At 65.2% G+C, this 56,699-nt stretch carries 53 protein-coding genes (1 of these 53 only partly in view); 14 read left to right on the top strand and 39 right to left on the bottom strand.

Annotation, left to right across the window (positions count from 1 at the left end):
- The 7 genes from mltG to WHH00_RS08660 all read right to left on the bottom strand — a co-directional run.
- Window positions 1-762, bottom strand: partial view of an endolytic transglycosylase MltG gene (gene mltG / locus WHH00_RS08690; protein ID WP_406638092.1) — the 5' end (the start) only. Its footprint begins 885 nt before the window's first position; 762 of the gene's 1,647 nt are visible here — the first part of the coding sequence; it begins with the start codon at window positions 760-762; its stop codon lies off the left edge, out of view.
- Window positions 759-1,355, bottom strand: a complete 597-nt coding sequence (gene ruvX, locus WHH00_RS08685; RefSeq protein ID WP_406638090.1) for a Holliday junction resolvase RuvX — start codon at window positions 1,353-1,355, stop codon at window positions 759-761. Before ruvX ends, mltG begins: the two co-directional genes overlap by 4 nt.
- A gap of 7 nt (window positions 1,356-1,362) precedes the next feature.
- Entirely contained in the window at window positions 1,363-4,041 is a 2,679-nt protein-coding gene (alaS, locus tag WHH00_RS08680) for an alanine--tRNA ligase (RefSeq protein ID WP_406638088.1), read from the bottom strand.
- Between the two features lie 135 nt (window positions 4,042-4,176).
- On the bottom strand, window positions 4,177-4,419 hold the full coding sequence (locus WHH00_RS08675; RefSeq protein WP_350003140.1) for a hypothetical protein: 243 nt from the start codon (window positions 4,417-4,419) through the stop codon (window positions 4,177-4,179).
- A gap of 16 nt (window positions 4,420-4,435) precedes the next feature.
- Window positions 4,436-4,810, bottom strand: coding sequence for a DUF948 domain-containing protein (locus tag WHH00_RS08670; protein WP_251420068.1), 375 nt, complete (start codon window positions 4,808-4,810; stop codon window positions 4,436-4,438).
- Window positions 4,811-4,956: 146 nt separating this feature from the next.
- The gene (gene rpsD / locus WHH00_RS08665; RefSeq protein ID WP_066276228.1) at window positions 4,957-5,583 is read right to left on the bottom strand and encodes a 30S ribosomal protein S4; all 627 of its coding nucleotides are present in this window, start codon (window positions 5,581-5,583) and stop codon (window positions 4,957-4,959) included.
- Between the two features lie 171 nt (window positions 5,584-5,754).
- On the bottom strand, window positions 5,755-7,176 hold the full coding sequence (locus WHH00_RS08660; RefSeq protein ID WP_406638084.1) for a replication-associated recombination protein A: 1,422 nt from the start codon (window positions 7,174-7,176) through the stop codon (window positions 5,755-5,757).
- Window positions 7,177-7,244: 68 nt separating this feature from the next.
- Here WHH00_RS08660 and WHH00_RS08655 point away from each other — a divergent pair, with 68 nt between their 5' ends.
- Window positions 7,245-7,913 (top strand): acVLRF1 family peptidyl-tRNA hydrolase, encoded by a 669-nt coding sequence (locus tag WHH00_RS08655; RefSeq protein ID WP_406638082.1) that lies wholly within the window; start codon window positions 7,245-7,247, stop codon window positions 7,911-7,913.
- A 1-nt stretch (window position 7,914) separates the two neighbouring features.
- Here WHH00_RS08655 and WHH00_RS08650 read toward each other — a convergent pair whose 3' ends face one another.
- Window positions 7,915-8,697 (bottom strand): GNAT family N-acetyltransferase, encoded by a 783-nt coding sequence (locus WHH00_RS08650; RefSeq protein ID WP_406638080.1) that lies wholly within the window; start codon window positions 8,695-8,697, stop codon window positions 7,915-7,917.
- Window positions 8,698-8,767: 70 nt separating this feature from the next.
- Window positions 8,768-10,549, bottom strand: coding sequence for an aspartate--tRNA ligase (gene aspS, locus WHH00_RS08645; RefSeq protein WP_406638078.1), 1,782 nt, complete (start codon window positions 10,547-10,549; stop codon window positions 8,768-8,770).
- Window positions 10,550-10,658: 109 nt separating this feature from the next.
- Between aspS and WHH00_RS08640 the strand changes: the two genes are divergently transcribed.
- Window positions 10,659-11,900, top strand: a complete 1,242-nt coding sequence (locus WHH00_RS08640) for an APC family permease (RefSeq protein ID WP_406638076.1) — start codon at window positions 10,659-10,661, stop codon at window positions 11,898-11,900.
- A gap of 205 nt (window positions 11,901-12,105) precedes the next feature.
- Here the strand turns inward: WHH00_RS08640 and hisS are convergent, their stop codons facing one another.
- The gene (hisS, locus tag WHH00_RS08635) at window positions 12,106-13,470 is read right to left on the bottom strand and encodes a histidine--tRNA ligase (protein ID WP_406638074.1); all 1,365 of its coding nucleotides are present in this window, start codon (window positions 13,468-13,470) and stop codon (window positions 12,106-12,108) included.
- Between the two features lie 231 nt (window positions 13,471-13,701).
- On the opposite strand from hisS, the gene WHH00_RS08630 reads away from it, so the two are divergent.
- The 3 genes from WHH00_RS08630 to WHH00_RS08620 all read left to right on the top strand — a co-directional run bounded on the left by WHH00_RS08630 (window position 13,702) and on the right by WHH00_RS08620 (window position 17,047).
- Window positions 13,702-14,520: a peptidylprolyl isomerase gene (locus tag WHH00_RS08630; RefSeq protein WP_406638072.1), complete on the top strand. Its 819-nt coding sequence runs from the start codon at window positions 13,702-13,704 to the stop codon at window positions 14,518-14,520.
- A gap of 67 nt (window positions 14,521-14,587) precedes the next feature.
- Window positions 14,588-16,195, top strand: coding sequence for a DUF349 domain-containing protein (locus WHH00_RS08625; RefSeq protein ID WP_406638070.1), 1,608 nt, complete (start codon window positions 14,588-14,590; stop codon window positions 16,193-16,195).
- A 123-nt stretch (window positions 16,196-16,318) separates the two neighbouring features.
- A complete protein-coding gene (locus WHH00_RS08620; protein WP_406638068.1) occupies window positions 16,319-17,047 on the top strand; it encodes a hypothetical protein in 729 nt (242 codons plus the stop codon).
- Here WHH00_RS08620 and WHH00_RS08615 read toward each other — a convergent pair.
- From WHH00_RS08615 to pdxT, 9 genes are all read right to left on the bottom strand, one after another.
- On the bottom strand, window positions 16,928-19,321 hold the full coding sequence (locus WHH00_RS08615) for a bifunctional (p)ppGpp synthetase/guanosine-3',5'-bis(diphosphate) 3'-pyrophosphohydrolase (protein WP_350003125.1): 2,394 nt from the start codon (window positions 19,319-19,321) through the stop codon (window positions 16,928-16,930). The two genes, WHH00_RS08620 and WHH00_RS08615, sit on opposite strands and share 120 nt — an antisense overlap.
- 132 nt (window positions 19,322-19,453) lie before the next feature.
- Window positions 19,454-20,476 carry a protein translocase subunit SecF gene (gene secF / locus WHH00_RS08610; RefSeq protein ID WP_350003123.1) on the bottom strand — a complete coding sequence of 341 codons (1,023 nt, stop codon included), beginning with the start codon at window positions 20,474-20,476 and terminating at the stop codon, window positions 19,454-19,456.
- Complete coding sequence (gene secD / locus WHH00_RS08605; RefSeq protein ID WP_350003121.1) at window positions 20,476-22,236, bottom strand: protein translocase subunit SecD; 1,761 nt, start codon at window positions 22,234-22,236, stop codon at window positions 20,476-20,478. The genes secF and secD overlap by 1 nt, the downstream gene beginning before the upstream one ends.
- A gap of 100 nt (window positions 22,237-22,336) precedes the next feature.
- On the bottom strand, window positions 22,337-22,732 hold the full coding sequence (gene yajC / locus WHH00_RS08600; RefSeq protein WP_406638065.1) for a preprotein translocase subunit YajC: 396 nt from the start codon (window positions 22,730-22,732) through the stop codon (window positions 22,337-22,339).
- A 238-nt stretch (window positions 22,733-22,970) separates the two neighbouring features.
- Complete coding sequence (gene ruvB, locus WHH00_RS08595; protein ID WP_350003119.1) at window positions 22,971-24,026, bottom strand: Holliday junction branch migration DNA helicase RuvB; 1,056 nt, start codon at window positions 24,024-24,026, stop codon at window positions 22,971-22,973.
- The gene (ruvA, locus tag WHH00_RS08590) at window positions 24,019-24,663 is read right to left on the bottom strand and encodes a Holliday junction branch migration protein RuvA (RefSeq protein WP_174181114.1); all 645 of its coding nucleotides are present in this window, start codon (window positions 24,661-24,663) and stop codon (window positions 24,019-24,021) included. The genes ruvB and ruvA overlap by 8 nt, the downstream gene beginning before the upstream one ends.
- Before the next feature lie 91 nt (window positions 24,664-24,754).
- Entirely contained in the window at window positions 24,755-25,333 is a 579-nt protein-coding gene (gene ruvC / locus WHH00_RS08585) for a crossover junction endodeoxyribonuclease RuvC (protein WP_350003118.1), read from the bottom strand.
- A gap of 31 nt (window positions 25,334-25,364) precedes the next feature.
- Window positions 25,365-26,120, bottom strand: coding sequence for a YebC/PmpR family DNA-binding transcriptional regulator (locus WHH00_RS08580; RefSeq protein WP_231456866.1), 756 nt, complete (start codon window positions 26,118-26,120; stop codon window positions 25,365-25,367).
- A gap of 3 nt (window positions 26,121-26,123) precedes the next feature.
- The gene (gene pdxT / locus WHH00_RS08575; RefSeq protein WP_406638062.1) at window positions 26,124-26,834 is read right to left on the bottom strand and encodes a pyridoxal 5'-phosphate synthase glutaminase subunit PdxT; all 711 of its coding nucleotides are present in this window, start codon (window positions 26,832-26,834) and stop codon (window positions 26,124-26,126) included.
- A gap of 88 nt (window positions 26,835-26,922) precedes the next feature.
- Between pdxT and WHH00_RS08570 the strand changes: the two genes are divergently transcribed.
- On the top strand, window positions 26,923-28,215 hold the full coding sequence (locus tag WHH00_RS08570; RefSeq protein WP_406638060.1) for a MurT ligase domain-containing protein: 1,293 nt from the start codon (window positions 26,923-26,925) through the stop codon (window positions 28,213-28,215).
- On the top strand, window positions 28,212-28,973 hold the full coding sequence (locus WHH00_RS08565) for a glutamine amidotransferase (protein WP_350003112.1): 762 nt from the start codon (window positions 28,212-28,214) through the stop codon (window positions 28,971-28,973). The genes WHH00_RS08570 and WHH00_RS08565 overlap by 4 nt, the downstream gene beginning before the upstream one ends.
- A 63-nt stretch (window positions 28,974-29,036) precedes the next feature.
- Here the strand turns inward: WHH00_RS08565 and WHH00_RS08560 are convergent, their stop codons facing one another.
- Window positions 29,037-30,356, bottom strand: coding sequence for a CapA family protein (locus tag WHH00_RS08560; RefSeq protein ID WP_406638057.1), 1,320 nt, complete (start codon window positions 30,354-30,356; stop codon window positions 29,037-29,039).
- Window positions 30,357-30,430: 74 nt separating this feature from the next.
- On the opposite strand from WHH00_RS08560, the gene WHH00_RS08555 reads away from it, so the two are divergent.
- On the top strand, window positions 30,431-32,443 hold the full coding sequence (locus WHH00_RS08555) for a M3 family metallopeptidase (RefSeq protein ID WP_406638055.1): 2,013 nt from the start codon (window positions 30,431-30,433) through the stop codon (window positions 32,441-32,443).
- 229 nt (window positions 32,444-32,672) lie between these two features.
- Here WHH00_RS08555 and pdxS read toward each other — a convergent pair whose 3' ends face one another.
- The 6 genes from pdxS to WHH00_RS08525 all read right to left on the bottom strand — a co-directional run bounded on the left by pdxS (window position 32,673) and on the right by WHH00_RS08525 (window position 40,910).
- The gene (pdxS, locus tag WHH00_RS08550; protein ID WP_406638053.1) at window positions 32,673-33,599 is read right to left on the bottom strand and encodes a pyridoxal 5'-phosphate synthase lyase subunit PdxS; all 927 of its coding nucleotides are present in this window, start codon (window positions 33,597-33,599) and stop codon (window positions 32,673-32,675) included.
- 145 nt (window positions 33,600-33,744) lie between these two features.
- Entirely contained in the window at window positions 33,745-34,368 is a 624-nt protein-coding gene (gene pgsA / locus WHH00_RS08545) for a phosphatidylinositol phosphate synthase (protein ID WP_406638051.1), read from the bottom strand.
- Complete coding sequence (locus WHH00_RS08540) at window positions 34,358-34,945, bottom strand: HIT family protein (protein WP_406638049.1); 588 nt, start codon at window positions 34,943-34,945, stop codon at window positions 34,358-34,360. The genes pgsA and WHH00_RS08540 overlap by 11 nt, the downstream gene beginning before the upstream one ends.
- An 18-nt stretch (window positions 34,946-34,963) precedes the next feature.
- Window positions 34,964-36,973, bottom strand: coding sequence for a threonine--tRNA ligase (gene thrS, locus WHH00_RS08535; RefSeq protein ID WP_406638047.1), 2,010 nt, complete (start codon window positions 36,971-36,973; stop codon window positions 34,964-34,966).
- A gap of 116 nt (window positions 36,974-37,089) precedes the next feature.
- Window positions 37,090-40,578 carry a DNA polymerase III subunit alpha gene (locus WHH00_RS08530; RefSeq protein WP_406638045.1) on the bottom strand — a complete coding sequence of 1,163 codons (3,489 nt, stop codon included), beginning with the start codon at window positions 40,576-40,578 and terminating at the stop codon, window positions 37,090-37,092.
- Entirely contained in the window at window positions 40,575-40,910 is a 336-nt protein-coding gene (locus WHH00_RS08525) for a DUF6504 family protein (protein WP_400516105.1), read from the bottom strand. The genes WHH00_RS08530 and WHH00_RS08525 overlap by 4 nt, the downstream gene beginning before the upstream one ends.
- A 162-nt stretch (window positions 40,911-41,072) precedes the next feature.
- Between WHH00_RS08525 and WHH00_RS08520 the strand changes: the two genes are divergently transcribed.
- Window positions 41,073-41,462, top strand: coding sequence for a hypothetical protein (locus WHH00_RS08520; protein ID WP_406638043.1), 390 nt, complete (start codon window positions 41,073-41,075; stop codon window positions 41,460-41,462).
- 22 nt (window positions 41,463-41,484) lie between these two features.
- On the opposite strand, the gene WHH00_RS08515 is transcribed toward WHH00_RS08520, so the two are convergent.
- Entirely contained in the window at window positions 41,485-41,805 is a 321-nt protein-coding gene (locus WHH00_RS08515; RefSeq protein ID WP_066276294.1) for a chorismate mutase, read from the bottom strand.
- A gap of 19 nt (window positions 41,806-41,824) precedes the next feature.
- Here WHH00_RS08515 and WHH00_RS08510 point away from each other — a divergent pair, with 19 nt between their 5' ends.
- Window positions 41,825-42,247: a VOC family protein gene (locus WHH00_RS08510; RefSeq protein ID WP_406638041.1), complete on the top strand. Its 423-nt coding sequence runs from the start codon at window positions 41,825-41,827 to the stop codon at window positions 42,245-42,247.
- 42 nt (window positions 42,248-42,289) lie between these two features.
- Here WHH00_RS08510 and WHH00_RS08505 read toward each other — a convergent pair whose 3' ends face one another.
- Window positions 42,290-43,051 carry an SOS response-associated peptidase gene (locus WHH00_RS08505; protein ID WP_406638039.1) on the bottom strand — a complete coding sequence of 254 codons (762 nt, stop codon included), beginning with the start codon at window positions 43,049-43,051 and terminating at the stop codon, window positions 42,290-42,292.
- 119 nt (window positions 43,052-43,170) lie between these two features.
- Between WHH00_RS08505 and WHH00_RS08500 the strand changes: the two genes are divergently transcribed.
- Window positions 43,171-43,428, top strand: a complete 258-nt coding sequence (locus WHH00_RS08500) for a mycoredoxin (RefSeq protein ID WP_066276302.1) — start codon at window positions 43,171-43,173, stop codon at window positions 43,426-43,428.
- A 125-nt stretch (window positions 43,429-43,553) separates the two neighbouring features.
- On the opposite strand, the gene WHH00_RS08495 is transcribed toward WHH00_RS08500, so the two are convergent.
- Window positions 43,554-44,327: a lipoyl protein ligase domain-containing protein gene (locus tag WHH00_RS08495; RefSeq protein ID WP_350003092.1), complete on the bottom strand. Its 774-nt coding sequence runs from the start codon at window positions 44,325-44,327 to the stop codon at window positions 43,554-43,556.
- On the opposite strand from WHH00_RS08495, the gene WHH00_RS08490 reads away from it, so the two are divergent.
- Window positions 44,320-44,712 (top strand): DUF2177 family protein, encoded by a 393-nt coding sequence (locus WHH00_RS08490; RefSeq protein WP_231456878.1) that lies wholly within the window; start codon window positions 44,320-44,322, stop codon window positions 44,710-44,712. The two genes, WHH00_RS08495 and WHH00_RS08490, sit on opposite strands and share 8 nt — an antisense overlap.
- A gap of 62 nt (window positions 44,713-44,774) precedes the next feature.
- Here WHH00_RS08490 and WHH00_RS08485 read toward each other — a convergent pair whose 3' ends face one another.
- The 9 genes from WHH00_RS08485 to WHH00_RS08445 form a co-directional block, all read right to left on the bottom strand.
- On the bottom strand, window positions 44,775-46,487 hold the full coding sequence (locus WHH00_RS08485) for an ABC1 kinase family protein (RefSeq protein ID WP_374152932.1): 1,713 nt from the start codon (window positions 46,485-46,487) through the stop codon (window positions 44,775-44,777).
- 5 nt (window positions 46,488-46,492) lie between these two features.
- Entirely contained in the window at window positions 46,493-47,032 is a 540-nt protein-coding gene (locus WHH00_RS08480) for a PadR family transcriptional regulator (RefSeq protein WP_350003089.1), read from the bottom strand.
- Window positions 47,033-47,308: 276 nt separating this feature from the next.
- Window positions 47,309-48,424, bottom strand: a complete 1,116-nt coding sequence (locus WHH00_RS08475; protein WP_406638035.1) for an FAD-dependent monooxygenase — start codon at window positions 48,422-48,424, stop codon at window positions 47,309-47,311.
- A gap of 78 nt (window positions 48,425-48,502) precedes the next feature.
- Window positions 48,503-49,267 (bottom strand): glucose 1-dehydrogenase, encoded by a 765-nt coding sequence (locus WHH00_RS08470; RefSeq protein WP_350003083.1) that lies wholly within the window; start codon window positions 49,265-49,267, stop codon window positions 48,503-48,505.
- A gap of 29 nt (window positions 49,268-49,296) precedes the next feature.
- Window positions 49,297-50,064 (bottom strand): SDR family NAD(P)-dependent oxidoreductase, encoded by a 768-nt coding sequence (locus tag WHH00_RS08465; protein ID WP_406638033.1) that lies wholly within the window; start codon window positions 50,062-50,064, stop codon window positions 49,297-49,299.
- 77 nt (window positions 50,065-50,141) lie between these two features.
- A complete protein-coding gene (locus WHH00_RS08460; RefSeq protein WP_350003080.1) occupies window positions 50,142-51,026 on the bottom strand; it encodes an aldo/keto reductase in 885 nt (294 codons plus the stop codon).
- Window positions 51,027-51,049: 23 nt separating this feature from the next.
- Window positions 51,050-51,379 carry a carboxymuconolactone decarboxylase family protein gene (locus WHH00_RS08455; protein ID WP_406638031.1) on the bottom strand — a complete coding sequence of 110 codons (330 nt, stop codon included), beginning with the start codon at window positions 51,377-51,379 and terminating at the stop codon, window positions 51,050-51,052.
- A gap of 10 nt (window positions 51,380-51,389) precedes the next feature.
- Entirely contained in the window at window positions 51,390-52,232 is an 843-nt protein-coding gene (locus tag WHH00_RS08450; RefSeq protein ID WP_406638029.1) for an SDR family oxidoreductase, read from the bottom strand.
- A gap of 40 nt (window positions 52,233-52,272) precedes the next feature.
- Window positions 52,273-53,496, bottom strand: a complete 1,224-nt coding sequence (locus WHH00_RS08445; protein WP_350003076.1) for an MFS transporter — start codon at window positions 53,494-53,496, stop codon at window positions 52,273-52,275.
- A gap of 153 nt (window positions 53,497-53,649) precedes the next feature.
- On the opposite strand from WHH00_RS08445, the gene WHH00_RS08440 reads away from it, so the two are divergent.
- Both WHH00_RS08440 and WHH00_RS08435 read left to right on the top strand, forming a co-directional pair.
- A complete protein-coding gene (locus tag WHH00_RS08440; protein ID WP_406638027.1) occupies window positions 53,650-54,534 on the top strand; it encodes a helix-turn-helix transcriptional regulator in 885 nt (294 codons plus the stop codon).
- Between the two features lie 122 nt (window positions 54,535-54,656).
- Window positions 54,657-55,625: an aldo/keto reductase gene (locus WHH00_RS08435; RefSeq protein WP_350003072.1), complete on the top strand. Its 969-nt coding sequence runs from the start codon at window positions 54,657-54,659 to the stop codon at window positions 55,623-55,625.
- 304 nt (window positions 55,626-55,929) lie between these two features.
- On the opposite strand, the gene WHH00_RS08430 is transcribed toward WHH00_RS08435, so the two are convergent.
- Window positions 55,930-56,424 carry a hypothetical protein gene (locus tag WHH00_RS08430; protein ID WP_406638024.1) on the bottom strand — a complete coding sequence of 165 codons (495 nt, stop codon included), beginning with the start codon at window positions 56,422-56,424 and terminating at the stop codon, window positions 55,930-55,932.
- Window positions 56,425-56,699: the final 275 nt, after the last annotated feature.

Here is a 56,699-nt window from a genome sequence, read left to right as displayed (position 1 = left end):
GCCGTTTTCGACGGTAACCATCACTTCTCCGGAACCAGGGCCGGGGAAGTCGCTGGGCTTGTCGCTGCCAAGCAGCGGCTTGAGGAACTGCGCTCCGACGGCGACAGCCGTGACGAAGACGGCAAGGGTCAGGAAAAGCGCCAGGAGCCGCCGGCGCCGGCGCACCTTCTTGGAGGGTTTGGCCACTACGGTTGCTGCGGCCGAGGCGGGAAGAAGTCCATGGTGGTGTGCATCGTCGTCGTGCCCCTCTTCAAAGTGGGTCCCGTCACCGTGCCCTTCCTCGTAGTGCGTCCCGTCGTAGTGGCCATCGTGCTGGTGCACGCCTGCAGCATAGCCGTGACTGTCCGCGTAACCGCGTTCGTCATAGTGGGATTCGTCGTTGTGGTTCACGTCTGCTGCGTGCTGGTGCCCTGCCAGGGCCGGCTCCCATGAATCATGCCCGGCGGGTTCGTGGGGCTCGTCCTGGATGGACGGCGGGATGGCAGGAGCAGCCGGAATCACGGGCTCGTCCGCCCGGTCCTGCGGTGCCGGTTCTTCACGCAATGGTTCATCCTGACGCCGGGGGTCTGCTTCTGCGGCCGCGGGGGGTTCCGCGGGCAGCGGTGGAATGTCGTGGCCGGTCTCGTATGCCTGCTCCGGAACGGCATCGAGGCCGCCGGTGTTAAGGGTCTTCTCCCGTGCGCGGAGTTCCTTGCGGGTGAGCGGCCTTCCTGCCCCCGCGTCCAGAGGGCTGGAAGAGTCGTCAATGTTGGCAGGGCTCACTGGTGCCTTCCATTATCTGAAGATCGGTCCGTATCACCGGGTGCGGCGGGCGCTGTTTCCGGCCCGCTGCCTTCCATGTCCACGGAAGAGGGTGGCGCCGTCACTCGTGAGCCGACGTCCGCTCCCCTGGCTTTCTGCATGTCGATGGCGTGCTGAAGGATACCTGCCGCCGCGACCTGATCAACTACTTTACGGTGGTTCCTGCTGCTCATGCCAGCTTCGTGCAGGCTCCGGTGGGCGCTGACACTGCTCAGGCGTTCATCCACCAGGTTCACCGGCACCGGCAGGTCCCGGGCAGCGAGCTCGCCGACCAGCAGGTGTGCGTAGTCCGTGGCCATCACGGCAGAGGCCCGTTCCTCACCCTTCATGGTGCGTGGCAGGCCCACAAAAACCTGCACGGCGCCGAGTTCCTGGACCAGTTTGGCGATGACCCGGACGTCCGAGTTCTTTTTCGCGTTGCGGTCCAGCGTCTTGTACGGGGTGGCCAGGATGGATTCCCGGTCGCAGATGGCAACCCCCACCCGGACGGTGCCGACGTCCACCCCCAGTTTGATGCCCTGGGGGTAGTCGCCGGCAGCAGCAGGATCGGTCATCGGAGGGTTAGCGCCGGGAAATGGCGTCAACGACGGCGGAGAGCGCCTGGCCTACCTGGCCGGCGTCGGTTCCGCCGCCCTGGGCGACGTCGTCCTTTCCGCCGCCGCCGCCACCGAGGATCCCTGCAGCCAGGCGCACCAGGGCTCCGGCTTTGACCCCTGCTTCCCGGGCGGCCTCGTTGGTGGCCACCAGGATGACGGGACGGTCGTTGGAGACTCCGGCTACTGCCACGGCCGCGGGTGCCGAGCCCAGGCGGTTCCGGAGGTCCAGGGCCAGGCCGCGGATGTCGTCAGCGCCGCTGACCTGGCCTGCGTCGTGGGCGATGACACTGACGCCGGAGGCATCCTTGGCGGTGGTGACCAGCTGGGCAGCAGCTCCTGCAAGCTGTTCCTTGCGGAGGCGGTCCAGTTCCTTCTCGGTCGCCTTGAGCTTCGCGAGCGTGGTGGCGATGCGGTCTGCAAGCTGGCCGGAGGGAACCTTCAGCATGTCGGTGAGCTCGGTAACCAGGGCGCGCTCAGCTGCCAGGTGGCGGAACGCATCCATGCCCACGAAGGCCTCCACGCGCCGGTTTCCCGACCCCACGGACTGCTCGCCCAGCAGGGAAAGGCTGCCGATCAGGGAGGTGTTGGACACATGCGTGCCGCCGCAAAGTTCCCGCGACCAGGCGCCGTCGATCTCGACGACCCGGACTTCACTGCCGTAGTTCTCGCCAAAGAGCGCCATGGCGCCGAGCGCCTTGGCCTCGGCCAGGCCCATAACCTTGGTTTCCACGCGGAAGTTGTTCCGGATGGCCAGGTTGGAGACTTCCTCGATCTCGGACCGCGTGGCCGTGCTCAGCCCCTCGCCCCAGGCGAAGTCGAAGCGCAGGTAGCCGGCCTTGTTGTAGGAGCCGCGCTGGGTCGCCTCGGGGCCGAGGATCTGGTGCAGCGCGGCGTGCACGATGTGCGTGCCCGTGTGCGCCTGTTCAGCGGCGTGCCGGCGTTCGCGGTCGACGGCGGCACGAACCAGCGAATCAGCGCCGATTTCGCCTTCGCGGACGATCGCCTTGTGGACGCTCAGGCCCTTCAGGGGGCGCTGGACGTCGAGCACCTCCACAACGAACCCGTCACCGGTGATCAGGCCGGTATCGGCGGCCTGGCCGCCTGCTTCGGCATAGAAGGGGGTTTCGGAGAGGACCAGCTCGATTTCGTCGCCGGTGGAGGCCTGCTGCACCGCGCGGCCCCCGGTGAGGATGCCGCGGACGCGGGACTCGCCGTCGAGCTCGGTGTAGCCGGTGAAGACCGTCTCGCCCTGGGCCAGGATGTCCTGGAAGGCACTCAGGTCAGCGTGGCCGCCCTTCTTGCCCTTCGCATCGGCCTGAGCGCGCTGGCGCTGTTCCTGCATGAGGCTGCGGAAGGCGGCCTCATCCACTTTGAGTCCGGCTTCCTCGGCCATTTCCAGGGTGAGGTCGATGGGGAAACCATAAGTGTCGTGCAGCGCGAAGGCATCGGCCCCGGACAGGGGCTTGTTGGCGGCCTTGGATTCCTTGACGGCGTCCTCAAGGCGTGCGGTTCCGGAGGCGATGGTCCGCAGGAAGGCCTTCTCTTCAGCGTAGGCAATCCGGCTGATCCGGGCGAAGTCCGTGTCCACCACAGGGTAGACGCCCTTCATGGCATCGCGTGAGGCGGGCAGGAGTTCGGGCAGGCAGGCCTGTTCAACACCCAGGAGGCGCATGGAACGGACGGCACGGCGGATGAGCCTGCGCAGGACGTAGCCGCGGCCTTCATTGGAGGGGGTCACGCCGTCGGAAATCAGCATCAGGGCGGAACGGATGTGGTCGGCGACCACCCGCATGCGGACATCGTCCGTGTGGTGCGGATCCTCATCGGTCTCGGCGGACGTGTATTCCTTGCCGGAGAGTTCGGCGGCCTTGTCGATGACGGGGCGGACCTGGTCCGTCTCGTACATGTTCTCGACACCCTGGAGGATCATGGCCAGGCGTTCCATGCCCAGGCCGGTGTCGATGTTGCGCTTGGGCAGTTCGCCCACGACGTCGAAGTCTTCCTTGGAACGCACGTTTTCGATCTGGTACTGCATGAACACCAGGTTCCAGATTTCGATGTAGCGGGTCTCGTCAGCCAGCGGTCCGCCTTCAACGCCGTACTGGGGGCCGCGGTCGTAGTAGATCTCGGAGCAGGGCCCGGCAGGGCCCGGCTGGCCGGTGTGCCAGTAGTTGTCCGATTTGCCCATCTTCTGGATGCGCTCGGCAGGAACACCGGTGTTCTTGAGCCACAGGTCCTTGGCTTCGTCGTCCGCTTCGTAAACCGTCACCCAGAGGCGCTCCGGCGCCAGGCCGTAACCGCCGTCGTCAACGGCCTTGGTCAGCAGTTCCCAGGCGAACTTGATGGCGTCTTCCTTGAAGTAGTCGCCGAAGGAAAAGTTGCCGCACATCTGGAAGAACGTTCCGTGGCGGGCCGTCTTGCCCACTTCCTCGATATCACCGGTGCGGATGCACTTCTGCACGCTGACGGCGCGCGAATAGGGTGCTTCCTCCCTGGCGGTCAGGTAGGGAATGAACGGCACCATGCCGGCAACCGTGAACAGCAGCGAGGGGTCGCTGGAGACCAGCGATGCGGAGGGAACCGCGGTGTGGCCCTTGCTGACAAAAAAGTCCACCCAGCGCTTTGTGATCTCCTGCGACTTCATGAGCTGTGTACTTACCCTTCTTGCTCCGCGCCCTGTGGGTCGCGGAGGTTCTTTCGCTTGGCGGTCCCGTTGGGGTCCCCGCCGATATGGTTCTAACGTGTGGTGCCGCCCGGCCGTTGCCGGTCAGCGGGGTGGTCAGCGGCGGACCAGGTCTGCCGATTCGACGCCGAGGGCGGACCGGAGGTCGGTTTCCCGCTCCCGCATTCCGGAGCGGACGGCGTCGGCGAAGTCGTAGAGACCGTCGGCGAGGCGGTTGACGGAGCGGTTGAGGCCCTCCGGGCCCAGCGATGACTGCATGCTGGCCTGCACTTCGGTCACCTTGCGGAAAGCGATCACTCCGATCGCCACGCCGATTCCCATCCAGACAATACGTTTCATTTTCTTCTCCCGGGTGTTAGCGGCTGCGGCGGCCGGCGGCAGGCTTCCTGCGGCCGGCCAGCGCGGTACGGACGCCGTAGCTGAAAGCTGCCACCTTGATCAGCGGCGACCCCACGGTGGCGGCCACCAGGGAGGACAGGGCGGAAAGGTTCGCGGATGCGTCCGAAACGTTGGACGAGATGCCGTCCACCTTCTTCAACTGCTGGTTGGTGGTGGAGACCGTGGCGGTGACTTCGTCCATGAGCGGTGTGGCGCCGTCACTCAGGGAACGGATGGAGGTCCGGACCTCGTCCAGGACCCGGCCCAGCTTAAGGATGGGCACCGCGAGCAGCAGCACCAGGACTGCAAACACCCCGGCAGCGATCAGGCCGGCAATATCGCCACCAGACATAGACGTTCATCTCCTCGAAATTCTGTGGTTCGGTTGCATCCCGGCGGGTGCGCGTGAAGCGCATTCCGCAGATGTCCCCCAAGTACCTTACATACAAAGAAGCCCGCGGCGCTTGCCACGGGCTTCTTTGGATACGCTGCTGGAATTTAGCGTGCGTAGAATTCGACGACCAGCTGCTCTTCGCAGGTCACGGGGACCTCGGAGCGCTTGGGGCGACGGACCAGGCGGGCCTGGAGGGCTTCCAGCTTGACGTCCAGGTAGGCCGGAACGGCAGGCAGGACGTCGCGGTGGGCGCCGGCTGCTGCAACCTGGAGCGGAACCATGGTCTCGCTGCGGCTGTGGACGTGGACCAGCTGGCCCTCGCCGACGCGGAACGACGGGCGGTCAACGCGGACGCCGTCAACCATGATGTGGCGGTGCACAACCAGCTGGCGGGCCTGGGCGATGGTGCGGGCGAAGCCGGCACGCAGGACCAGGGCGTCAAGGCGCATTTCGAGCAGTTCGATGAGGTTCTCACCGGTCAGGCCCTTGGTGCGGCGGGCTTCTTCGAAGGCACGGGTCATCTGTGCTTCGCGGATGCCGTACTGGGCGCGCAGGCGCTGCTTTTCGCGCAGACGTACGGCGTAGTCGGAGTCCTGCTTCTTGCGGGCACGGCCATGCTCACCGGGGCCGTACGGGCGGCGCTCCATGTACTTGGCGGCCTTGGGGGTAAGAGCAATGCCGAGGGACCGCGAGAGGCGGGCCTGACGGCGAGCACGAGTGTTGTTAGCCACTTGTGTCCTTCCAATATCTGCGGTGTGTCAGTGTTACTGGCCTCCACGATGGAGAGCATCGGCCAACCGCTGCCTTTTGCTACTGGGCGCAGGGCATAACCTTCTCAACGTGAAATTGGGGAGATTGTGCGTCTGTGCCTTGCCAGACAAACATCTACCTTACCACGGCGGTCACTTGCCCCGGACAATCCTGCGCAGCCGCTCCAGGCGCAGGGCAATGTCACGTTCGGCGCCGTTGGCCGTGGGCTGGTAGTAGTCCTTCCCCACCAAGTCATCCGGCGGGTATTGCTGGGTGGCCACGGCGTGCGGGGCGTCGTGCGCGTATTTGTAGCCGAGGCCGTGTCCCAGCTGTTTGGATCCGGGGTAGTGTGCGTCCCTTAGGTGGGCGGGAATCCCGTTCCCCAGCCCTGCCCGAACATCGGCAATGGCCTTGTTGATGCCCATGTAGGCGGCGTTGGACTTGGGGGCGGTGGCCAGGTGCACCACGGCCTCCGCCAGGATGATCCGGCCTTCGGGCATGCCGATCAGCTGCACCGCCTGCGCCGCTGCCACTGCCGTCTGCAGTGCTGTGGGATCGGCCATCCCAACGTCTTCCGCCGCGGATATCACGATCCGCCGGGCGATGAAGCGCGGGTCCTCCCCCGCCTCGAGCATGCGGGCCAGGTAGTGCAGGGACGCGTCCACGTCGGAGCCGCGGATGGACTTGATGAACGCGCTGATGACGTCATAATGCTGGTCGCCGGCACGGTCGTACCGGACGGCGGCAACGTCCAGGGCACGCTCGGTGTGTTTAAGTTCGACGGCGACGGGCCCGTCCCCTGCGTCGTCCGCATCCCCGAACGCAACGCCGGCGGCGGCCTCCAACGCCGTCAGGGCACGGCGTGCATCGCCTCCGGAAAGCCTGACGAGGTGTTCGAGCGCTTCGTCGCTGAGGGCTACCTTGCCGCCCAGCCCGCGGGGGTCGGCGACGGCGCGCTGGATCAGTCCTTCAATGTCCGCGTCGGTCAGCGGGCGGAGCGTCAGGAGCAGGGAGCGGGACAGCAGCGGTGACACCACGGAGAACGACGGGTTCTCGGTTGTGGCGGCCACCAGCACCACCCAGCGGTTTTCGACTCCGGGCAGCAGGGCATCCTGCTGGGCCTTGTTGAAGCGGTGGATCTCGTCCAGGAACAGGACCGTGGTGGTCTTGTAGAGGTCGCGGGCAGTCAGGGCCTCGTCCATCACGCGCCGCACGTCCTTGACACCGGCGGTGATTGCGGAGAGCTCCACGAACTTTCTGCCCTGTCCGCGGGCAATAACGTGCGCGAGGGTCGTTTTGCCGGTTCCCGGGGGGCCCCAAAGAATGAGCGAGGTGGGTCCCGCAGGGCCTGTTGTGTCTGCGCCGGCTCCTGCAGCCAACTGGCGCAGGGGCGACCCCTGGCCGAGGAGGTGCTGCTGGCCCACTACCTCGTCAAGGGTGCGGGGACGCATCCGGACGGCGAGCGGACCGCGGGGGGAAGAGATGGTCCCTGGCCCGGCAGGCCGAACGGCGGCGACGGAACCGTCGTCGTCGTCATCATTATTGCCGCGGCCGTGCCCGAAGAGATCTTCCACATAGATAGGCTACTTCGAGTTCACTTCCGGATTTTCCCCGGGAGGCCGCCCAGTGAAGGAATGCCACCATGTCCGCACGCAGCACCGGCGGAGCCAGGCCGGCCTCCGTGCGCACCGCTTTCATTTCCGGCGGCCGGCTGGCCGGATGGGCAGACAGGTTCGGCGCGGCGCACGGCGGATACCAGCTCAGCGATGACGACGACGGCCTCCGACTTCTGGCGGCGGACGGCGCCGAAGCTCTCCTGCAGTCCCCCTGGCCGGTTGACGGCCGGCCCGGCCGCGGCGTGGATGCCCTTGAGCGGCTGGCCTCCCTGGCGTCGCAGCCGCGGCGGCTGGGACTGCTGCTGGCCAGGCGCGGAGGCTACGGCGTGGCAGTGGTAAGTGAGGGCCACGCGCTGGCGTCGAAGGTGGGATCCACGTATGTGCAGTCGCGGACGGCCGCGGGCGGACAGTCGCAGCAGCGGTTCGCCCGGCGGCGGTCCAACCAGGCGGACGCCCTGGTGGATGCTGTTGCGGAACAGGCCGCCCGCATCTTCAGCAGTGAGCCCTTTGAATATGTGGTTCCCGGGGGTGACCGGGCGTTGGTGGGGCTTGTCCTCCAGCACACCTCCCTGCAGGGCTATGCCGCCATGCCACGGCTGGCGTACCTTGACGTCCCGGATCCCAAGGCTGCCGTGCTGCGCAAGGCAGCCGCGGATTCATGCGCGGTGCGGATCCAGGTCACCGACGCACCCTGAACTAGCAGCCTGTCAGCGCCCGGCGCGGGCGCTCCTGGCGGTAGAGATAGCGGCCTGCTTCCTTGAACCCTGCCCGCTGGTAGAGCTCCCGGGCGCCGGAGTTGGCAGCAGTAACCAGCAGCCAGAAGCATTCCACGTTCCGTGCGTCCCCGGCGGACAGGAGCGCCTGGAGCACCGCTGTCGCATAGCCCCGCCTGCGGTGCGCGGGCGATGTCGCCATGCAGTAGATTCCTCCGGTGGCGCCCACCAGGGCGAGGCGCCCGACGGCGGCCGGGCCGCCGTCGTCGTCCCTGGCGAGGGCATACAGCGCAGGGCACCCCGTCACGATGGTGCGCGCTGCCTCCCGTTCCTGCCCACCGCCCCTGCCGTCCACGCTCCACCAAAGGTGCAGCCACTCCTCACTGGGCTCGTCGAGGATCTCCACTCCTGTGCCTTCCGGATGCCCGGCTTGGGATCCGGAAGGCCGGGCCATGATCAGTGTTTCGGACTGGCGGGTGAAGCCCTGGGCGTCCAGCTGCTGGTTGAGCCCGGAGTTGGCGGGCGTGTCCGCTACCTGGAAGATCAGCGGGAGACGCCGCGTGCGGTACCACCGCGCCGCCTCCCGGAGCGCATCCTGCGGCTCCTGTGCAGGGTCCCGCGGCCACACGGAGTTGGCCCGCTGCGTAACGCCGTCCGCAGCCCGGAGGACCCACTCCCCCAGGTCATGGCGTTCGGGGGCGGGCCAGGCTGCATCCATCAGCGCTTCGTAGGTACGGGCGGGCTGGCTCGAACGGTTGAGGGCCACGGGGACTCCTGATTTTGGACAGACCGAAGGCCCCCCTTCCAGGAGGGCCTTCAGGCCAAACGGACAGTGCCTACTTGCCCTCTTCCGGCTTCTTCGCTTCAGGCTTGAAGTCAACGCCCGCTTCCTTGCGCTGCTGCGGCGTGATGGGCGCCGGAGCTGCGGTCAGGGGGTCGTAGCCGTTGCCGGTCTTGGGGAAGGCGATGACGTCGCGGATGGAATCCACGCCGGACAGCAGCGCCACGACGCGGTCCCAGCCGAAGGCGATGCCGCCGTGCGGAGGTGCACCGTACTTGAAGCCTTCAAGCAGGAAGCCGAACTTTTCCTGGGCGTCCTGGTGCGAGAGGCCCATGACCTCGAAGACCCGTTCCTGGACATCGCTCTGGTGGATACGGATGGAGCCGCCGCCGATTTCGTTGCCGTTGCAGACGATGTCGTAGGCGTATGCCAGCGCGGACTCGGGGTCAGTATCGAAGCTGTCCATGTACTCAGGCTTGGGGGACGTGAACGCGTGGTGCACTGCGGTCCACTGGCCGGCGCCGACGGCCACGTCGCCGGAAGCCACAGCTGCTGCTGCCGGCTCGAACATCGGCGCGTCCACCACCCAGCAGAAAGCCCAGTCGTCAGGGTTGATCAGGCCGGTGCGGTGGCCGATTTCAACACGGGCGGCGCCCAGCAGGGCGCGGGCGGAGGACTTGTCGCCGGCGGCGAAGAAGATGCAGTCGCCCGGCTTGGCTCCCACGGCATCCGCCAGGCCTGCCCGTTCTGCCTCGGTGAGGTTCTTGGCCACGGGGCCGGCCAGTTCGCCGTCTTCCTTGAAGAGGACGTATGCCAATCCCTTGTGCCCGCGCTGCTTGGCGAACTCCTGCCAGCCATCCAGGGTCCGGCGCGGCTGCGAGGCGCCGCCCGGCATCACCACGGCACCGACGTAGGGGGCCTTGAAGACACCGAAGTTGGTGTGCTTGAAGAACTCAGTCAGCTCCGTCAGCTCCACGCCGAAACGGAGGTCCGGCTTGTCCGAGCCGAAGCGTGCCATGGCGTCGTGGTAGGTGATGCGCTGGATCGGCGTCGGAATTTCGACGTTGATGAGCTTCCACAGTGCCTTGACGATGTTCTCGCCCAGGGCGATGATGTCGTCCTGCTCCACGAAGCTGGCTTCGATGTCCAGCTGCGTGAACTCCGGCTGCCGGTCCGCACGGAAATCCTCGTCACGGTAGCAGCGGGCAATCTGGTAGTACTTCTCAAAACCGCCCACCTGCAGGAGCTGCTTGAACAGCTGGGGCGACTGCGGCAGCGCATACCAGGAACCGGGCGCCAGGCGGGCCGGCACAACGAAGTCGCGGGCACCTTCAGGTGTTGAACGGGTCAACGTCGGGGTCTCCACCTCAACGAAGCCGTCCTGGTGCAGCAGTTCGCGGGCCACGCGGTTGGCCTCGGAACGCAGCCGCAGGTTGCGGGCGGGGCCCGGGCGGCGGAGGTCCAGGTAACGGTGCTTCAGGCGTGCTTCCTCGCCCACTTCAACATGCTCGTCGATCTGGAACGGAAGGGGGTCGGAGGTGTTGAGGATGGTGACCTTTTCGGCCATGACCTCGATCTCGCCGGTGGCCAGGGCCGGGTTCTCATTGCCCTCCGGCCGCTTGGAAACGGTGCCGATGATCTGCAGGACGTACTCGTTACGCAGGCCGTGGAAAACTTCTTCCTCGCGGACCACCACCTGTGCCACGCCGGAAGCATCACGCAGGTCCACGAAGGCCACACCACCGTGATCACGGCGGCGGCCAACCCAGCCGGCCAGGGTTACGGTTTCTCCAATGTGCTCGGAACGAAGGGATCCGAGGTCATGTGTGCGCAGCACAGCACGCCTTTCTGCGGGGTTACGGCGGGAAGTCGATCGGGAAGTTAAATAAGATCGTTTCGGGAACAATCCCGTTCGAGTTTACCCGCTGCAAAGGGACTGCCACCGCATGAGCGCACACCAGCAACTTCAACGCAGGCTTGGCACGTTTGATGCCACGGCCATCGGACTCGGCTCAATGCTGGGAGCGGGGGTCTTTGTTGTCTTCGCGCCTGCGGCCGCGCTGGCAGGCCAGTTGCTGGCCCTGTCGGTGGTCATCGCCGGGGTGGTTGCCTACTGCAACGCCGTCGCCTCGGCCGCCCTCGCCGCAAAGTATCCCACCAGCGGAGGGACCTACGTTTATGGCCGCGAACAGCTTGGCCAGTGGCCGGGGTTCCTTGCCGGCTGGGGCTTCGTCACCGGGAAGACTGCGTCCTGCGCCGCCATGGCACTGACGTTCGGCAGCTATGCCTGGCCCGGCTACGCAGTGCCGGTGGCCGTGGCGGCCGTGGTTGTCCTCACCGGCGTCAACCTGCTGGGCATCACCCGCACGGCGCTGCTCACGCGGATCCTGCTGTGCATCGTGTTGGCCACCCTCGCCTTTGTTGCCGTAGCCGCAGCCGTGGGCCCCCATCCCGCCGCCGGCAGCGGCCCTGCGGTCGAAGCGTCGCTGGGCGGGGTGCTGCCGGCAGCCGGACTGATGTTCTTTGCCTTTGCCGGCTACGCGCGGATCGCCACGCTGGGCGAGGAGGTCAAGGATCCTGCCCGGGCCATCCCGCGCGCAATCATTGCCGCCCTGGCTGCAGCGTTCGCGATCTACCTGGCCTTGTCGCTGCTCCTGCTGAACCACCTTCCCGGCGGGCAGCTCGCCGCAACCCGGACGCCGCTGCTGGACGCGGTGATCGAGTCACGGTTTGAGGGCGGTGCAGTAGTGGTGCAGGTGGGCGCCGCCGCCGCCTGCCTGGGAGCCCTGCTGGCACTGATCACCGGCGTGGGCCGGACCACCATGGCCATGGCACGGGAACGGGACCTGCCCTCGCCGCTGGCGAAGGTGGGGGGAAAACACACTGTTCCGTACGTTGCCGAACTCGCCGTGGCCGCCGTCGTTATCCTGCTTCTCCTCACCACGGACGTCATGACGGTGGTGGGCTTCTCCAGCTTTGGCGTGCTGATTTACTACGCTGTGGCCAACGCTTCCGCCTACACCCTGGCGGCGCACCCGGGATACGCACCCAAGTGGCTGAACGCCGCCGGTTTCGCAGCCTGCCTGTTGCTGGCCTTCACCCTGCCGCCGGCGTCAGTCCTGACCATGGTGGCCGTGCTGGCAGCAGGCGTGGCGGGGCGGTGGCTGGTGCTGCGGCTGCGGCACTAGCGCGGCCCGACCCCGTGGAGCGGGACCGTTTGAGCGGGGCCGTTGGAGCGGGACCGTTTGAGCGGGACCGTTTGAGCGGGACCGTTTGAGCGGGACCGCCGCGGGGCACATTGGTCGGCCCGCAAGCCGTCTGCGGAAGAATCGACGGCGGGTCCGTGCCAAAGTGCCCCACGACGGTGGAGCCGGCACCAGGGGTGCAGAGCAGTTATACGGCTGCTGCAGCTGGCTCAGCAGCCGTAGACACCTGCACTGCCAGGTCTTCGGCCGGCGGCGTCCAGGTCTCCGGGGCTGCGACTACCTGTTCGCCGGTCCGGATGTCCTTGACCTGGTGCGTGCCGTCGTCGTCCGTGAACCAGACGAACGGGATGCCGCGCCGGTCTGCGAACTTGATCTGCTTGCCGAACTTTTCCGCCTTCGCGGCCACTTCGGTGGAAATTCCGCGGCTGCGCAGCTGGGCGGCCACGTCCTGCGCGGCGTCCCAGCTGTCATCGTGCGTGAGTGCCACCAGCACGGCAGTAGGAACCGAGCGTGAGGCCTTGGCCAGGTCCTGGCTCAGGATGCGGGACACCAGCCGGGTGACGCCGATGGAAAGTCCCACGCCCGGGAACTTCCGGTTCCCCTTCGAGGCCAGCGCGTCATACCGGCCGCCGGAGCAGATGGAGCCCAGCTGTTCGTGTCCCACCAGGACGGTTTCCACCACTGTGCCGGTGTAATAGTCAAGGCCGCGGGCGATGCTGAGGTCCGCCACCACCTTGCCCGGCGCCCGCTGGACGGCCGCGTCAATGACCTGTTCAAGCTCGGTGAGGCCGTCTTCCAGCAGATCATTGGTAACACCCAGCGCGCGGACCTGCGCCACGAACGAGGTGTCCTCGGTGCGGATTCCGGCCAGCTGCAGGGCTTTCTGCGCCTGGTCCTCGGTGGCGCCCAGTTCCGACTTCAACAGTTGAGCGACCTTGGCGGGGCCGATCTTTTCGAGTTTGTCGATGCTCCGCAGCACGCCGGCCGTGTCGTCCAGGCCAAGACCGCGGTAGAAGCCCTCGGCGAGCTTCCTGTTGTTGATGCGGAGGCGGAAGTCCGGAATGGGGAGGGCGCTCAGCGCTTCAGCGATCACCAGGGCAATCTCGACGTCGTAGCGGAACGGCAGCTCGCCGTCGCCCACCACGTCGATGTCCGCCTGGGTGAACTCCCTGGCGCGGCCTTCCTGCGGGCGTTCGCCGCGCCATACCTTCTGGATCTGGTAGCGCCGGAAGGGGAACGCCAGGTAGCCGGCGTTTTCGACGACGTAACGGGCGAACGGGACAGTGAGGTCGAAGTGCAGGGCAAGTGCGTGCGCATCGCCTTTGCCTTTCGCCTCACCTTCGTCCTCCTGGAGGCGGCTCAGCCCGTACACCTCCTTGTCGATATCCCCCTTGCGCAGCAACTGGCCAACCGTTTCCACGGCCCGGGTTTCAATGGAAGAGAACCCGTGCAGCTCGAACACCCGGCGCAGGGTATCCAGCACATGGAGCTCCACCAGCCGCTCCTCGGGAAGCCACTCGGGGAATCCGGACAGGGAGGCGGTGCGTGCCATGGTGGAGTTTCTCCTCTTGGTGAACGGCGGCAGGGACGTGCGCGGCAATTGGCCCGAAACGGGTTTACGGCGGCGGCACCCCGGCCAGTCATGCATAAACTATGTGCGGCAGTCAGTTTATGTCGTCTTCCGCCGGCTTCTCCAATGCGGCGGACCGGCAGGCCCGGCCGCCCCATGCCAGCACGCGGTCCACACCCGCACCCTGCTGCAGCCCGACTATGAGGAGGACCCTTGGCGGCCAGTTCACGCAGTGCCCGCGAAACCAGACGGCGCATCCAGCAGATGGAAGCCAAGCGGGCCATGCGGCGGGACCAGGAAAGCCGCCGCAAGCGCGACAACCTCATCGCCGCCGGTGCCGGGGCGGCCGCCGTGGTCCTCGCCGTCGTCCTTCAACTCACTGCTTTTGCCGGCAACCCCAGCGAGGAAGAGTTCGCCGCCGCAGAAGCCGGGCTGAGCAGCCCGTCCGCGTCGGCGGAGCCGTCCGCAAGCCCGTCCGCCCAGGCAACCAACGGCCCCAACATCCCCGCTGCGGACACCGCCGCGGGGCAGACCTTTACCGGCGAGCTCGTCCTGAACGGCAGCGCGCTCGGCGTGGAGCTGAACGGAACGGACGCTCCCCAGGCAACAGCCGTGTTCAAGTCGCTCAGCGACGAGGGCTACTTCAGCGGCAAGACCTGCCACCGCCTCACCACCGGGGAGACCTTCGGCGTCCTGCAGTGCGGCTCCCCCACCGGCGACGGGCAGGGCGACCCGGACTACACCTGGGGTCCGCTGGAGAACACGCCAGCGGACAATGCCTATCCGGCCGGAACCATCGCAGTAGCCCGGACCGGCAACAACGCGTACGGAAACGGCACCCAGTTCTTCATTGTCTACAAAGACACGGTCATCCCCGCGGACAGCGCCGGCGGCTACACCGTGGTGGGGAAAGTGACATCGGGGCTGGACGTGGTGTCCAACCTGGCCGCCGCCGGCATCACGCCGGGCAGCAGCGACACGGACGGCGCGCCCGTCGAACCAGTCACGATAGACTCGTTTTCTCTGAAGTAGGAAGCCCGGCCGGTACGGCCGCGGTGCAGTACGTGAGTATTTCCCTCCAAGCGAAAGACTTTTAGCGGTGACAGACAGTCAGAAATCCGACGAAACAGCAACAGACCTGACCGAAGCGGCGGCCCCCGCGGCTGACGGCGCAGGAACTGAGGCATCCGGTACCACGGCAGTGGAAGCTCCCGAAGCCGGGGCTGCCGCAGCAGAACCTGCTGCAAAGGAGGCTGGTCCCTCCGCTCCCGCGGATGACACTCCTGCTGATGGCACTCCCTCGGATGACAATTCCGTGCCTGCCCCCGCACCGGCAACTGCACCGGCCCCCTCACCCTCCCCCCGGGCACCGTCGCCGGCCGCGTTCGCTTCCCGCCCGAAGCCTGCCGCTGCCGCCCCTGCTGCAGCTGCTGTTCCGGCAGCGCCTGCCACCTCTTTGGCCGAGGCCTCGAAGTGGGGCCGGGTTGAAGGCGACGGCCATGTGTTCCTGACCATTGACGGCAGCGAGCATGCCGTCGGGCAGTACCCGGGCGTCAGCGACGACGAGGCCCTTGCCTACTTTGCGCGGAAGTATGACGACGTCGTGGCCCAGATTGTGCTGCTCGAACAGCGCGTCAGCTCCAAGGCACCCAGCACGGACATGCAGAAAACCGTCACCCATCTCCGCGAGCAGCTTGCGGAAAGGAACATGGTGGGCGACCTCCGTGCGGCCGAGGCGAGGCTGGACAAGCTCGCCGAACAGATCGGTGAGCTGGAGAAGGCCGAAAAGGCCGAGCACGACGCCGTCCGCGCGTCGGAACTCGCAGCCCGTGAGGCAATTGTTGCCGAAGCCGAGCAGATCTCCGGCCAGGACCCCGCGCAGACTCAGTGGAAGACCTCCAGTGCCCGCATGAACGAACTCTTCGAGAGCTGGAAAGCAGCCCAGAAGAGCGGCGTGCGCCTGGGCCGCAGCAACGAGGACGCCCTGTGGAAGAGGTTCCGGGCAGCACGGACTGTTTTCGACCGCCACCGCCGCGCCTACTTCTCGCAGCTGGACAGCAACAACTCCGCGGCGAAGTCCGCCAAGGAGAAGCTGATCGCCGAGGCCGAAGCATTGTCCACCTCCACGGACTGGGGTTTTGCCGCCGGCGAGTACCGCAGGCTGATGGACCAGTGGAAAGCATCACCCCGCGCCAGCCGCAAGGACGACGACGCACTGTGGGCCCGGTTCCGTGCGGCCCAGGATGTGTTCTTCACGAACCGCCAGGCTGCCAACGACGAGATCGACCAGGAATACTCGGCCAACCTCACCGTCAAGGAGGCGCTCCTGGTGGAAGCCAACGCTATCCTTCCGGTCAAGGACCTGGCCGCAGCCAAGAAGGCACTGCAGTCGATCCGTGACCGGTGGGAAGAAGCAGGCAAGGTCCCGCGCGGCGATATGGGCCGTATCGAGGCCGGGCTCCGCAAGGTTGAAGATGCCGTCCGCAACGCTGAGGAAGAGCAGTGGCAGCGCTCCAACCCGGAGCGGAAGGCGCGCACCAACAGCGCCCTGTCCCAGCTGGAATCTGCGATCGCAGGCCTTCAGGACGATCTTGCCAAGGCAGAGAAGACCGGCGACCAGCGCAAGATCAAAGCTGCCCAGGAAGCCCTCGAGGCGCGCCAGGCCTGGCTCGACCAGATCCAGCGCTCGGCCAGCGAACTTTCCTAAGCCGCCACGCTCTGGCTCGTCCGCCTGCTCCGCAGGCTGGCGTCTGGGACAGGCCCGGTCCGGTTATCCACATAACCGGACCGGGCCTGTCCCTGTTAAGGGCCTGCGCGGCAGGATGGATGAATGGCGATTCCATCGGGTTCCGCGGACAATGACCAACCACCTGCGGCAGAAGCGGCAGCACCCCGCTTCCCCGAGCTCTATGTCCCGGACATGCCCTTCGCCATGCCGGAACTGCAAACCCTCGCCGCGGACGGACTCCTGGACCGGCTGCACCACCGTGGGTATACGCTGCCCGGAGTGGCCGCATCCCCGCAGCTGCGTGCACGTGCGGCGGCCGGGGCGGTGCCGTTGCCGGTCAGGCAAAGGGTGGTTGCCGGCCGCATGACGGCAGCCTGGATCTACGGCTGCGCGCCAGAACCGGACAGACTGGCCCTGCTGGTGGATGCCAAACGGAGGGTTTCAAGCCTCCGGAACACCAGGGGCTGCACCCTGCACGAGGTGAAGCTTGGACCCTTCGACGTCGTCAGCCTCGGCGGCCTGATGGTCTCCAGCCCGCTGCGGACTGCCCTGGACATTGCCCTGCACGTGGACGCCGGCAGGGCCATCCCCGCACTGGAGGGCTTGCTGGCACGCCCGCAAAAGGACGTGCGCCTGCGCCTGCTTGTCCTGGCCATAGAAGCGACGCCCCGCGTGCCCCACAAGCGCGCGGCCCTGGAGAAGCTTGCCGCGCTAGCTCCGGCGCTTGTTGCCGGTGGTCCGGTAAACGTCGAACACGCCGTCAATCCTGCGGACAGCGCTGAGGACGTGGCTCAGGTACTTGGGGTCGCCCATCTCGAAGGCAAACTTTGAGATCGCCACCCGGTCCGTGGAGGTATGCACGCTGGCTGCCAGGATGTTTACGTGGTTCTCGGACAGGACCCGGGTGACGTCGGACAGCAGCGATTTGCGGTCCAGCGCTTCCACCTGGATCTCGACCAGGAAGACGCTGGACTGCGTTGGCGCCCAGTCCACGTCCACAATGCGGTCGGGCTGGTCCTTCAGGTCCGAGATGTTGGTGCAGTCCGTCCTGTGCACGGAGACTCCCGAGCCCCGGGTCACGAAGCCAAGGATCGGGTCAGGGGGGACGGGCGTGCAGCAGCGGGCCAGCTTGACCCAGACGTCGCCTACTCCGCGGACCACCACGCCCGAGTCGGAGAAGCGTGCCTTGGTGACCTGGGTGGGGATACTGACTTCGGTGATGTCGTCGTCGGCGCTCTCATTGCCGCCGAGGCTTTCCACCAGCTTTTCCATGACCGACTGGGCGGACGTATGCCCGTCGCCCACTCCGGCGTAGAGGCCTGAAATGTCAACGTACTTGAAATCCTCTGCAACTGCGGCGAGGGCTTCGTGTGTCATCAGCCGCTGCAGCGGAAGGTTCTGCTTCCGCATTGCACGGGTCAACAGTTCCTTGCCGCGGTCGATTGCCTCTTCCCGGCGTTCCTTGCTGAACCACTGGCGGATCTTGTTGCGGGCCCGGGCGCTCTTGACGAAGTGCTGCCAGTCCTGGCTGGGGCCAGCGCCCTCCGCTTTGGAGGTGAAAATCTCCACCCAGTCACCGTGGTTCAGCTCGCTGTTAAGCGGAACCAGTTTGCCGTTGACCCGGGCACCGATGGTCCGGTGCCCGACTTCGGTGTGGACTGCGTACGCAAAGTCCACGGGAGTGGACCCGGCGGGCAGCGCCATGACTTCGCCCTTGGGGGTGAAGACGAAAACTTCCCGTGCATTGATTTCGAAGCGGAGGGAGTCCAGGAATTCACCCGGATCCGAGGTTTCCTGCTGCCAGTCCACCAGCGAACGCAGCCAGCCCATGTCCCCGTCCCGGGGGCTGCCGGGACCAACCGCGGTCCGGTTGGGCTGGTCCTTGTACTTCCAGTGCGCAGCCACGCCATATTCAGCACGGCGGTGCATCTCATGGGTACGGATCTGGATCTCAACCGGCTTGCCGCCGGGCCCGATCACCGTGGTGTGCAGTGACTGGTACATATTGAACTTGGGCATCGCGATGTAGTCCTTGAACCTGCCGGGCAGCGGGTTCCAGCGCGAGTGCATGGCGCCCAGGGCGGCGTAGCAGTCACGGACGGAGTCCACCAGGACACGGACACCCATGAGGTCGTTGATGTCGTCGAAGTCCTTATCGCGGACGATCATCTTCTGGTAGATGGAGTAGTAGTGCTTGGGGCGGCCGGTGATGGTCGCCTTGATCTTGGCGGTACGGAGGTCCTCGGTGATCTGGTCCCGGATGACACTCAGGCTCTTCTCCCGCTCGGGGGTCCGGTCCCCCACCATCCGGACGATCTCTTCATAGACCTTCGGGTACAGCGCCGCGAAGGAGAGGTCCTCCAGCTCCCACTTGATGGTGTTCATGCCCAGCCGGTGGGCCAGGGGCGCAAAGATCTCGAGCGTCTCGCGGGCCTTCCGGGCGGAGGATTCCGCGGAGACGAACCGCCAGGTCCGTGCGTTGTGCAGCCGGTCCGCCAGTTTGATCATCAGGACACGGATGTCCTTTGCCATGGCAACAACCATTTTGCGGACGGTCTCGGACTGCGCGGCCTCACCAAAGCTGACCTTGTCCAGCTTGGTCACACCGTCCACCAGCATGGCCACTTCGGGACCGAAGTCCCGCTTCAAGTCGGCGAGGGTGTAGGGCGTGTCCTCCACCGTGTCGTGCAGCAGGGCCGCGGCCAAGGTGGTTCCACTCAGCCCAAGTTCGGCCAGGATGGTGGCCACGGCCACGGGATGCGTGATGTAGGGGTCGCCGCTCTTGCGCTTCTGCCCGCGGTGGCTTTGCTCCGCAACGTCGAAGGCCCGCTGGATGAGGTCGAAGTCCTCTTTGGGGTTGTTGGCCCGGACAGTCCTTAGCAGGGGCTCAAGGATGGGCGAATACGTCGCTGTGCTGCGCCCCGTCAGCCGGGCGAGCCTGGAGCGGGTCCGTTCCCGGCGGCCGGGAAAGGTGGGGCGTGAGCCGGAGTTGTCGACCGGAACCAGCGGACCAGGGCGCGCGGACGAGGCCACCCCGGCCTGCGTACCGTTGGCAGCACTCTTGTCTCCTTGTGCCGCTGGCGCTGACGCCGAACGCTCTTCCAATGAAGTACCCCTCACCACCGTTTAATTACTTCAGTCTATTCCCCGCGGCGGTGAGATTTATAACCAGCGCCTTAAACACGGACGGCCGGCCCTCGCCAGGATTCTGGCGGTGGCCGGCCCGTGGAATCTGGCTTACGCCTTGGCTGTTTCTACTACTGAGGAGCCGGAGCCTGACCCGGCACCGGCACGCCGGTGCTCAACCCGTTTCGCCTGCCTGGCGAGGTCGGGTTCGTTCTGGCGCAGCCACGCATACAGTGGGGCTGCCACGAAGATGGTGGCTGCCGTGCCGATCAGGATTCCGACAAACAGTGCCAGCGAAAGGTCGCGCAGCGTACCGGCACCCAGCAGCCCGGCACCGATAAACAGGATGGCGCCCACGGGAAGGATCGCCACCATCATGGTATTGATCGACCGGACGAGGGTCTGGTTCACGGCGAGGTTGACCTCCTCGGTGAACGTGCGGCGGGTGGACGCATCGAGATCGGCGGTGTTCTCGCGGATCTTGTCGAAGACCACCACCGTGTCGTACAAGGAGTAGCTGAGCACGGTGAGGAACCCGATGATCGCGGACGGAGTGACCTCGAAGTCGCTGAGGGCGTAGACGCCGGCGGTAATGAACATGGTCACCGCCATGCCCGCGATGGCGGACAGGGACATCTTCCACGTGCGGAAGTACAGCGCCATCAGCACTGCCGCGAGGAGGACGAACACCACAAGGCCGATCAGGGCCTGCTTGGTAACGTCAGCGCCCCAGGTCGGACCGACGAACGTCGAGGTCACCTCATTGTCGGTGACGCCGTAGGCGCTGGTGAGCCCCTCCTTGATGCGGAGCGTCTCATCGTCCGTCAGCTTGTCCGTCTGGATCCGCATGGTGGTGCCGGCGACGTTCGCAACGCGCGGCACACTGCCCTGGACCACGTCAGTAACGGCCTTCTCCCCCAGCGCTGCATCGGTGGTCTGCACGTTAGAGACCGTGAATTCGGACCCGCCACGGAACTCGATGCCGAGGTTGAAGCCGCCCTTGGCCAGCGGAATGATGATGGACAGGACAACGGCCACGGCCGCGATGATGAACCAGAGTTTCTTGGCACCTACAAAGTTGTAGGACCGCTTTCCGGTGTAGAGCTCGTTGCCGAAGTTGGCGAAGCCTGACATTACTTGTTCTCCTTCGCTGAGGACTTCGAGGAGCCCGCGAGCTGCTCCTGCTTCTCCGCCAGGCGGCGTTCGGCGATGGTCATCCTGCGTTCCGCTTCGGCGGCCGCACCGGCGTTCTTGGTACGGACAGCGGCGGCAGGCTTGTCTGCAGGTGTGCGGACACGGCCGGCGCCGCGGTACAGCGGCACTGCTCCCAGACGTTTCGGATCAAGGCCGGACAGCCGGTGCCCCTCGCCGAAGAACCTGGTGCGCGCCAGCATCTGCAGCGTCGGGTGGGTGAACATGAACACCACGATGAGGTCTGCAATGGCGGTCAGGCCAAGGGTGAAGGCGAAGCCCCGGACGTTGCCCACGGCCACGAAGTAGAGGACCAGTGCAGCCAGCAGGTTAACGGCCTTTGAGGCCAGCACGGTCCGCTTGGCCCGCTTCCAGCCGTTCTCGACGGCGGAAACCAGGCCGCGGCCTTCACGGAGCTCGTCCCGGATGCGTTCGAAGTAGACGATGAAGGAGTCCGCCGTCTGTCCGATTGCCACGATGAGGCCCGCGACGCCGGCCAGGGACAGCCGGTAGTTCTCCGTCCAGCCCAGGATGGCGATCGCCAGATACGTCAGGACGCCGGCGACCACCAGTGAAGCGATGGTCACCAAGCCGAGCGCCCGGTACTGGAACAGGGAGTAGACCACCACAAGGAGGAGGCCGATGATGCCCGCCAGGAGGCCCATGCGCAGCTGCTCACCGCCAAGGGTGGCCGAAATCTGCTGCTCGCTCTGAATTTCGAAGCTGATGGGCAGTGCACCGAAGCGCAGCTGGTCTGACAGGGCCTTGGCGCTCTGCTCGGTGAACCCGCCGGTGATCTGCGGGCGGCCGTCGGTGATGACAGCGAGGGACCGCGGAGCGGAGATGACCTGGTCATCCAGCACAATGGCGAACTGGGCCTTCGGGTCGTTGCCCGCGTCGCCGCCGGCGGCAACGTAGAACTGGTTCAGGCGTTCGGTGACCTCTTTGAACCTGGCCGTGCCTTCGTCGTCGAACTGGATGTTCACTGCCCAGTCGTTGGTGACGGCACCCTGCGCACCCTGCTGGAGCTGGAAGGAGGACGTGACGATGTTGCTTCCCTTGACCTCAACGGGACCCAGGATGTACTTGATCGCAGGGTTCGTCTCGGAAGCCGGCTCACAGGTGACCAGCGGCTTGGCAGGGTCCGACCGTTCCCGTTCGTCCTGCGCCGGGTTGTCGCAGTCAAGGGTTTCGAACTCGCGGTAGATCTCCGGAGTGATCCAGTTGATGTCGCTGCTGTTGGCGGGTTCCGCCGTCGGCTTGGGCAGCTGGTCCTCCGGCGCCCGCTGTTCCTCCGGCACGGGCGCACCGGCACCGGCGAGCAGCACGGGCCGGAAGTTCATGTCGGCGGATGCCTGGATCAGGTCGCGCGTCTGGCTCGAGGGGGTGCCAGGAAGGCTGACCACCACATTGCGCCCTGACTGGGTGCTGATCTCTGCTTCTGCAACACCTGAACCGTCAACGCGCTGGCGGATGATCGCCACGGCCTGGTTGAGCTGTTCCTCGTTGATGTCCGAACCGCCCTCGACCTTCGGCGCCAGGATCATCTGGGTGCCGCCTTCGAGGTCCAGCGCCAGCTTGGGCGCCCAGCTTGCCTGCCCGGCAAGGGTTCCGCCGGCCAGGACGGCAGTGAGGGTGGCGAGGAGTACACCGAGCCAGACCAGGACCCTGAGGCCTGGTTTCTTGGGGCCAGTTCGTGCCATTGTCGATCTTTCTCTTATTCACGGAGGAACCGCCGGTGCCTGCTTGTGCTTGCACCGGCGGCGGTCCGCAGCGGTAGAGGTGTTGTGGATGCAGCGGGGACTAGATGTCCTTCTTGCCCTCGTCGTTGAGGCGCTTCGGGGTTTCATCCGGTGTTTCGAGCGGCGTTGCGGAGCTGCCGGTCTCCTGCGCGGTCAGCGACGACGCATCGTCCGGGACAGCCGGGGCGTCAGCCGCCGGAACCGCTGCCGGCTCTACGATCTTGGTGACTGCCTGGCGGTGCACGGTAGCAAGGTTGCCGGGGGAAAGCTCCAGCGTGACCTTGTTTTCCTCGTCGTCGATGTCAACGATGCGGCCGAACAGGCCAAAGCTGGTCATGACGTCTACGCCGGGGCCGAACTTCGACTGGAGCTCCGCCTGCTGCTGCTGCGTCTTCTTGTTGCGGCGGAACATCATGAAGATGAACACACCGAGCATGACGAACAGGAGAATTGACATTGGATCCAAGGGGAATTCCGTCCTTTTTTGCATAGCTGATTTTCCAGCAACATCGGCTTCGCTCCGGCAGGGGCAGGACGGTCAGGCAGGCATAAGCCTGTCGGGTTCCTTCCCCAGCCACGCATGAGGCCAGGGCCACCCGCGGAACAAAGACCCGAACGTGCCGAGCGTCATACCAGTCTAAAGGGAAAAGCTGAACGGAGCCTGCTATTGGATTTCGGGGCCCGTCAGTCCGGGCTCAGGCGTCGTCGTCGGCAGGCTCGAACAGGTCCAGCTGCTCCTGGGCGAAGACGCCTGACGGAATGGCATAGCCAAGATGGGTCCAGGCCGGAGCCATGGCAATCCGGCCACGCGGGGTGCGGCCCAGGAGGCCCTCACGGACCAGGAACGGCTCTGCCACGGTTTCCACGGTTTCGGTCTCTTCGCCGACTGCGATGGCCAGCGTGGAGAGTCCCACCGGGCCGCCGCCGAACTTGGTGATGAGTGCTTCGAGCACGGCGCGGTCAAGCCGGTCCAGGCCCTTTTTGTCCACCTCATACATGTCCAGCGCAGCGGACGCCGCCCTGGCGTCGATCTGGTCAATTCCGTGGACCAGGGCCCAGTCCCGGACACGGCGCAGCAGCCGGTTGGCAATGCGGGGAGTGCCGCGGGAGCGACCGGCGATCTCGGAGAATCCCGCCGAGTTGACCTTGAGGTCCAGCAGGCCGGCGGAGCGCCGCAGCACGAGTTCAAGCTCCGGCACGGAGTAGAACTCCAGGTGGCCGGTGAAGCCGAACCGGTCCCGGAGCGGCCCGGGCAGCAGGCCAGCGCGGGTGGTGGCGCCCACCAGGGTGAAGGGCGGCAGCTCGAGGGGAATTGCCGTTGCACCGGCCCCCTTGCCCACCACGATGTCCACCCGGAAATCCTCCATGGCCATGTACAGCATCTCTTCGGCCGGCCTGGACATCCGGTGGATCTCGTCCAGGAACAGGACTTCGCCCTCGGAAAGGGAGGAAAGGATGGCGGCGAGATCCCCGGCGTGCTGGATGGCAGGGCCGCTGCTAATCCGCAGGGGCGCACTCATTTCTGACGCAACGATCATGGCAAGGGTTGTCTTGCCCAGTCCCGGCGGGCCCGAGAAGAGCACGTGGTCCGCGCTGCGCCCGCGCATCCGGGACGCCTGGAGAACCAGGGACAGCTGTTTCCGTACCCGGTGCTGGCCCACGAAGTCGTCCAGGTTCTTGGGCCGGAGCGCTGCCTCGATGGCACGCTCCTCGGGCTCCTCCCCCGCGGCCACCAGGGACGGTTCAGCCACGGCTGCCTACGCGGTTGCCGGCCCGTGCACCGTCCTGTCCAAGCCACCGGAGCGTGGTCCGCAGGATCTCCGGCACGTTGCCGCGGAACGACACCTCGGGATCGTCCGCCAGCGCCTTGTCGATGCTTGAGGAGGCGTCCTTTTCCGACCAGCCCAGGCTGGTCATGGCGGCCACCACCTGGGGCTTCCAGGCGGCTTCGGCCGGGGTGGAGGCCGCGGCGGTACCGGCTGTACCGTGCGGAACCAGCTTTCCGGCCAGCTCCAGGACAATCCGCCCAGCGACTTTGGGGCCGATGCCGGGAACCTTGGTGAACGTTTTGCTGTCCCCCGTGTGCGCGGCCACCCGGATCGCCTCCGGTTCGTGGACCGCGAGGACTGCCAGCGCCAGGCGCGGCCCCACCCCGCTCACACTGAGCAGGACATCGAAAACCTCGCGCTCGTCGTCGGACGCAAATCCAAAGAGCGTCAGCGAATCCTCCCGGACAATCAGGGAGGTGAAGAGCTGGCCTTCCTCGCCGGTGCGCAGCCTGCTCAGGGTCTGCGGGGTGGCGTTGACGCTCATGCCCGCCCCGTTGAGGTCAATCACGGCGGTGGAAAGTCCCACATGCGCTACCGTCCCGCGAAGGAAACTGATCAAGGCCTGGCTCCTGGTGTCTTTGCCGGGCTCCAGGGAGCAGGACCGGCTATCCGAACATATCTACGAATACCCTAGCAAGCAGCCAGGACATTCAGCGTGCGCGGCGCGCCTTCGCCTCGGCATCAGCCCAGGCCCGCTGGGCCGGGGTCAGGGAGGAACTGCCCGGGCCGGTGGTAGCAACGGCGGCGCCGCTGCCCGCCCGCCAGGCGTGGGTGATGGCCAGCGCAAGGGCATCGGCGGCGTCCGCAGGCCGCGGCGGTGCGTCAAGGCGCAGGATCTTGGTGACGAGCTTGGTCACCGCATCCTTGTTCGAGGTACCGCTGCCGGTGACGGCCGCTTTGACTTCCGACGGCGTATGCAGCGCCACCGGGATCCCCCGCCGGGCCGCTGCCGCGATCACCACCCCGGATGCCTGGGCCACGCCCATCACGGTGCTGACGTTGAGCTGGGAAAAGACCCGTTCGACGGCGAGGACGTGCGGTTCATGGCGGTCAAGCCACTCGTCGATGGCGAGGGCGATCACCAGCAGCCTCTGGTCCAGGGTGTCCTCAGGCGAGGTTCCCACCACGCCATAGGCAACCATGGTGGCCTGCCTGTTCCGCTCGACGTCCACAACGCCGATCCCGCAGCGGGTCAGGCCGGGATCCACCCCCAGGACGCGGAGCGTCACAGGCGGGAACGCCTCACGAACAGGCGGGGCCTCACTCAGAGTCCAGGGCGGCCTGGACGTCGTCGCTGAGGTCGGCGTTGCTGTAGACGTTCTGGACGTCGTCGAGGTCTTCCAAGGCGTCAACGAGCTTCATGAACTTCTTTGCGGCGTCCAGGTCCAGCGGCACTTCCATGGACGGAACGAATTCCGCCTCGTCGGTGTCGTACTCGATCCCTGCGTCCTTCAGGGCATCGCGGACAGCCTGCAGGTCCTTGGGGTCCGAGTGGATCTCAAAGGTGTCGCCATTGTCCTTGACTTCCTCGGCACCGGCGTCCAGGACAGCCATCAGGACGTCGTCCTCGGTCAGGTCCTTCTTGGGAAGGGTCACCACGCCCTTGCGGCTGAACAGGTAGCTGACCGAACCGGGATCGGCGATGGTGCCGCCGTTGCGGGAGATGGCGAGCCGGACCTCCGAGGCCGCACGGTTCTTGTTGTCCGTAAGGCACTCGATAAGCAGCGCAGAACCCTGCGGGCCGCGGCATTCGTACATGATCTCGGTGTAGTCAACCACTTCACCGGTAAGCCCGGCTCCGCGCTTGATGGCACGGTCGATGTTGTCTGCCGGCACCGAGGTCTTCTTGGCCTTGGTCACGGCGAGTTCCAAGCCGGGGTTGCCCTGGAGGTCCGGGCCGCCCATACGCGCGGCAACTTCAATGTTCTTGATCAGCTTGGCGAACGACTTGGCGCGGCGGCTGTCGAGGATAGCCTTCTTGTGCTTGGTCGTTGCCCATTTGGAGTGGCCTGACATGCTTTACGCTTCTCCTCTGATCATGCGGATAAAAAGTTCGTGTACGCGTTTCTCCCCAGTCACTTCCGGGTGGAAGGAGGTGGCCAGCAGGTGGCCGGAACGCACTGCAACAATTCTAGCCGTCCCCGGCAGCGGTACGGCGTGGGACGCGTGCTCAGGGTCGGCAGGCTCAACCTGCGCGAGGATTTCCACGCCGGGACCAACACGTTCCACCCACGGCCCGCGGATAAAGACGGCGTGGACCGGCGCAACGCCGGACGCCGTGGCGCTGAAATCGAGGCCCTTGAAGTCAAGGTCCGTTTCAAAGGACTCGCGCTGCCGGCCGAAAGCGTTGCGGCGCACGGTGATGTCCAGTCCACCGAAGGTCTGCTGCGGAGCCCCGGACAGGTCCGTGGCGGGATCCGCAATGTCGGTGGCAAGCAGGATCATTCCTGCACATGAGCCATACACAGGGAGGCCTTCGGCGATGCGCTCCCGCAGCGGTTCGGCAAGATCAAAGGCGCGGGCAAGTTTGTCGATGGCGGTGGATTCGCCGCCGGGAATGATCAGCCCGTCCAGGCCGTCCAGTTCCTTGGACCGGCGGATGCCGACGGCTTCGGCGCCTGTGTCCTCGATGGCCCGCAGGTGCTCACGGAAGTCGCCCTGGAGCGCCAGCACACCGATCCGAAGGCCGGCTCCAGCGCGCGCAGGAGCAGCCGAAAGGGAATTTGTCATCCATCCAGCATACGGGTGGCCCTTTACAGGGACCGGCAGGGAGGGCGTCGTCGGCGGTTGCATGCCTTTGCTGGGATATATTCAAAACATGCTCTACTTCAGTGTTCCGCTCGGCAAACTGGTCCGCCGGGTGTCCCGGCTTCGGGGCGGCGGGTCCGCCCTGCCCGGGCTGGTGGTCGAAAAAATCGACCCCGGCTTTATGCGGCGGACACTCAGGACCCTCCCCCATGGGGTGGCGGTGGTCAGTGGCACCAACGGCAAAACCACCACAACCAAAATGGTGGTGGAACTGCTGGAAAGCCAGGGCCTGAAGGTCTTCACCAACCGCACTGGCAGCAATTTCACCCGCGGCGTCGCTGCGGCCCTGCTCGGCGAGGTTGACTGGCGCGGCCGGCTGGACGCCGACGTCGCTGTCCTGGAGCTGGACGAAGCGCACGCCGTGCACTTCGTCAACAGCGTCCCGCCGCGCTACTGCCTCCTCCTAAACGTCCTGCGGGACCAGCTGGACCGGTTCGGCGAAATCGACAAGACAGCCCAACTCCTTCAGCACATCGCAGCGAAGACCACCGGAACGGTGGTCCTGAACCGGGAAGACCCCCGGGTTGCCCGGATCGCGGACACCCTCACCGGGCAGGACGTCAAGTACTTTGGCCTGGACGACTCGCTCCTGAGCACCTTCCCCAACGACGACGACATGCGGGCTGCTCCCGGAAGCCCCGCTCCGGCGGGCCTGCCGGAGAAGCCGGCAGCCGACGTCGTCCTCCGCAAGGTGGGCGCGGACACCGCTGAGTTTGAGTACGACGGCGCCACGGTCACCACGGGCATGAAGCTTCGGGGTGTCTACAACATCTTCAACGCCGCCGCCGCGCTGACGCTTGCGCGCAGCATCTGCGGCAGCGGTGCCGCCACCGCCAACCACGACGCCCTGCTTGAGGCCCTGTCCCGGGTGGCTCCGGCCTTCGGACGCGGGGAAAGCCTCACCGTTGACGGCCACCCCCTGGACCTGGTCCTGGTCAAGAATCCCAGTGGCTTCCGGCTGGGCCTGAAGTCGTTCCCCGCGGGCGGTTACGCCACCATGATCGCCATCAATGACAACTACGCCGACGGCAGGGACATGTCCTGGCTGTGGGACGTTGAATTCGAGTCCCTGCGCGAGGGCGGGGTTGACCAGCTCGCCGGTTCACGGGCCTACGACATGGCACTGCGGCTGCAATATGACGACGTCCGCATCGGCAACGTCGAACCGGACATCACGCCTGCACTCGCGGCCTTCATCAGGGAAGCCCACGGAAAGCCAAAGCGCATCTTCTGCACCTACACGGCGATGCTGGCCATCCGCCGCGAACTGTCCAAAATCACTACCGTGGAGGTTGTCTCTTGAGCCAGGCAGGTGCTGGTCCCGCACAGGAAAACCCCGGGAGCAAGGGCACCCTCCGGGTGGTGCAGCTCTACCCGCGCGACATGAACATCTACGGCGACTGGGGCAACGCCCTGGTCCTCCAGCAGCGCATCAGCTGGCACGGTTACACCCCGGAGCTGCTTGAGTACAACGTGGGGGATCCGTTCCCTGAGGACGTGGACATTATTGTGGGCGGCGGCGGCCAGGACAGCGGCCAACTGGTCATCCAGGACGACCTTCAGGCCCGCTCCGGTGTGCTGAAGGACCTGGCGGAGGACGGTGCGCCCATGCTTGTCATCTGCGGGCTGTACCAGCTCTTCGGACACTTCTTCAAGACCCGCACCGGCGCTGTGATCCCGGGCATCGGCATCCTGGATGTTGAGACGCACGGCACCGAGGAGCGGCTGATCGGCAACGTCAAAGTTGCCACCGCGGAGTTCGGGGAAGTGCTTGGCTACGAGAACCACAGCGGCCAGACAACCCTGGGCAGCGGCGTGCGGCCTTTGGGCTCCACCCCGAAGGGCATGGGCAACAACAGCAGTGACGGCCACGAGGGTGCCCGGTACCGGAACATCGTGGCCAGTTACCTGCACGGCTCGCTCCTGCCCAAGAACCCGGCCATCGCGGACTTCCTGATCCGCACGGCAGCGGAGCGCAAGTACGGCAGCTTTGTTCCGGGCCATCCGGATGACAGCTACGCGGTGTTGGCGCGGGAACACGCCGCACGCCGCCCGCGCTGACCAGGCCCGCGACCAGGTCACCGGACTGGCACATACCTGTGGGCGGCGGCCCGCACCGGAGGGTCAGGGGTCGCGGGTGATCAGAAGTTCGTGCGCTCCGGCTGCCGCTGCGCCCATTGCTTCCACGACGCCTGCTGTCCTGTTCCGGGTGGCGGCGTCGGCTTCCTGCCCGACACAGGGCCCCTGTGGCGCGTCGGTCGCCACCGAACACCAGCGGTAGGGATCGCGGACGATGACGGAGGGCGCCCAGGCCAGGTCCGTGGCAGTCCATCTTCCGGAGGCGTCCTGGCCGAACTGCACCCGCACCAGGAGGCCCTCGTTGTTGACCGCGTACCAGGGCGAAAGCTCGGTGATGCCGTTGCCCAGGCCGTATACGATCCACGTGCCCTTGTAGTTCTCGATGGGGAGCACGGAATGCGTGTGGTGTCCGTAGACCAGGTTGAACTGGCCGCTGTCCACCAGGGCGTGCGCCACTTCCCGCTGCCGGGCGTTCGGACCGCTGGTGTATTCGTCTCCGGCGTGGATGGCCGCCAGCACGATGTCCGCCCCCAGCGCCCTGGCCTTCTCCGCTTTGGCGATCATGGTTGGGGCATCCAGCATGTCCACCTGCCAGGGGTGCTCGGGAAGCAGTCCGTTGAGTCCGTAGGTGGCTTGGATGACGGCGACCTTCGCGGCGGGAGTCTGCATGATGAGGATCCCTTGCGACTCCTTTTCAGTCCGGTACGAACCCGTGTGTTTCAGGCCGGCAGCGTCCAGCTGGTCCAGGGTGCGCAGCAGCCCGTCCGTTCCACGGTCAATGGTGTGGTTGCTGGCCGTTGTGCAGGCCTGGTACCCCACTTCTTTTGATGCTGCGATGATTTGCGGCGGAACATTGAACGACGGATAGGCCGCGAACGGACCTTCCGGGACGGCCACCGGCGTTTCCAGGTGGCAGATGGCCAGATCACTGTTCCCGATGTACCGCCGCTGCCCGTCAAGCAACGGCACGAAGTCCAGTCCGGACTTGCCCGATGCTGCCGCGTCCTGCTGCGCCTGCTGCCACAGCTGTGCGTGAACCAGCATGTGTCCGGTGACCAGCACGGACGTGCACCGGAGCACCGGGCAGGCCGGACCCTCGCCGGGCGTGGGAGTCGGCGTCGGGGTTGGAGGGGAAGCCGCGGTGCTGCCGGTGCCAGAGCTGCCGGTGCCAGGGCTGCTGGGGCCGGGGCCGCCGGGACCGGTGCGGGCCAAACCGGTCGCTCCTGCCGGAGCCGCGGGCCCGGCCTGTTCCGCGACCAGGCCGCAGCCGCCGAGCGCTCCAGCTATAGACAGTGCGGCAGCCAGCGCAAGGGCAGGGATGACGCGGCGAAAATGCACCGGCCCCCTGCCGGTTAGAGTCCCCATAAGAGCATTCTAGGGAGCGGGCCATGGCGTGGCTCACATTGAGAAGCGTGGCCTGCTGTGAAAGGTTTTACTCCATGACCAACCCCCTTTTGGCACCCAGTCCCCTGCCCTATGGACTTCCGCCCTTCGCGGAGATCACACCCGCCGATTATGAGGACGCCGTCCGGTCAGGCCTCGCAGAGCATCTGGCTGAGATCCAGGCCATTGTTGATGACGCGGCCCCCGCCACTTTCGAGAACACGGCCGTGGCGATGGAACGCTCCGGCCGGCTCTTGGACCGCGCGGCTGCATCCTTCTTCACCCTCGTTTCGGCTGATGCATCCCAGGAGATCCGGGATCTGGAAACTGCCCTGGCCCCGCTGTTCTCCGCACACCAGGACGAGGTCTTCCTCAACCGGGCACTGTTTGAGCGCTTTGCCGCCATCTACACCTCCGGCTGCGATGCGGAGTCCGTGCGGCTTGTCGAGGAGTACCTGAAGGAGTTCCGGCAGTCGGGCATCCAGCTGGAGGGGCCCGCCAGGGAAAGGCTCAAGGAGGTCAACGCCGAGCTCTCCCGCCTGGGCACCGAGTTTGGGCAGCGCGTGAAAGAAGGAATGAAATCCGCTGCGCTGCTTTTGGACCACGCAGGCGAGCTGGCGGGACTGCCGGCCGATGACATTGCCGCCGCCGCGGAGGCTGCCCGCGCCGCAGGGCATGACGGCAAATTCCTGCTGACTCTGATCCAGCCGACCAACCAGCCTGCCCTGTCCGCCCTCGAGAACCGGGGCGTCCGGCGTCGGCTGTTCGAAGCGTCTGTGGCGCGGGGCAGCGGGGGCGGAAGCCTCGACGTGCTGGATCTGGCCACGTCAATGGCCCGGCTTCGCGCCGAAAAAGCAGCGCTTTTGGGCTTCGCAAACTACGCCGAACTGGTGGTGGACCGGCAGACGGCCCCGGATTTCGGGTCGGTCCAGTCCATGCTGAACCGCATGGCGCCAGCAGCCGTGCGGAACGCCGACACCGAAGCCGCGGCCCTGGCCGAGGCCGCAGGCCATCCGCTGGAGGCCTGGGACTGGGCCTTCTACTCCGCGAAGGTCCGGCGCGAACGCTACGACGTTGATGAACAGGCACTCCGTCCCTATTTCGAGCTGGACCGTGTGCTGGAAGACGGCGTCTTCTTCGCCGCCACTTCCCTCTTCGGCATCACATTCCACGAGCGGAAGGACCTTGCCGGGTACCACCCCGATGTCCGCGTCTGGGAGGTCCGCGACGGGGACGGCATGGGCCTGGGACTGTTCCTGGGTGACTACTACACCCGTGAATCCAAGCGGGGCGGGGCCTGGATGAACTCCCTGGTGGAACAGTCGGCGCTGCTCGGAACAAAACCGGTGGTCATCAACAACCTGAACATCTCCAAGCCGCCCGCGGGTGAACCGACGCTCCTGACGCTGGACGAGCTGCGGACCACCTTCCACGAGTTTGGCCACGCCCTGCACGGGCTGTTTTCCAACGTGACCTATCCCCGGTTTTCCGGCACTTCGGTCCCCCGCGACTTTGTGGAATATCCCTCACAGGTCAACGAAATGTGGATCATGTGGCCCGACGTGCTGCAGAACTACGCCCGCCACCATGAAACGGGCGAGCCGCTTCCGCAGGAGGTGGTTTCGAAACTGGAGGCGTCCCGGCTGTGGGGTGAAGGATTTGCCACCACCGAATACCTGGGCGCGGCACTGCTGGACCTGGCCTGGCACGTCCTGGACGGCAGCGACATCCCCGAGGATGCCGTTGCGTTTGAAGACAAGGCCCTGGCCGCCGCCGGCATCGCCCATGCCCTGATCCCGCCGCGCTACCGGACCGGCTATTTCCAGCATGTCTTTGCCGGTGCGGGGTACGCGGCCGGCTACTACTCCTACATCTGGAGCGAAGTTTTGGATGCGGAGACGGTGGACTGGTTCACCGAGAACGGCGGGCTCACCCGGGCAAACGGCGACCGTTTCCGCCAGGAGCTCCTCTCCCGGGGAAACAGCCGCGACCCCCTGGAATCATTCCGCATCCTCCGGGGCCGCGAGGCAAGGCTGGAACCGCTGCTGAAGCGCCGCGGCCTGGAATAGCCAAGCTCCCCACCCACCCCACCCCACTTAAAGAAGTACGACGCCGGTCCCCCACCAGAGAAAGGTGAGGAACCGGCGTCGTACTTAACAGAGCCGGGGCGACGGGCGGGGGTGATCCGGCAGCGCGCGTAAAAGGGGCCCCGCGTCCCGGCTCGCCGCGAAGCGGCCTTAGCAGGACGCGGGGAATAGCGCGCAGAGGATCAGCGCCGCCAAGCGCGAACCAGAGAAATTACCAGCCGCGCTCAGCGAGGCGGTGGGGCTGGGGGATCTCGTCGACGTTGATGCCCACCATGGCTTCGCCCAGGCCGCGGGAGGCCTTGGCGATGACGTCGGGGTCGTCGAAGAAGGTGGTGGCCTTGACGACGGCGGCGGCGCGCTGGGCGGGGTTGCCGGACTTGAAGATGCCGGAGCCGACGAACACGCCGTCAGCGCCGAGCTGCATCATCATGGCGGCGTCGGCCGGGGTGGCGATGCCGCCGGCGGTGAACAGCACCACCGGAAGCTTGCCGGCAGCGGCAACTTCCTTGACCAGTTCGTACGGGGCCTGCAGTTCCTTGGCCGCGACGTAGAGCTCGTCCTCGGGAAGGGCTGCGAGCTTGGCGATCTCGGAGCGGATCTGGCGCATGTGCCCGGTGGCGTTGGAGACGTCGCCGGTGCCGGCCTCGCCCTTGGAGCGGATCATCGCCGCACCCTCGTTGATGCGGCGCAGGGCCTCGCCGAGGTTGGTGGCACCACACACGAAGGGAACCTTGAAGTTCCATTTGTCGATGTGGTTGATGTAGTCGGCCGGGGTCAGGACCTCGGACTCGTCAATGTAGTCCACGCCGAGGGACTGCAGGACCTGCGCCTCGACGAAGTGGCCGATCCGGGCCTTGGCCATAACCGGCACGGAGACGGCGTCGATGATCTTGTCGATCATGTCGGGATCGGACATGCGGGACACGCCGCCCTGGGCGCGGATATCAGCCGGAACGCGTTCCAGCGCCATCACAGCAACGGCACCGGCGTCTTCGGCGATGCGGGCCTGCTCGACGTTGACGACGTCCATGATGACGCCGCCCTTGAGCATCTCAGCCATGCCCCGCTTGACGCGGTTGCTGCCCGTGACGCTGTTCGCGGACGTACCGGCCCCGCTGCTTACATCAGGTGTAGACACAAAAACCCCTATGGGTAGATAGATGACCTTCGCCGGGCGTGCAGGGCGGCACAAAGATGCCATCTGTGCACACACCGGGTTGCCGGATCCAATGACCGGGCATTCCTAATACTAGTCTCACCGCGGCCGGCCGGCTTAATTCGCGTTAATCGGCAGTTGACGGTTCCGCGAGGGCCTGCCGGCGGACCGAAACCACGCGCTGGACCACGGTGATCAGGCTGGCGACGGCCAGCAGCAGGAGAGTCACCAGCAGGACCACCTCAGGGAGCCCAAGACCGGTGAATCCCGTGACAACCAATACTGAGACGAGGCGCTCGGCACGCTCGGCGATTCCGACGTTGGCTGTGAACCCCAACGATTCCGCTTTCGCACGGGCGTAGGAAACCACCATGCCCAGGACAAGGCAGACGATGGCTGCGACGGCGACCGGGACGTTGGCCCCGCCGGTGAAGAACCATACGGCCACGCCGGCGAACAGGGCGCCGTCGGCAATCCGGTCCAGGGTGGAGTCAAGGAAGTTGCCCCAGCGGCTGCCCACCTCCCTCATCCTGGCCATGATGCCGTCCAGGACGTCGGAGAAGATGAACGCCGTGATGAACAGGGTTCCCCACCAGAGCTGGCCGAGCGGGTAGAACACCAGCGCACCCACCACCACTCCGGCGGTGCCGATGACAGTAACTGCGTCAGGCGAGATTCCGATTTTGAGGAGCCAGCGGGCAAGCGGGGTGAACAGCGCGGTGAAAAACCCGCGCGCGTGCTTATTCAGCATCCGTCTCCCCGGGCCAGGCGTCGGCCACCTGCTGGCGGACCTCGTCGAGGGTCTGGGTGATGGCCTTGGTGTGGGCGATGATAGGGAAGAAATTCCCGTCGCCGCCCCAGCGTGGAACGATGTGCTGGTGCAGGTGCGCGGCGATGCCGGCACCGCCCACAACTCCCTGGTTCATGCCCAGGTTGAAACCGCCCGGGTTGGCCACTTTACGCAGCACCCGCATGGCCGTCTGCGTGAGGTCCGCAAACTCCGCCGTCTCATCGAGCGTCAGGTCGGTGTAGTCCGGGATGTGCCGGTAGGGGCACACCAGGAGATGCCCGGGGTTGTAGGGAAACAGGTTGAGCACCACGTAGCACGTCTTTCCGCGGTGGACGATGAGTGCTTCCTCGTCCGACCTTCCGGGCCCGACGCAGAAGGGGCAGTCATTTTCGTTCTTGAACTGGTGCTGCCCGCCCTTGATGTACGCCATGCGGTGCGGAGTCCACAGGCGCTGGAAGGCGTCCGGGACACCGGCGAGGTCAAAGTCGTCGGTAACGCCGGCATCTCCTGGATACCCTGCGCCTGTGTTCTCCTGCACGGTGCTGTTCCGTTTCCGCTAGCTGGTCCGGTTACGGACGGCTTCCGTGATCCGCTTGACTGCCTCTGCCACGGGCACGCCGTTGTCCTGGCTTCCATCACGGAAGCGGAACGAAACGGCGCCCGCTTCGGCATCGTCCCCGCCGGCGATCAGCACGAACGGAATCTTGTCCTTGCTGGCCGTTCGGATCTTCTTGGGGAACCGGTCCGAGGAGGTGTCCACTTCGGCGCGGATCCCTGCGGCCTTCAGCTGGTCGACGACGTCGAACATGTACTCATTGAAGGTCTCAGCAACCGGAATGCCCACCACCTGTACCGGTGCCAGCCACGCGGGGAAGGCTCCGGCGTAGTGCTCGGTCAGCACGCCCATGAAACGCTCGATTGATCCGAACAGGGCACGGTGGATCATCACGGGCCGCTGCCGGCTGCCGTCTGCAGCCTGGAACTCGAGTTCGAAGCGTTCAGGCAGGTTGAAGTCCAGCTGGATAGTGGACATCTGCCAGGTGCGGCCAAGGGCGTCCTTGGCCTGCACCGAGATCTTGGGGCCGTAGAAGGCGGCCCCACCCGGATCCGCGACCAGTTCCAGGCCGGATTCCTCGGCCACTTCGGCGAGGGTGCGGGTGGCTTCTTCCCAGGCCGCGTCCTCCCCAACGTACTTCTCCGGATCCTTGGTGGACAGCTCCAGGTAGAAGTCGTTCAGGCCGTAGTCCTTCAGGAGGTCCAGCACGAACGTCAGCGTCTTGGTGAGCTCGACCTTCATCTGCTCGCGGGTGCAGTAGATGTGGGCGTCGTCCTGTGTCATGCCGCGGACCCGGGTCAGGCCGTGCACCACGCCGGACTTCTCGTACCGGTACACGGAGCCGAATTCGAAGAGCCGCAGGGGCAGTTCGCGGTAGGACCGTCCCCGGGCGCGGAAGATCAGGTTGTGCATGGGGCAGTTCATCGGCTTGAGGTAGTAGTCCTGGCCGGGTTTGCGGACAGTGCCGTCCTCGTTGAGTTCGGCGTCCACGTGCATCGCGGGGAACATGCCGTCCTTGTACCAGTCCAGGTGGCCGGAGACCTCGTACAGGTGGCCCTTGGTGATGTGCGGGGTGTAGACGAACTCGTAACCGGCTTCGACGTGGCGCTGCCGGGAGTAGTCCTCCATCTCCTTGCGGATGATGCCGCCCTTGGGGTGGAAGACCGGAAGGCCTGAGCCGAGTTCATCCGGGAAGGAAAACAGGTCAAGTTCCGAGCCGAGCTTGCGGTGGTCGCGGCGTTCTGCCTCTGCGATGCGTTCCTGGTAGGCCTTGAGGGCGTCCTTGGTGGGCCAGGCCGTGCCGTAGATGCGCTGCAGCTGCTGGTTCTTCTGGTTGCCCAGCCAGTATGCGGAGGACGAGCGGGTGAGGGCAAAGGCGTTGGAGATGAGCTTGGTGTTGGGCAGGTGCGGGCCGCGGCAGAGATCGCACCAAACGGTGGTCCCTTCCTTGCGCTCAACGTTGTCGTAAATAGTGATGTCGCCTGCGCCGACCTCCACGTTCACGCCCTCGCCTGCCTCGGCGGCCTCGTTTTTCTTGCCCAGCAGTTCGAGCTTGTAGGGCTCGTTCTTCATGGCTTCACGGGCTTCGTCCTCGCTCACCACGCGGCGGACGAACTTCTGGTTCTGGTTGATGATCTTCTGCATCATCTTTTCGAGGGTCTTGAGGTCCTCGGGAGTGAACGGTTCTGCCACATCGAAGTCGAAGTAGAACCCGTCAGTAATGTACGGGCCGATGCCCAGCTTGGCGTCGGGGCGCAACTGCTGGACAGCCTGGGCCATGACGTGGGCGGTGGAGTGGCGGAGGACGTTAAGGCCGTCGGGAGAGTCAATTGTGACGCCTTGGACGTCGGCGCCTTCCGGCAGCTCCTGGTCAAGGTCCTTCAGCTCGCCGTTGACGCGGGCTACAACAACATCACGGCGCTCAAAGAAGAGTTCCGCACCGGTTGTCCCGGTAGTCACCTTGGTCTCTTCGCCATCGACGAGAAGGGTGATCTGCTGGGCATCTGACACGGGTGTCTCCTATTCAAAGTTAAGGCTTCATAGCTTGTGGCATACGGGGACCACAGCCAGCCATCGTCAATGCTATCGGTTCCGCTGAGGCCCGACCAACGCGGCGCACGGAAGGGTCAGCCGCTGAATCCCGTTATGGCGAGGCTCCTGCTGATTCCATCCAGCGGATGCGGGGCTTCGGGTTCCTGCGGACGGGAATCCGGGAAGGGCAGGGTCTCTGTCCTGCCAAGGTCCCAGGCCATGCTTGCACTTAGGCTGATCCCACGAGGCCCGGTCCGCCGGGTTGTCCCGCGGATCAGCAGCAGCCTGGTCCCAAAGAGGAGCATGCCGGCTTTTTCCTGGGCTTCGTGGAAAAAGACCGAATCTATGCAGCCGGTGCCGTCGTCGATACTGATGAAGACCACGCGCCTCCCGCCCCTCATGGGCGGCGTCTGTGTTGCCACCCGCACTCCGGCCACCAATACCTCCGTTCCGTTGCGCAGGCCCAGGAGTTTGTCCGCCGTGGTGACACCAAGCCTGTCCAGCATGGGCCGGTGGCTGTCCATCAGGTGGCTGCTGACGTCCACGGCCATCAGGTCCAGTTCAGCCCGCACGTTTTCCACAAGTGTTGGCGACGGGAGCCCCGGCTTAACATTGCGCAGTTCAACATCCCCCAAGGGCAGGGACAGCTGGCCCTCGAGGACTTCCACGCCTTTCCGCCCACTGCTGGACCCCTGGATCTGTTGCAGGTGGTGGACGAGGTCGGCCCGGTTTGCCGTGCCGCCCGCCTCACGGTGAAGCGAATCAAAAGCCCCCAGCTGGGCCAACCGCTTGATATTGGGCTTGCTGACCCGTGACCGCGCCCTCAGGTCCGCAAGGGAGTCATAGGGCTGGCCCGCGACGATGCGTTTGAGTTCTGTTGCGGAAAGCCCATAGATGCCGTTGAGGCTGAGCCTGATACCCAGTTTTCCTGCGTCCTTGCCTTCTTCGATCCGTTCCACCCGGTACTCAGCCTTGCTGCGGTTAATGTCCAAGGGAAAAATGGGAATCCCGAGCCGCCGGGCTTCCGCCACCAGGAGCCTCTTGGGGTACATGCCGGGATCGTGCTCCCACAGGCCGGCAAGGAACGCTTCCGGATGATGGGCCTTCAGCCAGGCCGACTGGTAGGTGGGAACGGCGAAGGCGGCGCCGTGTGCTTTGCAGAATCCAAAACTTCCAAAGGCCTTCAGCGTCCCCCAGACGTTGTCCACCACCTCTGGCTGGTAACCCTTGATCCTGGCAGCTTTGCGGAAGAATTCCTCCACCTCCAGCTCGAGTGCCTCATTTCCCAGGGCGCGGCGGAATTCGTCAGCGCGGGCCAGCCCGCAGCCGGTCATCACATCAAAGGTCCGCAGTATCTGTTCGTGGAAGACGGTAACGCCATGGGTTTCCGCCAGCACGGGTTTAAGGTCCGGATGCGGATAGACCTCGGGGGCGAAACCGTGCCGGTGTTCCAGGAAGGGCCGGACCATGTCCGACTTCATGGGGCCGGGACGGAACAGCGAGATATCGATGATGAGATCGTTGAACTCCCGGGGCGCCATCTTGCCGATCAGTTCCCGCTGGCCGGGTGATTCAATCTGGAAACAGCCCAGGGTGTGGGTGCTTCTGATGAGATCAAAGGTGGCTTCATCATCAAGGGGAACTGCATTGAGGTTGATGTGGCCATTGTCAGCAATGTAGTCGGGCCCTGTGCCGTCAGGTCCGGACGGATGTCTTCCGGCGGCCACCACTTCCTGTTTGGACGGGTGGATGCGGATGACTTCACGGACGGCAAACGCCATGGCGCTCTGCATCCGGACTCCCAGGACGTCAAGCTTGAGCATGCCCATGGGATCCATGTCGTGCTTATCGAACTGGCTCATGGGCAGCCCCAGCCCGCTGGGCTGCACCGGGGTGCGGTCCAGGAGGGTAGCGTCGCCAAGGATTACGCCACAGGGGTGCATGGATATGTGGCGGGGCAGCCGGTCCAGGCGTTCCGTCAGGTCAACCAGCAGGTCAAGCTGCTGGTTCCCGTCCTGATCGCGCTGCTCCACCCTGCCGGCGAATTCCCGGAGTTCAGGTTTTTCCTGCAGTGCCTCACGGAATTTCCGCGCAGAAAAACGCCACAGCTGCTTGGCGATCTCCCCCACCTCGTCGTCGTCCATGCCCAGCGCCATCCCCGCGTCCCGCACCGCACCCCGGGCCCGGTATCCGTTCTGCATGCTCATCAGGGTGACCCGCTCGGAACCGAATCTCTTGAAAATGCGGTGGTAGACGTTATGCCGCTCCGCGCTTTCAACGTCAATATCGATGTCCGGAAGGGTTGCGCGGTCCTGTGAAAGGAACCGTTCAAAGATGAGGTCGTGCTGCAAGGGGTTCACCTGGCTGACGTCAATCAGGTAGTTGACCAGGCTTGAGGCGCCTGATCCCCGGGCAGCCGCCCGCACTCCCATCTCCTGGATCATGCGTGATACCTCGGCGACGGTCAGGAAGTAGGAGGAAAACCCGAGGTTGCGGATGATGCCCAGCTCATGGTCGAGCCGGGAGAGCATCCTCTCTCCGGCTGCGCCAGCAATTCCCGGAAAGCGCCGGCTGATACCGGCCTGGCACCGCTGGACCAGTTCAACGTGTGGATCCTGGCTGATGCCTATGACTGAGGCTTCGGGCACTACCGGCTGCTTCCAGCCCATGTCCGTGGCCGGATCCATCCGGCAGCGGTCGGCGAGCGCCTCGGTTTGGGCCATCAGCTGTTTCAGGTCCGCGGCACCGTATCCTGCCGCTGAAATGATCTCTTTGCCCAGCCGGAGCATTTCCGGTGAAGACTTCAGCCATCCCTGGCCGGTTGGCTGAAGCAGCGGTTCATCCGCGAGTTCAGGCAGGGATTTCAGGGTGCGGGCTGAGTCGAGAACATCGGCGGTGGGGGCACCGTCTGCTGCGCAGTACCTGACGGCGTTGGTCAGGACAGCAGGAACATGATGCTCTTCGGCAAGCCTGAGCATCCGGACGGCATGGGCTGTGCTCAACGGCTTTCCCGGTGCGCTGAGCTGGGACACGATCTCGGCCACCAGCGTGCCTGCGGGCATGGCCTCCAGCCACTGTTTGAAAAGGGTGCGCGGGCGAAGGTAGCGGCGCCCTCCCATGGCCCGTCCGACGTCGGAATCAGGCCCGATCAGGACCGTCAACACCGGTTTGAGGGTTTGGGGATCAAGGGTGCGGGAAGCCAGCTCTGCCCGGGTGACGGCCACGGGGACTGCTCCCCCGGCTTTTCCCGTGGTGCGGGCGTGGGCGTCGGAAATCAATCTGCAGAGGGCACGGTAGCCGGCCCCGTTGTTGTGGCCCCGGGCCAGCACCACCACCCTGCCGGCCAGCTGCGTGCGGTGATCGCCGTCGTCGTCGAAAACGGCAAGGTCAACCCCAACGATGGGGTCGATGCCTGCTGCCATGCATGCCTTGAGGTGTTTGATGGTTCCGTACAGACCGTCCCTGTCCGTGCAGGCGAGCGCGGTTGCGCCGTCAGCGGCCGCGGCCTGCGCCAGTTCCTCGGGCCACGAGACGCCGTAATGGGCACTGAAAGCGGTGGAGACGTGAAGATGGGTGAAACTCATGCTGTCCTGGGCCGGAGTGCGTCATGGATGCGCAGGAGCCGCCAGCGGCCGCTGCGGATATGCCTGGTGAGGTCAAGGGTCAGGGGTTCTTCCGGCGCTTCAGAACCTCGCCCCGGATTGGATGGAAGGACTTGGACGCGCCAGATCTCATGGTCCACCACTCCGGGTCCGCTGCCCAGCGGCGCGCGGCTTTCTTCGGCCCACCATTGCCTGCGTTCGTACCAGCGCACGGGTTCAGTGCAGACGGTATAGGACCGGCCTGCCCACAGCAGGCTGCTTGGTTCGCCGTCCGCAGCGCACTGGACATCCACGGATTCGCTGAACATCCCCATGGCGCCTCCCCGGCTGGATAGAACTGGAAATATTCGAACACATATTCGAATAACATCAGTCTACCCCTGCCCAGAACGGGGGCATAGATGGGCCATGGGAGGGACAAAGAAGATTGGCCGTCAAGGGTGGACGGACCGATCGCCAGGGAGCAGGATTGTGCCATGAAAACCCAAGACGCACTTCTGAAGCAGGCAAGCATCACAACCCAGGACTCCACCGTGGTGGCCACGTTCGATATAGACGGCACCATCCCGGATTCCGGTGCTTACGTAGTGGGGCTGGTGGGGGCTACGCCCGACTATTCCTCGCAACGGAGGCTGTGTATTGAGTTCATGAACGGGAAGGCCATTGCCTTCTATTCCTTCAACCGCGAACAGGGAGTCGAGGAAGACTACGACCTGTCCGGGGTAACCCATTCAGAGAACAGCATCACCGGCAGCTTTCCCCTTGCCGCCCTGAACGGGCTCGGCAAGGGGCACCTCATGTCAGCCTTCAGCGAGGCCGAGGGCAGGGAATACCAGCACGGCGTCCCCGTGGCGGAAAACCTGTAAGCCGGGCCCGAACAGCGGCAGATCAGCTGTTCTCTTTGTGGACCTTCAGTTCCAGTTCAATAAAGCCGGAGATCATGGCCCGGTACGTGGACTCGACGATGTCCGGGTCTATGTCCTTCTTTTCCGCGGCTGAACGGACGTGCTCAATGATCCGTTCCACCCGGCCGGGCGCACGGACCTCGGCGTCGTCGCCCTTGAGCGTCCCGGCAATACGGATCAGCCGTTCGCGGCGGGCGATGAGGGTGACGATCTGTTCATCCACTTCGTCAACAGCAACCCGGACGGCAGCGAGCTGTTCCTTGTCGGCCAAAGCATCTCTATCGTTTCCTTGAATTGTCGCCATCGTCTGACAGTATCGAAGCATGCAGCCAAGAGTCGACTTCATTTCGCTGGGCGTCCGCAGTGTTGCCACGTCCCGGGCCTTCTACGTTGACGGGCTGGGCTGGCCTGTCCACCGCGAGGTTCCAGGTGACGTGGTGTTCATCCAGGTGAACCACGGGCTGGTGCTGTCCCTGTGGGATGTGCGCCAGATGCAGGCAGACGCCGGCGTCACGGCGTCCGGGGGTGTCCCCTGCATCACGCTGAGCCACAACCTTCCCGGCACGGAGGACGTGGACCGCGTCATGGAGGAAGCTGCCGCCGCAGGGGCGGACATCATCTCCGAGCCCATCACCCAGCCCTGGGGCGGCTACAGCGGCTACTTCGCGGACCCGGACGGTTTCCGGTGGGAGGTTGCGTACAACCCCACCTGGGCAGTGGACGACGACGGCGCGGTCACCGTATAGCCCTTCCTTAAGGTTTGGTCCGGGCTGCTGGAGGGCCCGCTGCTAGAAGAGAGCTTCCACGGGCTCGATGAGTTCGGGCCCGTTGTTCCTGACGTTGCCCACTTCTTTCCCTACGGATTCCACGTGCCAGTCAGCAGCCACGTCCTTGACGCCCGCCCGCACCAGGTCCACAAGTCCTGCCGGATCATCGGCCTGGGGGTCAAGCCAGGCCTGCATGGTGGCTTTGTCCATGGGCAGGGGGACCCGGTCATGGAGTGCCGTGAGTTTTCCAAATACGGTCGACTCACTGCCAGGCGGGGGCGTGTCAGTGGTCAGGATGGACGTTGAGAGCAGCCACCCGCCCGGCTCCCCTGCCGGCCAGGTGGGATCCTTCCACCATTCATAGAGCCCTGCGAACACCAAGCCATGGCCAGCGCCCGGGTGCACGTAGTACGGCTGCTTGGACTTACCCGGCCCCTGCTTCCACTCGTAGTAGCCGTCTGCCGGGACAGCGCAGCGGCGGGACTGGATGGCTTTCCGGAACGCCGGCTTTTCAAGGACGGACTCGCTGCGGGCATTGATCATCCGGGAACCGATTCCGGGATCCTTGGCCCATGACGGGACCAGCCCCCAGCGGGCCACATGGAGCTGGCGGACTTGCCTGTTTCCGGATTCGCCGTCCACCAGGCGTTCCAGGACGATCGGGACGTCGTCCGTCGGAGCCACATTCCACGACGGCGGGATGCTGACTTCGTCCTCAAGTTCGGCGTCGAACTCGGCAAGGAGGTCCCCCACCGCGCGTGCCATTACGTAACGTCCACACATGGCTCCAGCATGCCATCGCGGGCAGGAGCTGTCATCCGCGGGCCCCAGTAGCGGGGAATAGCGGACTGCACGCTACCGTTACAGGAACGAAACCGTTATCAAGCACAGAGGAGAGCTCCGTGGACTTCACTCCCGAATCCGGCACCATCACCATGTTTTCCACCACCTGGTGCGGCTACTGCAACCGCCTGAAGAAGCAGCTTGACGCCCAGGGCATCGGCTACACCGAGATCAACATCGAGGAAGTGGAAGGCACCGCCGAACTCGTGGAGCAGCTGAACGGCGGAAACCAGACCGTCCCCACCGTCCTCTTCCCGGACGGCACCGCCGCCACGAACCCTTCCGCTGCCGAGGTCAAGCAGCGCCTCGCAGCCTAGCCGGCACGCCGCCCCGGCCGGCACACCCGCACGCGAACCGGGGGTCCGGGCCAGGGACGAATGGAACGGGACCAACATTTCCCAATGCTGGTCCCGTTCGCTGTGCCCGGCAGCAACCAGCCGGGTCATGCCCCCAGGCTGCTGAACGAAGCGGTTTCCAGGGTGGCATTGCCCGCGTACACGGAAAGAAGGGCCTCCTCCACCGCTGCGACGTCCACACCAGGCACAAGGTCGTCCACCGCCCCTGCCGTAGCAGGATCCCAGTCAAGCCCCAGGGCAGCGTAGCTGTCGGTCAGCACTTTGCGGATCGGCGCCGAGTTTTCCACCACGATCACCGAGCTGAACAGCCACCCGCCGGCCACTACCCGCTGCGCGGTGCCCACGAGTTTGACCCGATGGGTGCCGTCACAGGGATCCGTGCCGTGCACACTGAACTCGCCGGGGCAGTATTCCCCGGGAATCTCGCCCACAGCCGCCTGCACGCCCACCCGGCGCAGGGCGTCCGCGAACAGCTCCGCGAAATATCCGAACCTGGTCTTGGAGCCGGCGATGGCGTCCGCGTCCGGTTCAATATGGTCCACCACCAGGGTTCCCTCGTGATAGGCGGCCGCCCGCCCTCCTGCCCGGCGGACCAGGGGTTCGAAGCCATTGGCGCGGCAGGCCATGGCGGCGGCCTCGAATCCCGGAAGGCGGGTGTCACGCTGGCCGAACGCGACCGTGGGGGCGGGCCGGTACAGCCGCAGCGTGGGGCCAATGTCCCCGTTTTTGGCCCTGGCCAGCAGTTCCAGGCCGAACTCCAGGTCCCGGCCTGCGCCCAGCGTCTGTTCCTGCCGCACCACTGTCAGCGCGCGGGGCCGCGGACCGCCGTCGTTCATATTGCTAAGCTCCCTTATGGTCATTCTGCAATTCCTCGTTGTCGCCGCCGCCTTCGCCGCGATCGACGCCGTCTGGCTCAAGCTGATGAACCCCTTTTACCGCAGCCATATTGGCGAGCTGCTGGCGGACAAACCACACCTAGGTTACGCCGTGGCGTTCTACGTCATTTACATCGCCGGGATTGTGTTCTTTGCACTGCGGCCCGCGCTCGACGGCGGCAGCTGGCTAACTGCCCTGGGCTACGGTGCGGCCCTGGGCGCCTTCGCCTACGCCACCTACGACCTCACCAACGCAGCCACCCTGAAGGTGTGGCCGCTGCAGCTGATCGTCGTGGACATGCTGTGGGGCGCAGTGCTGACCGGCCTGTCAACACTCGCAGGCTGGCTGGTTTTTCACACCCGGACCTGACGCTCGCGCCAAGGCCGCTGCGGCGGTGCCCAGGCAGCGGCTGCGCCCCCGGCGCTGCCGCTTCAAAGCCCGCGGCGGCCTGCCCACATCCCGTGCAGCAGCGGGACTGCAGAACCTGCCATAAGGATGCCGCCCAGGACGGCGTCGTCAGCCCGCACAATGGCGCCGGCGATGAGCAGGGCGGCAAACACCAGGGCAGAAGCAGAGCGCCGGTTGCTGCGGTCCAGCCGGGCGATCTGCCGTTCTAGACGGGGGTTGGCAACAGCGAGGGAGCCTTCCTCAAGCCGTCCGGCCAGTGCGTCCAGGCGCTTCGGCAGGCGCAGCGCGGTCGCTGCGGCGTCGAGGGCCTGCTGGGCCACGTCCTCCACAATGTTGCCGCGCTCGTCGCGCAGAAGCCTGGCCGCGTATGGTTCCACGGAATCCCACAGGTTGAAGCGCTCATCGAGCGAGCTGCACACCCCCGAGGTCAGCGACATCGCCCGGATGATGAGCAGGAAATTCTCCGGAAGCTGGAACGGCAGCGAACGGACCACGTCGCCGAACTCCACCGCGAAGTCGCGGAACTCCCTCGGATCTACTTCCCGGAGCTCGGCGAACCCCATGCCGCCGAAGCGGGCGAAGAGGTGCGTCATGGCTCGCTCCATCTCCACGGTGTCGGCTGACGGCGCCAGCACTCCGACGTCGTTGATCGCCGCCACCAGGCCCCTGCTGTCGCGCGCGGCGGCCGCAATCAGCAGCTTCCGGAGTCCGCTGCGGGTGGAGGAGGTGATTTCGCCCATCATGCCGAAATCGATGAACGTCAGCTTCCAGGGGCGGTCCCCCGCCGCTGCGGCCACGGGCGTGACGAAGATGTTCCCCGGGTGCGGGTCGGCGTGGAAGTAGCCGTTGGTGAACATCTGGTCGAACATGACCGAGGCGAACACCGGAGCCACTTCGGCCGGATCAATGCCCGCTGCACGGAGCGCCCCGGCCTCCGTGATCTTGATGGCCGTAACGTCTTCAAGGGTGAGCACACGACGTGTGCTCCGCTCCCAGGCGATGCCTGGCACGCAGACCCTCCCGTCGTCGGCAAAGTCGACGGCGAAGCGTTCCGAATTTGCGGCCTCGTGCAGGTAGTCGATCTCCTCGAAGCTTGTTTGCGCAAACTCCTCCACCAGGGCCGGCATATTGGCGCGGCTGGACACCAGCCGGATCCGGCTGAGCCAGCTGCCTACCTTCCGCAGCGCTGCAAGGTCGACGTCGACAATCGCGTCGATGCCGGGACGCTGCACCTTGAGCACTACGTCGGTGAACCCGGTGTCGGCCGCATCAGTGGAATGAAGGCGTGCCCGGTGCGCCTGCCCCAGCGACGCTGCGGCGATCGGCGACTCCTCCACGAACGCGAACACCTGCTCAAGCGGAGCGCCCAGCTCCTCCTCGGCCAAGGCGCGGATCGAAGGAAACGGAACCGGCGGCACCTCGTCCTGGAGCCCTTCGAGCTCCTTGGTGATCTGGGGCGGTAAAATATCGAGCCGTGAGGAGAGGAACTGCCCTACCTTGATCATCAGTCCGCCGAGTTCCACGGCCATTCCATGGAAGCGCCGGGCGAAGCGCTGCATCCGGCGTGACCGTGTCCGTTCCGCGATCAGGGCAAGACCGATCCGCGGGAGGAACAGTTCAAACCACCACGTCACCGCCAGGTTCCAGGCGGCGAAGCGCAGGATGCGGCGGTAGCGGGCGCGGGTGTCTCCGGCGCCCGCGGCCGGAGACACCCGAGTCAGGCGGACAGACGCCACCCGCGTCAGTCCTGGGCGAGGATCGCGTAGATCCGGCGCCGTGCGTCGTCAAGCACTGCCACGGCCTGCTGCACCTGGTCCGGGGAGCCCGTGCGGCCCACCTGGGCTGCAGCCTGCGCGAGCTCCACCCCCGCTTTGGGCAGGGATCCAAACCCGCCGGATTGGGAACCTGGCGAGTCCCACGGCGTTGCCCCTCGGTCCTGCGCAACTTCTTCACGGCCGGCTTCGGTCAGCGAATAGATCTTGCGGCCGTTGGATTCCTCGGCGCTGATAGTGCCCTCGTCCGCGAGCAGCTGCAAGGTGGGGTAGACGGACCCGGCGCTGGGCTTCCAGCTGCCGCCGCTGCGCTCCTCGATCTCGCGGATGATCTGGTAGCCGTGCATCGGCCGCTCAGCGAGGAGCGCCAGCACCGCGGACCGCACCTCCCCCTTGCCGGCACGGGTTCCAGCGCGTTTTTCGAACCGTGAGCGCAGCTCCTCGACCGCCTGCCACATACCGTCTATGTTGCTCCCGCCGAATCCGGCTGCTGGGTATGAACCACGCATGATGATCTCCTTTGAAAACCGCCAACGATATACAACGATACTCAACGATACATCCACCGACCCTGCGGTGGCTGCCGCTGTGTGGCGACGTTCTCGATGGCCAAGTGGTGCTTCACATCAGGGCCCGGGGTCTGTTCGGGTGCCGCTGTGTCTCGTATCCCTAGGAATTCGGGACACGGGAGTTATGAGACACAGGTGGTGGTTGGCGCCGGAGACTCTGCTGGGCTTCGGTGTGTCTGGGTCTGTTTTGGGTGATCGGAAAGTACCTGAATTGGTTTAGGCTGCGCGTCGGGCGAAGGAGCGGCTGAATCCTTGTCCTGATTGCACCAGGTTCCGGGCACTGCGGATTCTTGCGCTCTCGTAGTTGAGCAGTGCATTGGTGGTGGTGCCGGAGTCTGAGATGGCGTTGGCAATGGCTTCGGCGTCGTAGAGGGATTCGGCGAAGCCGCTGCCCGTCATGGGGGTTGGCACGTGGGCGGCGTCTCCGACGATGGCGACCCGGCCGTTGGCGAGTCGTGCGGGGACGTATTCGGCGATGGGTGTGCCGATGACGGCTCGCCGTTCGATGCTGTCGAGGATTGCCTCTTTCCAGGGCGAGGGAAACAGTTCCCGGGCCTGTGCGGCGAGTTCCCGGTAGGTCGCATTGGGGATGCCGGCGGGCATGAGCGAGTGCCGCACCACGGAACCGTTGACGCTACCAGTGGAGCGGAGCAGTCCGTTTCTGCTGGAGTCGTACCAGGCCCAGCCCAGGCGGCGTGATCCTGGCGCGTGGGAACCGTTGGCGCCCGGGAGCGGGTAGCCGAGCAGCGTGTTGTCGTTGTCGCCGAGGAAGGCGACGTCTTGTGGCCAGCGCCGGGTCCTGATGGCTGATTCGTCGGCGATGCCGATCCATATGACGTAGCCGGCGAAGGTGGCGTCGGGGTGTTCTGGTGCGATGTGCCGGCGGACGGTGCTGCGGTGGCCGTCGGCCCCGATCACGATGTCCGCAGTGATCCTCTGCCTCTCTGAGGTGAGGGCCCAGGCGGAATGTGCATCCTGGCCGACTTTGCGCACGGTGGTGTTTTGCCGCAGTTCGATGATCGGGTTTGCTTCTATGGCCGCGCGGAGTGCGCCGTGGACGGCGAACCAGGTTTGGATTCCGGGGGCGAGGGGCTGGGGTACCTGGGAGGTGGGGAGGCCGGTGATGCGTTCGAGGAGGCCGTCCTGGACGTGGAGGGCAGCTCCTGTGCGTCCGGTCTCATCGGAGCGTTCGAGTAAGGTGACGTGGACGCCGGTCCTGGAGAGCGTCAGGGCAGTCATGAGCCCTGCGAGGGACGCCCCGACGATCAGGGCGGTGGCGGGTGAGCTGGGATTGTGGGCGGGTCTGGTGGTAGGGCGGCTGTCTGCGCGCACGCGGGTCTCCTGTCTCCTGTGGCCGCGGGGGTTGGTTTTGGTGCTGTGGCCCGCTCCGGTCGCGGGCCACACGAGGGCTCAGGCTTTGCCGGCGTAGACGGCGGTCATGCCGCCGTCGACGACGAGGTCGATGCCGGTGATGTAGCTGCTGGCGTCGGAGGCGAGGAAGATTACGGCGTCGCCGATGTCTTCGGCGGTGCCGACCCGGCCGGCGGGGACTTCGGGGGTGACGAGGTCGACGTATTCCTGGACCTGGGTTTCTGTCATGCCCAGCTCGGTGGTGTAGGCGTCGGTGGGAATGACGCCGGGGCTGACGCCGTTGACGCGGATCCGGCGGTGTTTGAGGTCTGTTGTCCAGCTTTTGGTGAAGGAACGTACCGCGGCTTTGGTGGCGGCATAGAGGCTGAAGTCCTTGAGTCCCATGTCGGCGGTGATGGAGGTGTTGATGATGATGGAGCTTCCGTCGCGCAGCACGGGCAGCATGGCCTGGACGGTGAACAGGACGCCTTTGACGTTGACGCCGAACTGCCGGTCGAAGTCTTCGGTGGTGATCTGTTCCAGGGAGATGGGGTGGCCGCCACCGGCGTTGGCGAAGATGGTGTCCAGCCCGCCGTGTTCCTGGCGGATGAGCTCCGCGAGCTGGTCCATGTCGGCTTTGTTCGTGACGTCCGCGCGGACAGCACGCGCACGCCCCCCGATGTCTGCTGCGACCTTCTCGAGGGGTTCGAGGTTCCGGCCTGTGACGTAGACGAAGGCGCCTTCCTCGGCCAGGCGGCGGGCTGTGCCCCGGCCGATGCCCGTGCCTGCGCCGGTGACGAGGGCGATTTTGCCTTCCAACTGCATGCTGTGTTCCTTCTTGCTCGGTTTGTTCTTCAGAAGAGTGTGATGCCGGTCAGTTCGGCGAGTTTGTCCGTGAGCCTGTCCTGGAAGTCTGGGTCGGTGACTTCCCGTGCCGGGGTCAGCTGCCGGCGGTGGTGCCAGTAGTTGCCGGAGACCAGGGCAGCGGGGTCATTGCTGACGGCCAGCCAGCTTTGGGTGTCGTGGCCCATGGCCAGATCATCCGGCGCACCGGGGCCGCCCATTTTGGTGGGCACCCAGCCGGGGTCTACGGAGTTGCTGAGCACAGTAGGCCAGTAACGGGCAACGACGGCGGAGAGTGCCGAGACGTAGAGCTTGCTCTCGGAGTAGGCGGCGTCGGCGTCCCAGCGCCGCTGGGTCCAGTCAATGTCCTGCAGGTCTCCGGTGGAGCCGTGGTGCATGCCGCTGCTGACGTAGATCAGCCGGTCCGGCCGTTCGATCAGGGCGGTGAGGATGTAGGGGGCGAACACGTTGACGGCAAAGGTCCGGGAATGCCCCTCGGGGGTAGCAATACGTTGCGGCGAGAGGTAAATGCCGGCGTTATGGATGATGGCGTCCATCCGTCCGTGCTTGTTGACCTGCCCGGCGAGTTTCCGGGTTTCGGCGGCGCTGGCCAGGTCACCGATCACGATCCCGGCCGCTTGCGGGGCGAGATGATTGAGGGCTGTGGCGCGTTCGCTGGTTCGGGCGTGCAGCAGGACCTCGTGGCCGGCGTTGATAAGGGTGCGGGCGTTGGCGAGGCCGAGCCCGTCGGTTGAGCCGGTGACGAAGATGCGGGCCATGACGATAGTCCTTTCCTTAGGTCAGCGTGGCGGGGGCCGGGCGGGACGGCTAACCCGTCCCGCCCGGATCCGTCGGGTCAGGCAGGGATCGGGAAGCCGTAGTTCTCGAGGGTCAGGGAGTCGGGGTCAGGGCCGCCGCGCACACCGGTGTCGAGTGCATCGATGGCAGCGACGTCCTCGGGGGTGAGGGTGAAGTCGAAGACGTCGAAGTTCTCGGCGATGCGGTGGGCCTTGACGGACTTCGGGATGGCGGAGAAGCCGTGCTCGAGGTGCCAGCGGAGGATGACCTGGGCCGGGGTCTTTGCGTATTTCGCGGCGATCTCTGTGATGACGGGGTCCTCGAGCGGGTTCTTCTCGTAATCGCCGTAGATGTAGGAGCCGCCGATGGGTGACCAGGACTGGGTAAGGATGCCGTGGCGTGTGTTGGCCGCCCGCCATTCCGGCTGGGAGTAATACGGGTGGACCTGGATCTGGTTCACGGCGGGCACCACGCTGGTGCGGGCGATGAGTTCCTCGAGCTGGGCCGGGGTCTGGTTGGAGACACCGATGGCACGGACGCGTCCGTCGGCGAGGAGCTTTTCGATCGCCCGGTAGGCGGCGATGGTCTTCTCGAAGTCGGCGGCGAGGGGCTGGTGCAGCAGAAGCAGGTCGACCTGGTCAACGCCGAGTTTGCTGATGCTCTTCTCGAAGCCGCGCAGGGCTTCGTCGTAGCCGTAATCGCTGATCCAGAGCTTGGTCTCGATGAAGATCTCCGACCGGTCGATACCGGACTGGCGGATGCCCTCGCCGACCTCGCGTTCGTTGAAGTACGCGGCGGCGGTGTCGATCAGACGGTAGCCGCCGTTGAGCGCGGCCTGGACTGCGGCTGTCGTGTCTTCCGGTGAGCTCTGGTAAACGCCCAGGCCCAGGGCGGGCATCTGGACGCCATTGTTCAAGGTGACGTACGGGTTCTGCTCTGTCATATTCTTCTCTTCCTTCATGGCGTCTAGGACTGGTTGTTGAAGATGCTCTTGGCGACGTTCATCGCGGAGACGGCCTTGGGCCAGCCCGCGTAGAACGCCAGATGGGTGATGGTTTCCTTGATCTCGGTCTCGGTGAGGCCGTTTTGAATGCCGTAGGGGATGTGCCAGTTCAGCTGGTCGATGTTTCCGGCGGCGATGAGGCCGGCGATCGTGGCGAGGCTCCGATCACGAGGGGAAAGCCCCTCGCGTTCCCAGACGTCCCCGAAGAGCGCGTCATCGGTGAGGGAGACGAACTTCGGGGCGAAGCCGCCGAACATCTTCTCCATGTCGGATTGCGTGTTCTCGTCGGTCATGAGTGACTCCTCAGGCGTCGTGGGCGAGGTGAATGGAGAGTTCGCGGTGGGCGTCGATCTGGGCGAGGATGTCGCGGGCTTTCTGTTCGATGACGGCAACGGCGTCGGCTCCTGCAACCCATCGCAGCGGGGGGTGGTCTTCGCCGGCGATCCTGACGAGGGCAGTACCGAGTTTGGCGGGGTCGCCGGCTTGTTGGCCGTTCATGTTCCGCCATCCCGGGATTGTCGCTGCGGTTCGGTCGGCGTAGTCATCGATGGAGAGTTCGGCCCAGATGGTGGAGGCGTCCTCGACGAGCAGTTCGGTGCGGAAGAAGCCGGGCTCCACGATGGTGGTCCGGATCCCGTAGGGTTCCAGATCGTAGCGAAGCGATTCCATCCATCCTTCAACAGCGAACTTGCTGGTGGCGTAGGCGGCGATGAACTCGCCGCCGACGATGCCTGCCTGCGAGGAGATCGTGATGATGTGGCCGCTGCGCTGTTTGCGCATGATGGGCAGGACGGCGCGGGTGACGTTCATGGGTCCGAACAGGTTTGTTTCGAGCTGGGCGCGGACCTGCGCGTCGCTGGTTTCCTCGAAGTACCCGGCGTAGAAGTTCGCGGCGTTGTTCACCAGGACATCGATACGGCCGAACCGGTCGATCGCCGCGGCCGTAGCTTCTTCGGCGTCCCCGGGCTTCGTGAGGTCCAGTTGCACGATGAGCAGGTCGTCGGATGCGCCGAGGGCGCTCTCTACAGTGCCGGTGCGGCCGGTCGCGACAACCTGGTGGCCCGCGGCGAGGGCGGCTTTGGCGATGTCGACTCCCATGCCGCGGCCGGCGCCGGTGATCATCCAGACTTCTCTGTTCTCAGTCATTGCTAATCCTTTGGTTCATGTAATTGCTGGTGACGCCGGTTCAGACCAGGACGCTGTCATCGAGCTCCGCGTCGGCCGGGGCCGGGGTGGTGGTCCGGGTGGCGCGCATGAGGGCCAGGATGATCAGTGGGATCAGGCCAAGGAGGGCCATGGCTGCGCCGACGATTGACGGGCCGGTGGTGCCGAGGGTGGAGTCGAGGGCGAGTCCGGCGAGCCAGGTGGCAGCGGCGATGCCGACGTTGAACGCGGAGACGGTCAGGGCTGCGGCGAGGGACGGGCCGGATTGTGCGAAGCGGACGGCCAGGGGGGTGGCGATGGCGGTGACGCCCATGCCGGTGAAGCCGAGCAGGATGACGAGCACGATGGTCGGGATGACGAAGGTGGAGAGCGGGATCATGAGCAGCAGTACCAGGGCTGATCCGCCGCCGATGGCGAAGTACGTGGCGAGCGGTTTGCGGTCCCCGGTTCGTCCGGCCACAACGGTACCGAGCAGGGCGCCGATGCCGAAGCCGACGAGCAGCAGCGGAACGGCCGCTTCGGAGATGCCGGTGCGTTCGGTCAGGAGCGGGGAGATGTAGGAGTAGGCGGCGAGGAATCCTCCGGAGACCAGTGCGGTGGTCGCCAGGACGAGCCACAGCTTGCCTTCGCGCAGCACACCGAGCTGGGAACGGAGGGTGACGGCTTCCTGGTGATCTTCGGCGGGAGCGAACTTGCCGATGACGACGGCGGCGAGGGCGGCGAGGATGGCCAGTGCCCAGAAGATGCCGCGCCAGCCGATGGCCTGGCCGATGAAGGAGCCCAAGGGTACGCCTGCCACGATCGCCAGGCCCATGCCACTCATCATCACGCCCATGGCGCGGGAAGCGTTCGCGGGGCCGGCTGCGGAGGTGGCAACGACGGCGGCGATGGACAGGAAGGCGCCGGTGGCCAGGGCGGTGATGACGCGGGCGATCAGCACGATTTCGAACGCCGGGCTCAGGGCGGCAACGATGTGGCCGGCCGCGAAGATCAGCAGGGACAGGATAAGGGTGAGGCGTTTGGGCAGGCGCATGGTCGCGACGGAAATGGTGGGGGCACCGACGATCATGCCGATGGCAAACGCGGTGATCAGCAGCCCAGGCTGAGAGACGCTGACACCGAGGTCTGATGCCATATTGGGCAGCAGGCCCGCGATGACGAACTCGGTGGTGCTCATCAGGAACGTGCCAATGGCCAGGAGCAGCACAACCAGCGGCAGCTTGGCTTTCTTGGTGGTGGAGGGCATGGGGTAAACCTTCGCTTCGAGGGGATGTGGTCGGCGCTTGATCGCCGTCTATATCTACGAGACCACGCACCATATGGGCCTAAACAGACCCGCCTAAGCCATGTACTGACAGGGCATGGTTACGCCCCGGACCTCGGGCATACCGTTGAAGGCATGAGCATCCGAGATGACATTCAGGAGTTCCTGACCTCCCGCCGGGCCCGGTTGACGCCCGAGCAGGTTGGCCTGCAGTCTTATGGCCGGCGGCGGGTGCCGGGGCTGCGCCGGGAAGAGGTGGCGATGCTCGCCCAGGTCAGCGTCGAGTACTACAGCCGACTCGAGCGCGGAAACCTCAGTGGCGTCTCCGAGAGCATCTTCGAGTCCCTGGTCCAGGCCCTGCGCCTGAACGACGTCGAGGAGCGGCACCTGCGGGACCTGATTCGCGCGTCGGAAAACACTGTGCGCCCCCGGCGCCCACGGGCTTCGGAGCAGCGCGTTCGGCCCACCGTGCAGCGGATGCTCGACGCCATGACTGACCTGCCCGCGATCGTTCAGAACGGCAGGCTTGACATCATCGCTGCCAACCGGATGGGCCGGGCACTCTACGCCGCCCAGTTCGACACCGCGATCCTGCCGCCGAATCAGGCCCGGTTCATCTTCCTGGATCCGCGAGGGAGGGACTTCGCACCCGACTGGGACCGCGCGGCAAATGAATGCGTCGCCATTTTGCGGGCCGCGGTCGGACGTGACCCGCACGACCGTCAGCTCTCGGACCTTGTCGGGGAGCTTTCCACCCGCAGTGATGAGTTCCGGCTGCGGTGGGCAGCGCACAACGTCCACCAGCACAAGAGCGGATCAAAACGCATCCACCTCCCCGCCGTCGGGGAACTCAGTTTGGACTTCGAAGTCCTGGAACTCACGGCCGATCCCGGCCTGATGCTCATCACGTTCAGTGCCGAACCCGGGTCGCCGTCCCACGACGCCCTGCAGCTGCTTTCCAGCTGGGCCGCAACCCAGCAGAGCACCGACTCCGCAGCCGCAGCACCCCAAAACCCCTAGCTGCCCCCAGCACCACAAGGACCGTGGCGAGGCTCCGCTGTGTCGCCGCCGGAACCCGTCGCCGCACACCACCAATTGCACGTCCCCGTCCGGAGTCTCGTGCGCCGTTGAAAGGACACTTTATGGAGTACACACGTCTGGGTCGTTCCGGCCTGAAAGTCAGCCGCATCGCCCTTGGAGGGATGAGTTTTGGTGATTCCTCCCGCGGATTTACGGACTGGGCGCTGGATGACGACGCGGCCGAACCGATCTTCCGGCAGGCTGTCGAACTGGGCATCACGTTCTGGGACACTGCAAACATCTATGGCTTCGGTACCGCCGAGGAAATCATGGGCCGGGCCATTACGAAATACACCCGCCGCGAGGACGTCGTCCTCGCCACCAAAGTGATGTTCAAAATGCACGACGGACCCGGCGGCGCCGGCCTCTCACGCAAAGCCATCATGGAACAAATCGATGCCTCCCTCACCCGGCTGGGCACCGACTACGTCGACCTCTACCAGATCCACCGCTTCGATCCCGAAACCCCGGTCGAGGAAACCATGGAAGCCCTGCACGATCTCGTGAAGGCCGGCAAAGTCCGCTACATCGGCGCATCCGCGATGTGGGCCTGGCAGTTCGCCAAAATGCAGCACGCCGCGGATCTGCACGGATGGACAAGGTTCGTGTCCATGCAGGACCAATACAGCCTCATGCACCGTGAAGAGGAACGCGAAATGTTCGGACTCCTCACCGACCAAGGCGTAGGCAGCATCCCCTACAGCCCCCTCGCCAAAGGACGGCTCGCACGACCCTGGGGCGGCAACACCGCACGGTCCGCCAACGACCCAGTAGCCGAACGCAGCTTCAGCGACGCAGACAAACCCGTTGCCGATGCAGTCCAAAGAATCGCAGAAGAACGCGGAATCCCCATGGCGCACGTCGCCCTCGCCTGGGTGCTGCAAAACCCTGTTGTATCCGCACCGATCGTCGGTGCCACCAAGGAACACCACCTCCCCGATGCCGTCGCCGCCCTTGACGTCCGCCTGACACACGAGGAAATCAAAACCATGGAAGAGCCCTACACCCTCAGGATGCCCATCGGCTACTAGCACCATGCGGCCTCGGGTCTGACCTCGTGGCCATCTGACTCCGGTCGTCTCGAAATCCTAGGAATTCGAGACGGCAAGGTTTCGAGACGCTGTGAGAACCGATCATTGCTCTTGTTTCCGCATTCCCACTGGCCGTGTCCTACAAAGACTGATTGCCCAGCCGAGACGATGTTCAGACTCATTGGGCCCCCGTTAGCAGTCCAGCGTCTATGCGCTAGCTAACGGGGGCCCAATCAAGGGAGCTTGGGCTGGAGTGTTTGATGCTGTTGGTGTGGACGAGTTTGAGCAGGGTCGACGCTAACGCCTATGAGAGCTCCCTGCCAGACCACACATAGCCCATCTGCGCAGCGTGGGTTGCAAGAATTATTGTCGCTATGGCAGCAGGACCGCGCCAGAGATTGAGCTTCCGACCCAGAATCGGCTCCTTGACTCTGTCTGGGAACTCATCAGTGAAGAATGTAGCCCCGTTAGTAACCCCCATGGGGCCGAGCATGTTGCTCAGCTCCGTTATTTTGCTGCTGGGAAGCTCTACAGCGACAAGCCAGGCTGCATTGACAGCATCGGGGAACCGGCTGTTGACGGTTTCAGCTGCTAGTTGACGCCCCAGTTCGCGCGAGTTGGGAAGTGGTGAACCCAGAATTTCTGCACTGAAATGTGAGACGAAGTCGCCCAGTTTATCTGCCTCATAGCTCTCCCCACGGTTGAAATCGTAGGTTTCAGCAGTGGCAAGCATCTGCTGCACCTCAGCTATCTGTCGGTTAGTCGCTCGGCGCTGCTTCGCGCTGAATGAGAATGCCATCGGGAGATCTCCTCTAAGAAGTTTGGCCCGGAGTTGGAGCCGCGTCATTGAAATCTAGGAACTCATCAACGAATCGCTGCGGGTTGGGAACACCAACGGCTAGCTCATTGCGTACAAGTTTGCGAGGTGCATGGGTTGTGCGCCGGAGCCAGGGTTGAGGGGTTCAGTTCGAGCTGCATGAGCCAAAAATAGCAAGTTCTACTGACAAATTGGTTTTTCTCTAGAACCCTCTAGAACTTTCTAGAACTTCGGCGTGTGCAGCCTTGCCTTTTCCG

This window comes from Pseudarthrobacter quantipunctorum (assembly GCF_045291495.1).
Taxonomy (GTDB): Bacteria; Actinomycetota; Actinomycetes; order Actinomycetales; family Micrococcaceae; genus Arthrobacter; species Arthrobacter quantipunctorum.
This window is presented reverse-complemented; position numbering and strand designations above follow the sequence as displayed.

Excerpts from the sequence above, each read along its gene's own strand:
- ruvX (WP_406638090.1), bottom strand. The coding sequence starts at position 1,355 with ATGACCGATCCTGCTGCTGCCGGCGACTACCCCCAGGGCATCAAACTG.
- WHH00_RS08445 (WP_350003076.1), bottom strand. The coding sequence starts at position 53,496 with ATGCCCTCCACCACCAAGAAAGCCAAGCTGCCGCTGGTTGTGCTGCTC.
- WHH00_RS08430 (WP_406638024.1), bottom strand. The coding sequence starts at position 56,424 with ATGGCATTCTCATTCAGCGCGAAGCAGCGCCGAGCGACTAACCGACAG.
- WHH00_RS08655 (WP_406638082.1), top strand. The coding sequence starts at position 7,245 with ATGTCCGCACGCAGCACCGGCGGAGCCAGGCCGGCCTCCGTGCGCACC.
- WHH00_RS08525 (WP_400516105.1), bottom strand. The coding sequence starts at position 40,910 with ATGGGGATGTTCAGCGAATCCGTGGATGTCCAGTGCGCTGCGGACGGC.
- WHH00_RS08455 (WP_406638031.1), bottom strand. The coding sequence starts at position 51,379 with ATGACCGACGAGAACACGCAATCCGACATGGAGAAGATGTTCGGCGGC.
- WHH00_RS08640 (WP_406638076.1), top strand. The coding sequence starts at position 10,659 with ATGAGCGCACACCAGCAACTTCAACGCAGGCTTGGCACGTTTGATGCC.
- WHH00_RS08470 (WP_350003083.1), bottom strand. The coding sequence starts at position 49,267 with ATGCAGTTGGAAGGCAAAATCGCCCTCGTCACCGGCGCAGGCACGGGC.
- WHH00_RS08520 (WP_406638043.1), top strand. The coding sequence starts at position 41,073 with ATGAAAACCCAAGACGCACTTCTGAAGCAGGCAAGCATCACAACCCAG.
- WHH00_RS08515 (WP_066276294.1), bottom strand. The coding sequence starts at position 41,805 with ATGGCGACAATTCAAGGAAACGATAGAGATGCTTTGGCCGACAAGGAA.
- WHH00_RS08570 (WP_406638060.1), top strand. The coding sequence starts at position 26,923 with ATGCTCTACTTCAGTGTTCCGCTCGGCAAACTGGTCCGCCGGGTGTCC.
- yajC (WP_406638065.1), bottom strand. The coding sequence starts at position 22,732 with ATGTCAATTCTCCTGTTCGTCATGCTCGGTGTGTTCATCTTCATGATG.
- WHH00_RS08560 (WP_406638057.1), bottom strand. The coding sequence starts at position 30,356 with ATGGGGACTCTAACCGGCAGGGGGCCGGTGCATTTTCGCCGCGTCATC.
- WHH00_RS08530 (WP_406638045.1), bottom strand. The coding sequence starts at position 40,578 with ATGAGTTTCACCCATCTTCACGTCTCCACCGCTTTCAGTGCCCATTAC.
- WHH00_RS08450 (WP_406638029.1), bottom strand. The coding sequence starts at position 52,232 with ATGACTGAGAACAGAGAAGTCTGGATGATCACCGGCGCCGGCCGCGGC.
- WHH00_RS08670 (WP_251420068.1), bottom strand. The coding sequence starts at position 4,810 with ATGTCTGGTGGCGATATTGCCGGCCTGATCGCTGCCGGGGTGTTTGCA.
- WHH00_RS08465 (WP_406638033.1), bottom strand. The coding sequence starts at position 50,064 with ATGGCCCGCATCTTCGTCACCGGCTCAACCGACGGGCTCGGCCTCGCC.
- WHH00_RS08440 (WP_406638027.1), top strand. The coding sequence starts at position 53,650 with ATGAGCATCCGAGATGACATTCAGGAGTTCCTGACCTCCCGCCGGGCC.
- WHH00_RS08460 (WP_350003080.1), bottom strand. The coding sequence starts at position 51,026 with ATGACAGAGCAGAACCCGTACGTCACCTTGAACAATGGCGTCCAGATG.
- WHH00_RS08675 (WP_350003140.1), bottom strand. The coding sequence starts at position 4,419 with ATGAAACGTATTGTCTGGATGGGAATCGGCGTGGCGATCGGAGTGATC.
- WHH00_RS08505 (WP_406638039.1), bottom strand. The coding sequence starts at position 43,051 with ATGTGTGGACGTTACGTAATGGCACGCGCGGTGGGGGACCTCCTTGCC.
- secF (WP_350003123.1), bottom strand. The coding sequence starts at position 20,476 with ATGTCAGGCTTCGCCAACTTCGGCAACGAGCTCTACACCGGAAAGCGG.
- alaS (WP_406638088.1), bottom strand. The coding sequence starts at position 4,041 with ATGAAGTCGCAGGAGATCACAAAGCGCTGGGTGGACTTTTTTGTCAGC.
- WHH00_RS08490 (WP_231456878.1), top strand. The coding sequence starts at position 44,320 with ATGGTCATTCTGCAATTCCTCGTTGTCGCCGCCGCCTTCGCCGCGATC.
- hisS (WP_406638074.1), bottom strand. The coding sequence starts at position 13,470 with ATGGCACGCACCGCCTCCCTGTCCGGATTCCCCGAGTGGCTTCCCGAG.
- WHH00_RS08580 (WP_231456866.1), bottom strand. The coding sequence starts at position 26,120 with ATGTCAGGCCACTCCAAATGGGCAACGACCAAGCACAAGAAGGCTATC.
- WHH00_RS08620 (WP_406638068.1), top strand. The coding sequence starts at position 16,319 with ATGGCGATTCCATCGGGTTCCGCGGACAATGACCAACCACCTGCGGCA.
- secD (WP_350003121.1), bottom strand. The coding sequence starts at position 22,236 with ATGGCACGAACTGGCCCCAAGAAACCAGGCCTCAGGGTCCTGGTCTGG.
- WHH00_RS08480 (WP_350003089.1), bottom strand. The coding sequence starts at position 47,032 with ATGCGTGGTTCATACCCAGCAGCCGGATTCGGCGGGAGCAACATAGAC.
- WHH00_RS08435 (WP_350003072.1), top strand. The coding sequence starts at position 54,657 with ATGGAGTACACACGTCTGGGTCGTTCCGGCCTGAAAGTCAGCCGCATC.
- WHH00_RS08555 (WP_406638055.1), top strand. The coding sequence starts at position 30,431 with ATGACCAACCCCCTTTTGGCACCCAGTCCCCTGCCCTATGGACTTCCG.
- pdxT (WP_406638062.1), bottom strand. The coding sequence starts at position 26,834 with ATGACAAATTCCCTTTCGGCTGCTCCTGCGCGCGCTGGAGCCGGCCTT.
- WHH00_RS08510 (WP_406638041.1), top strand. The coding sequence starts at position 41,825 with ATGCAGCCAAGAGTCGACTTCATTTCGCTGGGCGTCCGCAGTGTTGCC.
- pgsA (WP_406638051.1), bottom strand. The coding sequence starts at position 34,368 with ATGCTGAATAAGCACGCGCGCGGGTTTTTCACCGCGCTGTTCACCCCG.
- WHH00_RS08495 (WP_350003092.1), bottom strand. The coding sequence starts at position 44,327 with ATGACCATAAGGGAGCTTAGCAATATGAACGACGGCGGTCCGCGGCCC.